The following is a 57,671-nucleotide window of genomic DNA, read 5'->3' on the forward strand; positions in this document are numbered from 1 at the left end:
GCTCCGCCCGGAGCAGGCCGCGTACATCGGTGTCGAGGTCGAGGGCCCGTACAAGCCCGACCACTACCGCTACTGACCCCACCCACCGACGACCACCGGACACGGCCACGACCACGGCCACGACCACGGCCACCGCTCCACGGAGCGGTGGCCGTGATCGTCGGTGCAGGGCACCACGAACGGGGTGGAGGACGGATCAGAACACGTGCCTGAACGTTCCCCAACCCGGCCCGATCTTCACGGGGCTGCTCAGGCCGGTGCCGTTGTGCGGGTAGTACAGCAGGTTCCCCGACGCGTCGACACCGAGTACGTCGGCCCTGCCGTCACCACTGAAGTCGGAGGTGAACACGTGCTTGAACGTGCCCCAGCCGTGTCCGATCTTCACGGGGCTGCTCAGCCCGGTGCCGTTGTGCGCGTAGTACAGCAGGTTCCCCGAGCCGTCGACACCCAGTACGTCGGCCCTGCCGTCGCCGCTCCAGTCGGCGGCCATGACGTGCTTGAACGTGCCCCAACCCGGCCCGATCTTCACGGGATTGCTCAGCCCGGTGCCGTTGTGCGCGTAGTACAGCAGGTTGCCCGAGCCGTCGACACCCAGTACGTCGGCCCTGCCGTCGCCGCTCCAGTCGGCGGCCATGACCTGCTTGAACGTGCCCCAGCCCTGCCCGATCTGTGTGGGGGCGGTGAGCTTGTAGCTGTTGTTGGGGTAGTACAGGAGTCTCCCCGACCCGTCGACGCCGAGCACGTCCGCGGCACCGTCGCCGCTCCAGTCGGCGGCCATGACGTGCTTGAACGTGCCCCAGCCCTGCCCGATCTGCCTGGGACTGCTGAGGCCGGTGCCGTTGTGCGGGTAGTACAGCAGGTTCCCCGAGGAATTGACGCCCAGTACGTCGGACTTGCCGTCGCCGCTGAAGTCGGACACCCGCTCACCGTCGGGCCACAGCGTCTGCAGGCCGTTCCGGCTCACCGGTGCGTAGCCGGTGGGGTAATTGGTGCCGGTCTCCACCGAGTCGGGTATCTCGCGGCTGAGCTGGCTGTTGCAGTGGACGATGTTCCAGTGCAGGTGCGGACCGGTCGCGTTTCCGGTGGCCCCGGACGTGCCGATCCGCTGGCCCTGTGCCACCCTCTGCCCGGCGTCGACGATCGTGGAACTGAGGTGGGCGTACTGGCTGCACCGATTGTTGCCGTGGTCGATCAGCGCCATGATTCCCCCGCCGGTCGACCATCCCTCGAAGTAGACGGTGCCGGCGGCGGAAGCGACGATCGGAGTCCCGGTGGGCATGGCGAAGTCGACGGCATGGCGGTTGTAGTCGTCATTGTGCGAATAACCGCTGCCGGGCGTCTGCGTGATCGTGTACGCCGATCCGGCGGGATAGGGGAGTTTGAACGGGGCGCCGGGGGCCGCGTGCGCGGACCCGAGCGGAACCGTGGTCCCCAGGCAGGCGAGAAGCATGGTCAGAGCGACGGCGATGCCGCGGCGCATGGGCGCCTCCTTTGCGGAATTACGGGCATGAGGGGCTTCCGGTATAACCCGGGCCGCACCGCGAGGAATTGGAGTGGCCGCCCGATTGGCGAGCGACCGTAGCAGCGGGAATTGTGCTTGTCGAGTGGGCCGTCGAAACGGTGCCGTCGGTATTGATCTGTGCCGGATTGTTATTCCGGACCGCTAATGCGTAAGGCGTAATTGTCAAGTTCCGCGGTTGGCATGTAGAGGACATCGGGCCTCGCGGTCACCGGAACTCATGACGCGACCCCGTGGAGCACCGAGCCGCTCCGGGCGTCACCCGGAGCGGTGGTCGGCCCCGGCGGGCCGGATCGGACGCCGGGACCGGATCCGTCAGCGGCTCAGGTCCCGGAACCGCTTCACGGCCAGCGGGAAGAACACCGCGATCAGGGCCACCGGCCAGGCCACCGCGAGGAGTTCCGCGTGGGTCGCGGCCCAGGAGTCGCCGCCCGCGCCCGGATTGCCGAACAGGTCGCGTACCGCGCCGGCCGTCGCCGACATCGGGTTCCACTCCACGACCGCGCCCAGCCACGACGGCATCGACCCGGGCGAGGCGATGGCGTTGGAGAGGAAGCCGACCGGCCAGACCAGGATCTGCACCGCCTGCACCAGTTCCGGTTTGCCCGCGACCATCGCCAGATGGATGCCGATCCACAGCATCGCGAACCGCAGCAGCAACAGCAGTCCCGCCGCGCCCAGGAAGGCGCCGATTCCCCCGTGCCAACGCCAGCCGATCGCGTATCCGACCGCGATCATCACGGCCAGGCCGACGACCGACTGCAGCATGTCGGCGACGCTCCGTCCGACCAGGACCGCGCCGGAGTTCATGGGCATCGAGCGGAACCGGTCGATGACCCCCTTGCCGAGGTCCTGGGTGACGGAGAGCATCGTCGACTCCAGGCCGAAGGCCATGGTCATCGTGAGCATGCCCGGCACCAGGTAGTCCTTGAAGTCCCCCGTGATGCCCTGCCCGCCGCCGATCAGGTAGCCGAACATCAGCAGCATCATCACCGGGAAGAACAGGCCGACGACCACCTGTACGGGGCGGCGCGCCCAGTGCGCCAGCTCGCGCCTGGTCATCGTCCAGGAGTCGGCGGCCGCCCAGCCCGGTTTCGAACCCGTGCCGTGCGCCGTGCCCGCGCCGTGGACCGCACTCATGCGGCGTCCTCCTTCGTCAGATGGATGAAGGCTTCGTCGAGCGTCGGCCGGCGCACCATGATGTCCTGCGCCTCGATGCCGGCCGCCTCCAGTGCCCGCACGGTCCCGGTCAGCGCGGCCATCCGGTCGGTGACCGGGGCGCTGAGCATCCGCCGGTCCTCGTCCACCACCACGTCACCGGGCAGGAGGGAGGCCGCGTGCGCCAGCCGGGCGGTGTCGTGCAGGACCACGTCGATGCGGTCGCCGCCGGTCCTGGACTTCAGCTCGTCCGCCGTGCCCTCCGCGACGGCCTTCCCGCGGTCGACCACCGCGATCCGGTCGGCCAGTTGGTCGGCCTCCTCCAGGTACTGCGTGGTCAGCAGGACGGTCGTGCCGCCGTCCACCAGTGAGCGCACCGCGTTCCACACCTCCGTGCGGCCGCGGGGGTCGAGCCCGGTCGTGGGCTCGTCCAGGAAGAGCACCTGCGGCCGGGAGATGAGCGACACCGCGAGGTCGAGCCGCCGCCGCATGCCGCCGCTGTACTGCTCGACCGCCTTGTTGCCGGTGTCCTCGAGCCCGAACCGGGCCAGGAGCTCATCGGCCCGGGCACCGGCCCGACGCGCGCCGAGGTGATGGAGACGGCCGAACATCTCCAGGTTCTGACGGCCGCTCAGCTCCTCGTCGACGGCGGCGTTCTGGCCGAGCAGCCCGATCCGTGAACGCACCTCGTCGGCCCGGGTCCGCACGTCGATCCCCGCCACCTCGACGCGCCCCTCGTCGGGGCGCAGCAGCGTGGACATGATGCGCACGGCCGTGGTCTTGCCGGCGCCGTTCGGGCCGAGCACCCCCTGGACGGTCCCGGCTCCGACCGTGAGGTCGAGGCCGTCGAGGGCCTGCTCGTCCCCGTACCTCTTCCGCAGTCCCTCGACGACGATCGCCGGATCGTGGACAGGCAAAGTGCCCTCCCTCAGTCAGTAATCAAATTTGACTAGTTGTGCAGGGTACGGTCCTCGGGACGACTGGTCAAACTTGTTCAGTGGTGTCGGGGAAGACACCTGGAACAGAGGCGCGCACGGAAACCGACGTCAACCGCCGACGCCGACGCCGGCGCCGCGCCCGGCGACGGGCACGGACGCCGGTGTCGATGCCCGTCCCCGATGCCCCGTCACGCGGCCAGCGCCGCCCGGTCCAGCTTGCCGTTGTGCGTCACCGGCAGCCGGTCCAGATGGCACACCCGCTGGGGCACCATGTGCGCGGGCAGGCGCTCGGCCAGCACGGACCGCACCGCGCTCGCCGGGACGTCCGCCCGCTCCGCCACGATGTACGCGGTGAGCGACTGGTCCCCGTGCCGGGTCTCCGTCACCAGACAGGCCGCGCCCGACACACCCGGCACCGCGCGCAGCACCGACTCGATCTCGCCCAGCTCGATGCGGAAACCGCGCAGCTTCACCTGGCCGTCCTGCCGGCCCGCGTAGTACAGCAGCCCGTCCTCGTCGGCCACGGCCCAGTCCCCGCTGCGGTAGTGGCGGCCGGAGCCGTCGCCCGTGTCGACGAAGCGCTGCCCCGTCAGCTCCGGCCGTCCCAGGTACCCGTGGGCGACCCCGCTGCCGGCGACCCACATCTCGCCGCGCTCGCCCGGCGGCACGGGCCGGCCCTCGGCGTCGCGCAACGAGACCGACAGATGCGGCAGCGGACGCCCGATCGGGGTGCGGCCGGGGACCGCGCCCGCCAGGACGGCCGGGGTGATCGGGCAGTACGTGACGTGGACCGTGGTCTCGGTGATCCCGTACATGTTGACCAGCTCGGCGTCCGGGGCGATCCCGGAGTCCCACCAGCGCCTCGCGTCGGCGGGCACCAGCGCCTCCCCGCCGAAGACGACCCGGCGCAGCGCGGGCAGCCGGATCTTCTCGGCGGCGGCCTCGACGACCAGGTTGCCGAAGGCGGAGGGCACCTGGTTGAGGACGGTGACGCCCCGGTCCGCGAGCAGCCGGGCGAACTCGGCGGGCTCCGTGGCGGTCTCGCGGTCGACGACGACGGCGTGCCCGCCGTACAGCAGCGGCCCCCACAGCTCCCAGACGCTGAAGTCGAAACTCAGCGAGTGGAACAGCGTCCACACGTCGTCCGGGCCCGTGCCCAGCAGCGGCACGGCCGCGTCCAGCAGGGCCAGCACCTGATCGTGCCCGACCACACAGCCCTTGGGGGCGCCGGTGGAGCCGGAGGTGTGGATGACGTAGGCGGTGTCCTCGGGCACCCTCGGCCCGGCCGGGGCGGTGCCCGCACCGGACACGGCACGGGTCGCCAGGACGAACGGGCCCGCCTTGGCGATCGGCGTCTCGTCCGCCAGCAGACCACTGTCGGACAGGACGATCTCGACCGCGCCGTCCTCCAGCAGGTACTCCTGCCGGGCCACCGGATAACCGGGGTCGACGGGCAGGTACGCGGCACCGGAACGCAGGATGCCGAGGACCGCCCCGGGGGCGTACCGGGTGCGGGCGGCGCGCAGCGCGACCAGCCGGCCGGGCCCGGTGCGTCCCTCCAGGCGCTGCGCGACGGCGTCGGCGAGCCACTCCAGTTCGAGGTAGCTCAGCTCGCCCTCGGCGTCGGACACGGCGGTGCGGGCGGCGTTGCGGGCGGCCACCGCGGCGAACCGGGTGTCGAGGCGGTCGGCGGACTCCGCCGGGCGGGCCGGTTCCCGGCCGATGGCGTCCAGCAGGGTGCCGACGTCATCGGCGAGCCGGTCCAGTCCGGGCAGCCCGCCCGGACCGTCCTCGGGACGGGTGTTCATGGGACCTCCCAGGTGAGCATGGGACACGGGTGGTGGGGCGCCGGTCATCCGACGTCCTCCAGGACGGCTGCGGGTACGACGGGGGCGGCGGCGGGCACCAGGGCGTGCACCAGATAGCTGGCGACGTCGCCCGGCGTGGTGCCGCGGCCGAAGATCCGGTCCGCGCCCAGCGCCGCCGCGGCGGCCGGGTCGAAGCGGGGGCCGCCCACCACGAGCAGGGGACGCTCGTGCTCGGCGAACGTGGCCCGCAGTTCGGCGCTCAGCTCCCGGACGTTGGTGAGATGGGCGTCCCGCTGGGTGACGGCCTGCGAGACCAGGACGGCGTCGGCGCGCTCGGCCCCGGCCCGGCGCACCAGCTCCCCGACCGGGACCTGGGCGCCCAGGTTCAGGACCCGCATCTGCTTGTAGTACTCCAGGCCCTTCTCGCCGGCGAAGCCCTTGATGTTGAGGATCGCGTCGATCCCCACGGTGTGCGCGTCCGTGCCGATGCAGGCGCCCAGCACCACGAGCCTGCGGCCGAGCCGGTCCCGTACCGCCGCGTCGGCCTCCTTGGCGGACAGCAGCGGGTAGTCCCGCTCGGCCACCACGACCCGGTCGAGGTCCACGGTGTGGGCGACGGCCCCGTACACCACGAAGAAGCTGAAGTCGGTGCCGCCGACCGCCTTGCTGTGCACGACCAGGGGGCGCTCCATGCCCATGCGGCGGGCCAGTTGGAGCGCGGCGCCCTCGGCGCGCGGGCCGTGCGGCAGGGGCAGGGTGAAGGACAGCTGCACCATGCCGTCGTCGGTGGTGTCGCCGTAGGGGCGGATGACGCGGTCGCCCTCCGGCCCGTCCTGCGGGCCGTTCGACGGGCCGTTCGCGGGGCCGTCGTACGGGCTCCCGTACGGGGCCTCGGGCAGGTCCTCGTGCGGGCCGGTCCGGTTCTCGGGGCGGGGCCCGGTGGTCCACGGGTCGGTGTTCATCGGGCCTCGGTTCCTTCCAGGAGGTCGGTGGCCGGATTGCGGTAGCCGGGTGCGCGGCGCACGACGCCGTCCGCGCCCCGTCCGCCGTCCGCGGGGCGCCGCATCCCGCCGAACGTGCCGCGCCCGATGGCGTCCAGCAGGCCCCGGTCGCAGATCTGCTCCAGCAGACCGACCGCCTCGTCGAGCACGTGGTGGGCGCGCCGGGCGATGAAACCGTCGGGGGCGGGGCGGAAGTCCTCGGCCAGCGAACCCGCCGAGCCCAGGACGTAACGGACGTTCTGCAGCGCCAGGTCGCGGTCGGACAGGAACGGGGTGACGACGGCCTCGGTCATCATTCCGACCAGCAGGATGCTCTGCCCGGTCAGCGCCCCCGCCAGGTTGAAGAAGCCGTTGAGGAGGTAGCCGCGGAAGACGTCACCGGTCATGTGCCGGGTCGGCGGCATCCACTTCAGCGGCGCCTCGGGGAACAGCTCACGGGCCAGCATCGCGTGTGCCAGCTCCAGCCGGAACGAGTCCGGCCGGTCCGGGTCGATCTCGAAGGCGTGCCCGAGGCCGAGCTGCCCGTCCGGCAGGCCCGCCTCCTTCGCGAAGTACTCGTTCAGCAGCTGACTTGCCGTCACCGTGTGGGCGGCGTCCACCGCGTCGGCGGTCGTCAGGTAGTTGTCCTCGCCGGTGTTGATGAGGATGCCCGCGCGGGCGTGCAACTGCCGGGAGAAACGCTGGTCGACGAAGGTGCGCACCGGGTTGATGTCGCGGAAGAGGATGCCGTACATCGAGTCGTTGAGCATCATGTCGAGGCGTTCGAGACCGGCCAGCGCCGCGATCTCCGGCATGCACAGCCCGGACGCGTAGTTGGTGAGCCGTACGTAGCGGCCGAGTTCGGCGGACACCTCGTCGAGCGCGGCCCGCATCAGCCGGAAGTTCTCCCGGGTGGCGTAGGTGCCGGCGTAGCCCTCCCGGGTCGCGCCCTGCGGCACGTAGTCCAGCAGCGACTGGCCCGTGGAGCGGATCACCGCGATCACGTCCGCGCCGCCGCGCGCCGCCGCGCGGGCCTGCCGGATGTCCTCGTAGATGTCGCCGGTCGCCACGATCAGATAGATCCAGGGCGCGGGCGGATCGCCCAACTCGCCTACCATGCGGTCCCGTTCGGCGCGCCGGGCGTCGATGGCGGCCAGGCCGCGGGCGACCGCGCGGTGCGCCCCGGCAGCCGCCGCCCCGGCGTCCGCGCCCCCGGGGACGCGGAACGGCACGGTGCGGGCGGCGGCGTGCGCCGCCAGGTCGGTGAGGTCGCGGTACGGTCCGGTGCGCAGCGCGTGCCAGACCGGCAGGCAGACGCCGTGCTCCAGGCCGACGGAATCGGCCACGGCGTCGACGAGGCGGTTCACCCAGGGGATGCCCTCGGGGTCGGCGCCGTCGAGCCCGGCCAGCCGCAGCGTGGCCCGTTCGACGGAGACGGTGGTGTGGGAGCGGGCGAGGTCGACGACGGGGCGTCCGGCGCGGACGGCCAGGGCGCGGGCCCGTGCGACGACGTCCGGGTCGAGGTGGAGCTTGCCGTGGACGGGCGGTGCGGGGGCGGTCACCGGGCCGCCCCGTTCCCGACGGCTGCGAGGGCTTCGACGGCCCCGGCGCCCGCGGGGGCGCGGTCCGCAGCCGTACGGTCCGCAGCCGTACGGTCCGCAGTGGTACGGGCCCCGGTCGTACGGGCCGTTGTTCCCGGTACCCGGTCGAACAGGGCGCGCACCCCCGGCTCCTCGCGCACCAGGCCGAGGGCCAGGTCGCTGTGGCCGGGCTGGTACCCGTTGCCGATCAGCATCGTGACGTCGCGGCCCAGTCCCTCGGCACCGAGCGCGGCCGTGCTGAACGACGTCGCCATCGAGAAGAACGCCACCGTGCCGCCGTCGCGGGTGGCCAGGATCGCCGCGTGCTCGCACCCCGCCACGTCCGTGCACACCACCGTCACGTCGGCCGGGCCGCCCCGTCCTTCGAGCAGTGCGTGCAGGGCGACGGCGTCCCTCGCGTCCGCCCGCACCACCTCGTCCGCGAGACCGGAAGCGGTCAGGGCCGCATCCTCGGCGGCGTCCGGCACCACTCCGACGATCCGGCCGGCCCCGGCGCGGCGGGCGGCGGCGAGCGACAGGGAACCCGACTTGCCGCTGGCCCCCAGCACCAGCACCGAGGGCGCGGCGCCGCCGCCCCGCGCGTACGAGGCGACCAGCCGCCCCGTCAGCGCCGGGGCACCGCACACGTCCAGGACGGACAGGGACAGTTCGTCCGGCAGGTCGTCCGGCAGGACCGCGGCGACGGAGCGGCCGAACAGGATGGCGTGGCCGCGCGCCGGGACCCGCTCGCTGCGGCCGTCCCAGTCGCGCAGGCCGTCCGTGATCTCCAGCGGGGTCAGGGTCAGCGACACCAGGGTCGCCACCCGGTCGCCGGGCCGCAGCCCCAGCGGGGATTCGGGCCCCACCTCGGCGACGGTGCCGATCAGCATGCCGCCCGAACCGGTCACCGGGTTGTGCATCTTGCCCCGGTCGCGCATCAGCGCGCACACCGCCGCCCGCACCGCGTCGCCGTCCCCGCCGTGCGCCTCGCGCAACTGCCGGAAGGACGCCGCGTCCAGGTTCAGACAGGTGACGTCGACACGCACCTCGTCGGGGGCCAAAAACGGATCGGTGTCGAGCCGGAGGGCGGCCTGCGGCAGCACCCCCCGCGGCTCGCGCACCCGGTGCAGTCCCAGCGCGGTGCTCACGACGCCCCGCCGATCAGTGCCTGCGCGCTCGTCCACCACGCCCGCCCCTGCTGGGGCAGGGTGTGCACCGGGTCGTAGTAGTGGTGCACCCGGTCGAGCGCCGCCGGGTCGTCGTGGTCGACGGTCGTGCGGTAGTTCTTCGTCCAGGACGATATGCCGCGCTCCCGGTCGTAGCCGTCCACCTGGTCCACCCAGCGCTTGCCGACGTACGGCACGTCGCAGACCAGTCGCGGGGTCGCGAACCCGGGCAGGTACCCCATGAGCGAACGCTGGAGCTCCTGGGCGCGGGCGAGCGGCAGCCGCCAGTGCTCGGCACCGGGGATCATGTCGCAGAGGTAGAAGTAGTAGGGCATGACACCGGCGGTGTCCAGCAGGGCGAAGCACAGATCTAGCAGCGACTCGGTCGTGCCGTTGACCCCGTCGAGCAGCACCCCCTGGTTGCGGATGTCGCGCAGGCCCGCGTCGAGCAGGGCCCGGGACGCGCGGGCGACCAGCGGGGTGACCTGCTGGGCGGCGTTGGCGTGGGTGTGCAGTGCCAGTGACACCCCACGGGCACGGGCGGTCGCGGACAGGTCCGCCACCCCGTCGAGGACCTGCGGGGCGAGCCAGTGCTGCGGCAGGCCGACCAGGCCCTTGCTGGCGAGCCGGATGTCCCGCACCGAGTCGATCTCCAGGAGCCGGCCGACGAACGAGGCGAGCCGCGGCCAGGGCACATTGGCCACGTCGCCGCCCGAGACGACGACGTCGCGCACCGTCGGGGTGGCCCGCAGGTACTCGATCATGCGGTCCAGCCGGTCGGCGGGGCGCAGCACGAAACGGTACTTGGTGACCTGCGGCGTGGACGTCCCGACGAGGTCCATCCGGGTGCAGTGCCCGCAGTACTGCGGGCAGGTGCTCACCAGCTCGGCGAGCACCTTGGTCGGATACCGGTGGGTCAGCCCCTCCACCGCCCACATCTCCGCCTCGTGCAGCGAGTCGCGGGAGGCGAGCGGGTGGCTCGGCCACAACGGGTGCCGGTCGGAGGCGACCGGCAGCATGTAGCGGCGCACCGGGTCCTCGTACCAGGCGGCCGTCTCCACCCCGGTGTGCGGGGCGATCGTGTTCAGGACGTGGGGCGGCAGCAGGACCGGCATCGTCGCGTGGACGCGCTGGTCGGCCTCGACGTCGTCGTAGAACGCGTCGTCGAGGCCGGGGCCCGCCACCGCGCGCAGCTCCCCGACCCCCTTGACGCAGTGCGCGCGCTGCCACTGGGGGTCGCACCACTCCCGCTCGGTGACGTCGCGCCACCCGGGGAAGCGGCGCCAGTCCGGTTCCACCGCCTCGTGACGGCGGTACGTGTAGGGCTGGGGGAGGGGCTCGGCGGCAATGTCCGCGGGGGCCGCCTCGGCACGGAGTGAACGGGACACCTTGTTCCTCGGAATTCCTCTGGCGGACCGGCGGACAGCCGGTCAGCGGGTGAGCCGGTAGACGAACAGACCTTCCGGATCGCGCTCGGGCAGCAGCTCGAAGCCCGCGCGTTCCATGACGCGCTGCGACGCGACGTTGTCCTCGGTGGTCGTGGCGACGACCGTGTCGACCTTGTCCTGGCGCAGCGACCAGGCGGCGAGTTCGCCCAGTGCCTCGGTGGCGTAACCCTGGCCCCTGGCCTCGCCGTTGAGGTCGAAGCCGATCTCCGCGGAGCCGTCGGACGGCGGGCCGTGGAAGCCCATCGCGCCGACCACCCGGGCGTCCTGCGTGCGCAGCAGCAGGTACATGCCCCAGCCGGGCACGTGCACCCCGGCACCGGCGGCCCGCGTCAGCATCTTCGCCGCGATCCGGGTCTCCGCGCTGGGCGTGCCGCCCAGCCATTCGAGCCCGGCGGTGCCGCCCTCGGTGATCTGCCCGGCCTCCTCGGGCAGCACCTCGCGCATCCACAGCCGCGGGGTGGCCAGCAGCTGCACGGCGGGCCGGTCGGCGTCCTCGGCGACGGCCCGGCGCACCGGGGCGGGCCGGCCGTCCTTCCACAGCTCGGCGATCCGGTCCAGACAGGCCTGCTCGCCGCCGGTCCAGCCGGTGGCCTGCCAGCCTTCGGGCAGACCGGTGCCGTTCGGCCACAGGGCGTACTGCTGCCGGTCGTTGACGATGACTGCGTGGGTCACAGAGTTCTCCTGAGGGGGGTTGCGTCCCGTCAGTGGACGGGGTCGATCAGATCGAGGGCGTCCATCAACCGCACCAGGTCCCTGGCGGGGCCGAGGGACACCCGTAGATGTCCGGCGAAACCGAAACGTCCGGCATCGCGGACGAGGATGTCATGATCCTGCGCCAACAACCGCTCGGCGGCGGCCGGGTCGGAGACGGCGACGGCCACGAAGTTCGTCGCCGAGGGCAGCGACCGCCGCCCCCTGCGTTCCAACTCGCTGCGGAACCAGGCGCGTTGCAGCGCGTTCTGGCGGCGCACCTCGTCCAGGTGGTCGCGGTCCGCGAGCGCGGCCACGGCGGCGGCCTGGGCCACGGCGTTGGCGCTGAACGGCATGGTGCCCTGCACCTCGTGGAGTCGGGCGACGAGTTCCGCGCTGCCCACCGCGTAGCCGAGCCGCAGCGCGGCCAGCCCGTACGCCTTGGAGAACGTCCGCAGCGACAGCAACGGGGCACCGCTGCCCAGGTAGTCGCGCAGCTGCGGGGTGCCGGCCGGGGCGAACTCCAGGTACGCCTCGTCGACCACCAGGGGAGTGCCGGTGACGGCCGCCCGCTCGACCAGCAGGTCCATGCGGCCGCGGTCCAGGACTGCCCCGGACGGGTTGTGCGGGTGACAGATGTAGACGATGCCCGCGCGCTCCATCGCGGCGGCGACGGCGTCCGCGTCCACGTGGCCGTCGTCCAGCGGGATCTCCTCGCAGCCGCGCCCCACGGCGGTCAGGCAGACGCGGTAGCCGGGGAAGGTGCCGGCGGTGGTGACACCGGGGCGGTCGCGGTCGCCGAGCGCGAGCGCGGACAGCAGCACCAGCTCGTCGCTGCCGTTGGCGACGGCGACCTGGTGCTCCCCGACACCGAGCCGCGCGGCGACGGCCTTCGCGGGCGCGGAGCGGGCCGGGTCGGGGTAGACGGCCGACGGGTCGAGGGCCTCCCGCGCGGCCAGCAGCGCCAGCGGGCTGGCGCCGTGGGCGTTCTCGCTCAGGTGCAGCCGGGCCGGGCCCGTACGCGGAGCGGCGATCGTCATGCGGAGTCCCCCAGCAGGATGCCGAAGCAGTAACTGCCGGGCTCCGCCTCCAGGGTGAGGAAGCGGTGCTCCGCCCCGGCCGGGACGTGCAGCAGCGCCGGGGACGACAGCTGCTGGGTCTCGCCGTCGACGGTCACCTCGATGCGGGCGCCGCCGGGGTTGGGCGAGACGAGGAAGTAGATCTCGGCGACCTCGTGCCGGTGCGGGTCGGCGACGGGGCGGCCCACCAGGTGGTCGATCGGTCCGCCCGCGAGCTGGACCGGCACCCCGCCGAACATGTCCGCGGTGAGATAGAAGGGGGCGGGGTCGTGGTGGCCGGCCACCGGCAGGAACTGCGGTACGTCGGTACGGATCTCAGCGGTTGCCACGGAGGGCACTCCCCTTCCGGCTGCTACGGTCCTTTGGAAGGGGACCAGCGTCGCCGACCCGACTAGAGCGCCGGTGGAGCCCCCGACCGGCCGACGGGGACGCCCCGCACCACGGGGGCACGGGGCGGGGAGTTCATCCCGGGGACACGTAGGGTCCGGGGCCGCTCACCACACGGGCACGGGCCGGGCCGTCGCCCCGGTCCGCCGCCCGGCCGGGACCACGGCGGCCACGGGGGCGGCGGCCGTACCGGCGGACCCGGTCACGACGCGGTGGGTCCCGTCCGGGGCCGCCACCGTGAACGACAGCACCGACATCACCCGCTCGATCACCTGGAGCATGGTCGCGTGGTCCGCCACCGAGCCCTCCACCCAGGCGAGTTCCTCGGTCTGCACACCGGCGGTCAGCCGGGCGCCGGGCGAGTGCGGGATGACGACGTTCTCCACACCCTCCACGGCGAGCGCCTCGCGCAGCCCGCGCACACCGACGTAGGTGCCGCCGCCGGGCGGCGCGGGCACCGCCCGGGCGAACACCACCCGCCGGTCACCGGCCCGCACGTCCGACACGTTCTCGCCGAGCGCCACCCGGCCGGCCAGTGTGATCGCGTCGAACTCACCGGACAGGCGGGCGAGCTGGGGCTGGAAGCCGCCGAGCCGCCCGTTCACCTCGATGATCCGCGGGCCGTCGGCGGTCAGCTTCAGCTCGGTGTGGGTGATGCCGGTGGTGATGTCCAGTGCGTGCAGGGCGGCGGTCACCACCTCCAGGGCCGCCGCGCGCTCCGCCTCCGCCAGCGGTGCCGGACGCAGATGACCGACCTCCCGGAACGGTGGCTCCAGCGGGAACTTCCCGGTCACCGCCCAGTGCGAGACCCGGCCGCCGGTCACCGCCGACTCCACGGAGATGTGATCGCCGTACGGTCCGCAGTCCCGTCCGCGCAGATACTCCTCCAGCACCAGGGAGTTCTCCCTGCCCGGACCCGACAGGAGCTGTTCCACCAGGGCCGCGCCCCGCTCCGCGTCCTCGATCAGATGGGTGCTGCGGCTGCCCTCCCCGCACATCGGCTTGAGCACGGCCGGCAGCCCGACGGCCGCGAGCGCCCCGGACCAGTCCTCCGGCCGGTGCATCGCGAACGAGCGCACCGAGTCGGCGCCCCGCTCCCGCAGCCGGCGGCGCTGCGCGTACTTGTCCCGCAGCAGCTCCACCGTGGCCGGCGAGTGGTAGGGCAGGCCGAGCCGTTCGGCGATCTCGGCGGTGACCGACAGCCGGGACTCGCTGAAGGTCACGATGGCGTCGGGGGAGTACGCGGCGAGCCGCCGCGCCGATTCGTCGTGGTCCGTGGCGTCCAGCCGTACGACGGTGGTCAGTTCCTCGGCCAGCGGGGCCAGTTCGTCGGTGTGGTCGCCGGGCCACAGGGCCAGCAACGGCTCGCCCAGCGGGGACAGGCCGTCGACGATGTCGAGGAGGGAGGCGGACCCCCGGTCCAGGACGACGGCTATGACGGGACGCTCAGACATGGATCAGTCCTTCGGGCAGGGCAGGGCAGGTCACGGATCGGGCAGGGCACGGGTCGGGCAGGGCTTTCAGGCGGCGGACTGGTCGGACTCCTCGGCGTAACGCACTCCGGAGAGCACGCTCGCCACCGGGACTCCGGGAACGGCGGTCACGTTCCGGGCGGCGGCCGGGGCCGTCGCGCCGAACAGGGGCAGTGCGGCGGCGGTACCGGTCACCTCGGCCCCGATGGAGCGGTGGGCCTCCCAGCGCTCCCGGGAGAGCCGGAACCGGTCGCTGACCACCTGCTCGCCGCGGACCGCGTTGATCTGGCTGCCGTCGCGCTCGAAGCCGAACTTGGCGCACACGCCCTGCGAGGCGTCGTTGCCGCGACGGACGACGGAGAACGCCTGCTCGGCGCCCAGCCCGGTGAAGGCCAGCTCCAGGGCGGCCGCACGGGCGTGCCCGCCGAGCCCCTCGCCCTGCCGGCCCAGCGCCAGCCACGAGGTCAGCAGCACCTCCCGGGTGACGCCGAAGTCCCGGGCGCCCAGGCTCTGCGAACCGATCACCTCGCCGTCGGCCACGACGACCAGGTACAGCGTCCAGTCCTCGGGGGTCCAGGTGGCCATGGCGTGCCAGTGGCGCTGGAGGACGCGGCGGGCGACCTCCTCGGGGGTGCCGTCCGTCCACTGGGAGAAGAACGGCATGAAGCCGGGGGCGTGGACGCCCTCGACGGCCCGGGTCGCGAGCGCGTCGAGATCCTCGGGCGTGGGCCAGCGCAGCTCGATGCGCGACGTGCGCACGCCGATGCGGGCGAGCGGCCAGTTGTCCATGGTGTACAGCACCTCGGTACGTCGTAGTAGGGGAGGAGGAGGCGGAGGAGGGGCGGGGGCGACGCGCGCTACACGGCGGCCGTGACGGGTTCGGCGGCGGCCTTCTCCGAGGACTTCGCGGCCCCGGTGTCCTCCGGCGCCGGGTTCTCTTCCTGCGCCGCGCTTTCCTCCGGCGCCGTGTCGTCCTCCGGCTTCGGCAGGTCCGCACCGAGCCCCAGCGAGGTGCGCAGCCGCACCGCAACGGCGACGACCGCCAGGCAGCCGACGAGCAGCGTCACCATCAGACCCAGTCCGTCGGCCCACGGCAGCAGGGCCCCGGCGAGCGCCGGCCCGGCCACCGAACCGGTCGAGACGGCCACCGAGAGCAGGGCGTTGACCCGGCCCCGTACGCGCTCGGTCGCCAGGTCGTTCAGCAGCGACGTCACCACCGGGAAGACCAGCGCCTCGCCCACCGAGAGCAGCACCACCCCGGCCAGGGCCAGCCCCAGCGCGCTGCCGCCCCGTTGCAGCCCCGCGGCGAGCACCAGCGCCCAGGCCACGGTCCACACCGCGCCCGAGACGGCCAGCACCGTGCTGCGGCGGACGCGCTGGATACGGTCGGCCAACAGCACCTGCGCGCCCACCGCGACCAGGATGTTGACCGCGAAGGCACCGGAGATGCCCTCGGGCCCGAGCGCCCCGCCCTGCGTCAGATAACCCGGCAGACCCGAGCGGAACTGACCGTACGAGACGAGCGAACAGACCGTCAGAGCTGCCAGCAGTACACCGATGTGACGTTGCGTCAGTACGTCCCGGTAGCCGACCCGGCGCTTCTCGTCGGAGTCGTCCCCGGCCCCGTCACCCGCCTGGACCACCTTGGGCAGCAGCCAGAACAGTACCGCGCCGGCCAGCAGGAACGTCGCCCCGTCCGCCAGGTACAGCAGGGCGAACCGGACCGCGCGCGACCCCGCGTCCAGGGACGCCACCAGCCCGCCGGCCAGCACGCCGAGCCCGGTCATCGCGTTGAACACCGCGTAGTCGGCGGAGTAGGCGAGCCCCCGCTCCCGGGCGGAGGGGGCCCCCGCGTACAGGAAGCGGAGCACCGTGCCCACACCGCTGATCCCGAAGCCGTACACCAGCGCCGCGGCCAGCGCGGTGTACACACCGGTCGCCTGCGCGTACAGGGCCGTGCCGACACCGGCCACCGCCATCACCACGGGCACCGTGGTGCGCGGCGGGAACCGGTCGAGCAGCGAGCCCCACAGCAGCCCGCCGACCACGGCCGTGGCCGCCTGCACGGCCAGCGTCACGGCGGGCACCCAGGAGGGCAGCCCGCGCACGTCGCTGAGGTAGATCCACAGGAACGGCAGCACCAGGCCGCCACCGAAGGAGTTGAGCGCGTTGACACAGAGCACGACACGGGTGCGCGGGGAGAACTCCCGCAGCACCGCCAGGGGGTTGGCCATCACCGGGCCTCCAGCACGTACAGCCAGGAGTGCGGGGTGCCGAAGGGCACGACACGGCGCGGGACCAGGCCGGCGCCGGCGAACAGCTCCTCGTACGTCTCCTTGGTGTGCAGCGGGACACCCATGAGCGCGTGGGCCAGTTCGTAGCCGAGCGAGAAGACGGGCAGCGTCCGCGAGTTCTCCGAGTCGGGGCGCAGCATCGTGTCCGCGAGGACGAACGTGCGGGCCGCCGGGAACGCCTCGCGCAGCCGGGTGAAGGTGTGCGGGCGGGTCTCGGGGTCCGCCAGCAGGTCGTGCAGCAGGAAGAAGCTCATCACCGTGTCGACCTCGGCGAGGGTGTCGCGGTGCGCGGCCCGGTGGCACACGTCCAGCACGTCCGTGCGGATCGCCCGGACCCGGTCGGCCAGGCCCGCCTCGGCGATCGTGCGGTGGCCGAGCTCGGTGGCCGGGCCGCTGATGTCCAGGCCGAGGCCCCGGGTGCCGGGACGCTCGCCGACCACCCGGGAGACCCGGGCGGAGATGCCGCTGCCCAGGTCGGCGAGGACGGAGAAGTCCACGTCGGCCAGGACGGAGTCGAGCGTCCCGGCCATGAAGGAGCGGTCGTTCTGGCCGGAGCCGAGCGCCACCATGGCCTCGTCGCGCAGCACGTCCGTGCCGAACGCGGCCTCGCCGGAGACGATGCGGTGGGCCTGCGCGAACACCTCGTCGTAACCGCCGACGCCCCAGGTGAAGTACCCGCGCATGCGGATGATCTCCTGGCCCGCGGTGGTCAGCAGTGCGGTGTCGCCGTCGTCCTGGAGCCGGACCCAGCCGCAGGTGGCGGCGGCCCGGACGACCTCGCGCAGGACCCGCTCGCGGACGGCGGGGCCGATCTCGGAGGCGAGGACGCGCAGGTCGAGCAGGGGGTCGGCGGCCAGCCGGTCCCACACGCCGAGCCGGTCGAGCGCGTTGATGACGGTACCGGCCACATAGCCGTTGAACGCCTGGTCCACGCCCATCGGGGCGGGGGCGGCGCCGGCCCAGTCGGCTGGGGTGGGCACCGCGGCGGTGAGGTCCTGGACGACGGTCATGGCGGGGTCCTTTCGGGTGTGCTGACGAGGGTGCGTGGGTGGGGATGCGTGGGTGGGGACGGGCGGATCGGGGTGCGTGCGGTGGGGGCACGCGGATCGGGGCGGGCGGACGGAGGTCGGGGATGGGGGCGCTGCGGACGAGTGTCGGGGACGGGGGTCGAGGATGGAGGGAGCCGGGGGTCAGGCCGTTTTGGCACCGGCCCCGGCGGCCGGGCGGAGCGGTGTTCCGGCGAACTCGGCCCATTCGGCGAGCAGCTCGTCCGCGGACGAGCCGCCCGCGACCGGGGCGTACACGGCGAGCGCCACCGCCCGGCCTTCGTCCGCCGGGGCGAGGACGCAGCGGATCAGCGGGACGTCCGCCGCGGCGAACGTCTCGTCCACGGCGGCGGCCCGCACCAGTGCCTCCGGTTCGGCGCCCGGGGCCGGGGCGAGGACGTGGGCCGTGACCGGCCGGCGGGACTCGCGGGCGAACCACCGGCCGCCGTCCCGGGTGAAGACGGTGCGCAGGTTCGGGTGGCGGTCCAGGAGCGCGGTCAGCGCGGCGTCGGCGGCCGGGGCCCCGGGCGCGGCACCGGGCAGGACGGCCGAGGCGCACAGCGCGTGCTCGGCCGCGCTCCCCGAACGCACCAGGTCGTGGAAGAGCCAGCGCTGCTCGTGCGGGGTGAGCGGGCGCAGTCCGGGCGCGGGCGCCGCGGCGGTGACGGAACCCGAGCGCCGGAAGGGGTACCCGGGCAGCCGCACCCGGCTCCCGCCCCGGCCCAGCGTGCAGTCCACGTCGAAGCCGTGCTCCCACAGCGCGGCGAAGAGCCGGGCGTACGAGGCGGGGTCGAGCGGGTCGAGCCCCAGCACACCGGGGCCGTCGGCACCGTCGCCCACCCGGACCACCAGCACCGCCGTCTCCGTCTCCGGGTCCTGCGAGTTCTCCGGGGCCGCCGGCTGCGGGACGTCCGCACCCGTCGCCGCCGCCCGCAGGGCGTCCGGCAGGGACAGATCGCCGCGCACGGCGGCAGCGGCGGCGTCGCCCGGGCCCCGGCCGACGACCGTGTCCGGGCGCACCCCGTGGGCGGCCAGCCAGGACGCCGTGCCGTACAGCTCCGCCGCCGCGCGCACGGCGAGCGGCCGCGCACCGGCCGACGGGATCGTGGCCCCGACCGCCGACGCCTCGGCCACCTGTGGCAGCGCGGGGGTGCCGGGCAGCGCCGAACCGTCACCGAGGTCGAGCACCAGGGCGGGCACCGGGGCCTCCCGGCGCGGGCGCGCCGCGGACTCCCGCAGGGCGTCCGCCAGTTCGGCACCGGTCGTGCCGGTCACCGCGTGCCGGACGGCGAACCGCTCCCGTCCGCGCACGAGGGTGAGCGCCACATCGTCCGGGTCCAGGGAGGGGTCCCCCGCCAGCCGGTCCGCCAGCCGCCCGGCCGCGTCCGCCGCGGCCCGCCCGTCCCGGGCGGACACGGCCAGGACACGCGGTGCGCCGGGCCCTGCCAGAAACGTCGTCTCCATCGCGGAGCTCACACCCTCTCCCGTACGTGTTCCTGCACGACCACATGGGCGTTCGTGCCGCCCACGCCGAACGAGCTCACGCCCGCCGTGCGCGGCCGGCCCGCGGGGGCGTCCCACGCCCGGCCCTCCGTCAGCAGGTCGAACCGCCCGCCCTGCGCGGTGAGTTCGTCGATCGGATCGCTCACGTTCGGCGTCGCGGGCAGCACCCCGTGCCGCACCGCGAGCACCGTCTTGATGAGCCCGGCGATTCCCGCGGCCGTGTTGCAGTGCCCGATGGACGCCTTCACGGAGCCGACGGCCACCCGCGGCCCCGTCGTGCCCAGCGCCGCGCCGAGCGCGGTCGCCTCGATCGCGTCGCCGAGCCGGGTGCCGGTCCCGTGCGCCTCCACGTAGCCGATGTCGGCCCCGGTGACCCCGGCGGCGGCGACGGCCCGGCGGATCACCCGGGCCTGGCCCTCGATCCCGGGCGCCGAGTAACCGACGCGCTCCCGGCCGTCGTTGTTGACGGCGCTGCCCCGGATCACGGCGTGCACCGGGTCGCCGTCCCGCTCGGCGTCACAGAGGCGGCGCAGCAGCAGCGCCCCCGCGCCGAACCCGCCGACGGTGCCCGAGGCCCGCCGGTCGAAGGGGCGGCACATCCCGTCGTCGGCGTACAGCAGACCGGGCCGGTGGACGTACGAGCCGTCGGACCCGCCGTCCAGCGAGACCGCGCCGGCCAGCGCGTAGTCGCTCTCGTGGCGCAGCAGCGCCCGGCAGGCCAGGTGCACGGCGTACAGGCCGGTGGAGCAGGCGGTGTCGAGCAGCAGCGCCTCGCCCCACAGGTCGTGCAGGTACGCGAAGCGCGACGCCACGAACGTCGGGTCGACGCTGACCACGTCGTCCACGCGGGCCTCGCCGTCGGTGTGCACCAGCCGGGGGCAGCCCGCGTACAGGCTGGTGCGGTGCGCGATGTCGGACAGCCGCAGCGACGCGTCCTCGACGGCCGCCCACAGCACCTCGTGCAGCACACCGTGCTGGGGGTCGCCCGACTCGACGTCGTCGGCGGTGAGGCCGAGCAGACCGGCGTCGTACCCCGTGCCGTCGGCGAGCATCCCCCAGCGGGCCACCCGGCGGGTGCCGTCGCCCCGTTCGGTGATCAGCGGTCCCGGGCCCTCGGTGAAGCAGTCGCGGCCCGCGACCAGGTTGTCCCAGAAGGCGTTCAGGTCGGGGGCGCCGGCGAACCGCGCGCCCATTCCGACCACGGCGATTGCGTCGTCGTCCTCGCGGACCGTCGCGCGGGGCGCCCGCACCGGCTCCGCCGGCTCCTCGTCGGCGGCCGAACCGCCGATCAGCCGGGCCTGGGAGCGCACGGTCGTGTACCGCATCAGATCGGCGACGGCCGGACCGGTGCCGGTGGTCTCGCGCAACGCGTCCTGGAGCTTGACCAGCAGCAGCGAATGGCCGCCCGCGTCGAAGAAGTTGGTTTCCCGGCCGAAGACCCGGCCCGGCACCACCTTGCGCCAGGCCCGCAGGACCGCGGCGGTCACCCCCTCGGCCGACTCCTCCCGCGGGGCGGCGGTGCCCGGCGCGGCGGCCTGCGGCACCGGCACGTCCGCCACCGGCTCCGCCACCGCGTCCGGCGGGGCGGGCAGCCGCTTGCGGTCGATCTTGCCGTTCGCGGTCAGCGGCAGCTCGTCGAGGGCCAGCAGGTGCGAGGGCACGGCGAACTGCGGCAGCACGGAACGCAGATGGGCCCGCACCGCCTCCGGGTCCGCCGGACGCTCCAGGACCGCGTAGCCGACGATCTCCTTCTCACAGGCCCCGTTGATCCGGGTGGTGACGAACGCGCCCCGCACCGACGGGTGCGCGCGCAGCGCCGCCTCGACCTCGCCCAGCTCGACCCGCTGACTGCGGATCTTGACCTGGTTGTCGGCGCGGCCGATGAACTCCAGCTGCCCGTCGGCGGCCCACCGCACCCGGTCCCCGGTGCGGTACAGCCGCGCCCCCGGCTCGTCGCCGAACGGGTCGGGCACGAACCGCTCGGCGGTGCGGCGCGGGTCGCCCAGGTATCCGCGGGCCACGCCCGAACCGCCCAGGACCAGCTCGCCGGGCACGTACAGGGGTGCCGGATCGAGGGTGCCCTCCAGGACCACGTGGAGCCGGGTGCCCGGCACCGCCCGGCCGATCGGCACGCTGCGCGCCTCCCGCGGCACGTCCTCGATGGGGTACCAGGAGGAGGTGAAGGAGTTCTCCGTCGGCCCGTAGCTGTGCAGCAGGGTGCCGGGGCGCGCCCAGCGCAGCGCCTTGCGGACGTGCGGCACCGAGATGATCTCGCCGCCGAAGTAGACGCGGCGCAGCGACTGGAGCAGATCGGGGGTGTCCTCGATCAGCCGGTTCAGCAGCGGCGTGGTGACCAGCAGCGTCGTCACCTCGTGCGCCCGGAGCGCGGTGCGCAGCTCACGGGGGCTGAGGACGAGCTCCTTGTCGAGCACGACCAGCTTCGCGCCGTGGGTCAGCGCGCCCCAGATCTCGTACGTGGCCCCGTCGAAGTTGAGGGGCGACAGGTGCGAGACCGCGTCGTCGGGGCCCAGCGGCACGAAATCGGGGCGGTGCATCATCCGCAGCACCCCGCCGTGCGGCAGCACGACCCCCTTGGGCCGGCCCGTGGAGCCGGAGGTGTAGAGCACGTTGAAGGCCGTGTCCGGTCCGGCCGACGTGGTCGGCGCCGACACCGGCATCGGCGCGGCGGCCTCCCGGACCGCCTGCGGGGTGTGCACGGGCGGCCCGGAGATCCGGTGCTCCTCGCCCGGCTCGGCGATCAGCAGCCGGGGCCGGGCGTCGCGGACCACCAGCTCCAGCTGGGCGTCGGGGTAGGCGGGGTCGAGCGGCAGGTACGCGGCTCCGGCCAGCCCCACCGCCAGCATGGTGGTGACGGTGTCCGGGCCGGGGCGCAGCAGCAGCGCGACGACATCGTCCGTGCGCACCCCCCGCACGCGCAGCCAGTGCGCCATCCGTGCGGCGTCCCGCACCAGTTCGCCGTAGCTCAGCCGGGTCCCGTTGTGCACGACGGCGGGGGCGTCGGGGGTGCGGAGCGCCTGCTCCAGCACGAGCTGCGGCACGGTGGCCGCGGTCACCGGTGCGCCGGGCCGCGCCTGGCCCGTGCCGGGCGGGGGCGCGAGGGAGGTCAGCAGCTCGCGGCAGGTGACACCGGGCCGGGACGCCGCCGCGAGCAGCCGGTCGAACTGCTCCACCATCAGCTCGGCCGTGGCCGGCGCGTACAGGGCCTGGTCGTAGTCGATGCGCAGCACGAGCCGGTCGGGGGCCTCGACGGCCGCGAACGCCAGGTCGTACTTGGCCACCGCGCTCTGCGGGTGCAGCAGCCGCACGTCGGCGCCCGGCACCTGCCAGGCCGACGCGGGCTGCGGCTGGTGCAGGAAGACCGCCCCGTACGAGGGGGCCGTGCCCGGCGGCAGGTCGCCCGACTCCGCGTGCGCCTCCATGGACTCCAGGACCTGCTCGCCGAGCGCCGCCGCGTAGTCGGCGAACGGGCGGGCCGCCTCGTGCACCGTACGGACGGGCAGGACCCGGGTGAACAGGCCGACGGCGTCCTCCGCGTCCGGCTCGTGCCGCCCGGCGAACGGCATGCCGAGCACCCCGTCGTCCTCCCCGGACCAGGCGTGCAGCAGCAGGCTCCACACGGCGAGCAGCACCATCGCGGGGCTGGCGCCCTCGCGGGCGGCGAGCGCGCGGACCTCGGCGAGCCGCCGCCGGTCCAGCTCCCGCTCGGTCCAGCCCGCCCGGCCGCGCAGCCCGTCCTCGGGGCGCAGCCGGTCCGGCAGCGGGGCGAGCCGCGCGGGCTCGCCGTCCAGGAGCGCGGTCCAGTACGGGTCGGGGGCCGCCGCCACGGGCTGCGGGGCGGGCACCGGCACCGGCACGAAACGCGGGTCGCGGCCCGAGCTCCGGGCCCGGTAGGCGGTGACCAGGTCCTCGGCGATCACCTCGACGGAACGGCCGTCCGCCACGATGTGATGCACCGTCAGGGTCACCAGGGCGCCGTCGTCGTACCGCAGCGCCTCGGCCCGCAGCAGCGGCGCGGTGCCCGGGTCGAGCGGGCGCGCCGCGGCCAGGGAGGCGTCGGCGAGCGCCGCGTCGCGGTCGTAGCGGCCGGGGCGCACCGTGATGTGCAGCGGCACCGTCGCGGCGGGCTCGGCGGCGTGCCGGAGCGCGCCGTCCACCGTCTCGAACCGTCCCGCCGGCGCGGGATGGCGGGCCAGCACGTCGGCCAGGGCCGTGCGCAGCGCCCGGTCGTCCAGCTCGCCGCGGAACTCCAGGGAGAGCGGGATGTTGTACCGGCCGGAATCGGGCTCGCAGCGGTCGGCGAGCCAGATCTCCAGCTGGGCGGAGGAGGCCGCGGTCACGCCCCGGCCTCCGCACGCCTCTCGTCGCCGCCGCGGGCCGGGACGATGTCGGTGAGGAAGAGCGCCAGCTCGGCCACGGTCGGATGGGTGAAGAACTGACGGGCCGTCAACGGTATGCCCAGTTCCTGCTTGAGGGCGCGCACGATCCGCAGCGCGCACATCGAGTGGCCGCCGACCAGGAAGAAGTTCTCGTCGTCGTGGAACTCGTCGTGGCCGAGGTTGTCGGCCCAGGCGGTGCGCACCAGCGACGCCAGTTCGCTCGTCACGCCCTCGGGGGGAAGCGCCGATGTCATGGGGGTCTCCTTCGGGATCAGGACGCCGCGCCGGCGGGAACGGCGGGGACGAATCGTCGGTAGGTGGCGTCCACGGCATCCCACAGCTGCGGGAAGAGCGTGCGCTCGGACATCCGGACGAGGCTGACGGTGGACTCCCCGCGCAGGCTCGTGGGCATGGCGGGACAGGTACGGCCGCCCACCGAGTGCGGTTCGGCCTCGGGGTGCCCGCCCAACTGGCCCCACACCATGCGCAGATGGAGCTGCTTCCAGTCCCCGATCGCCCCGTCCAGCCGCATCAGGCCCTGCCGCACCAGCGCGAGGTCGACCGCGGCCCGCTCGTGCCCGGCGGGCGGGACGAGCCGGCCCTGCGCGGTGATCAGCTCCTCGACGGTGAGCCCGGCGCGCTCCAGCGCCCGGGTGAAGGCCCGCCACAGCGGCTGCGCCGCGCGGCGCAGGTTGCGGGCACCGGGGGAGTCCAGGCCCGTGGTGTTCTCGGGGAAGGTGTCACGCATGGTGAGCAGCCCGGTCTGCGGCAGGTACTCCACCAGGGTGTTCAGCGCCTGCACCGGTATCCGGCCCAGCGAGGCGGCGCGCTCCAGCACCTGCGTGGCCAGCAACGGGTCGTCGTCGTCCAGCAGGGCCACCGCACGGCCCATCTCGAAGTGCATCGCGGCCCACGCGTACTCCGTGATCAGATGCACGGACTGGAACAGCCGCTGGTCGGGGTGGACGAGCTGGTCCTCGGGAAGCAGGGCGGACAGCGCGGTGGTGAGCCGGGTGTCCTTCTCGTAGTTGCTGCCCCGGTCGTACTCGTAGACGAGCTGCGGGTCCGCGGCATCCGGGTTCAGGGCGCGGCGCGCGGTGCCCGGTCGTCCGGTGGTGGCTCTCTTGCTCATGGGCTTCGGTGTCCTCCGGTTCGCAGATCGTGGTCAGCCGACGGCCGGCTGCTTCTCCATGGCCGGGAACAGCCGTTGGGAGATCACCGACGCCAGGTAGGGCACGCCCTCCGTGGCACCGGTGCCGGTCCGGGTCCCGATCATCCGCACGGCCAGTCGGTAGTGGGTCTGCTTCCATCGCTGGTGCACCGCCTCCAGTTGCAGGGCCGCGGCCCGCACGGCTGCGGCGTCCGGCTCGGTGAGCCAGCCACTGGAGATCACGTCCTCCCAGGTGCCCTGCACGGTCTCCCGGCCGGCCAGCACCTCGCCGCGTACGTCTGGAACAGAGAGGAACGCGGACGAGTCCAGCCTCGCTCGAGCCGGGGTGGAGCAGTACGACTCGAAGGTCTTGTAACCCTCGGACTGGATGGCGCTCGCACCCTCCGTGAACTGCCGGAACAGCCGGAACGACTCGGGCTGCATGGTGGCGAGCAACGAGAACAGCGGCAGCGACTCGCGCAGTACGTCGGCGACCGCGGCGATCAACGCGGCGGCGTCGCCCGGCTGTTCGGTGCGCAGCGTGCGCACCGCCTCGTCCAGCGTCGCCGACATGAAGGCGAACGTGGCCTCGAACGACTGGAGCACCCGCAGGAAGAGGTACTCGTCGTGCAGCACGTACACCGGCTGGACACTGGTGCGCAGCAGCCGTCGCTCCTCGGCGGTGGTGGTGCGCAGCACGGCGTCCGCGAGCTCACCGGCCGGTGTGCGGCCCGGCGTCTCGGCGACGGTGACGGGGTCGACGGCCCCGTCCAGCGCCCGCAGCGCGGCCGGCTCCATGACCCGGACCGCGAGCCGCAGCCGCTTGTTCAGGAGCAGGGCGTCCGGGAGCATCCCCTGCGGATCGCACGGGGTGCCGTCCAGGGCGAGGCGCTCGAAGGCGATCAGGTCGGCGAGCAGCAGGAGCACCGTGCGGTCGCGGTGCCGGCGCAGCACCTCCCAGCCCGCCCGGTGGCCCGGCGCGCCCCTGCGCAGCAGCGCCAGAGCCGTGTAGCTGGGGTAGTCGTAGCGGTCGTCGAACTTGTCCAGGAGAACGTCGAGGAAGGGCCCGGTGTGGGCGTCCCGGACGCCTCCGGCGCCACCAGTGCCGGCTCGGACGCCTCCGGCGTCGCCCGCGTCCGCTTCGCGGAGCAGGGTGCGGCATTCGGCCAGGAGCGACAGGAGCTCCTCGTCGAGGAAGTGCTTTCCCACGGCACGCAGACGGTCGATGACGCCGTCGTACGGAAATTCCTCCGTCCCTCCGGAACCGCACCAGTCGGAGAGTTCGTGCCGGAGCGCTGTTTCGGTCGCTGTCATCTCGTTTCTCCTTGGGCCCGGCAGTGGGTGGTTCGAGATTCACCGGAGCCCCTGGAAGAACGCTCAAGTCTCGCTCCACAACGGACCCGGACCCGGCGGAGCCCGCCCCGTCCGCCCCCGGTCAAGCGGTCGCGCCCACAACACCGGTAGGGGAACGGTCGAGAACGGGTCCGGCCCGGTGGCCGCCGCGCCCGCCGCCGCCTACGGTGGGGCGCCTCGGACACTCCGTTCCTCCGCAGGGCCGAAGAGCTGGACGCCCGCGTATGGAGTTGAGCGTTGTGGCTATGGCCCGTCTCACCGGACTGGAGTTGACTGATCGGCATGACGAACACGCGGAACGGACAGACGACCGAGACGAAGACGACCCTGGTGATCGGTGGCACCGGGAAGACCGGACGCCGGGTCGCGGAGCGGCTCACCGCACAGGGGCTGCCGGTGCGGGTGGGCTCGCGCAACGGCGAACCGCCCTTCGACTGGGAGAACCCCGGCACCTGGGAGGCGGCACTGGACGGCGTCGGCGCCGTCTACGTCACCTACTACCCCGACCTCGCCTTCCCGGGCGCCGCCGAAGCCGTCGGCGCCTTCTCCGAACTCGCCGTGAAGAAGGGCGCGCGCCGCCTGGTGCTGCTCTCCGGACGCGGCGAGGAGGGCGCGGTCATCAGCGAGGACAAGCTCAAGGCGTCCGGCGCCGACTGGACCGTCGTACGGGCCAACTGGTTCAACCAGAACTTCAACGAGAGCTTCTTCCTGGAGCCCGTCCTCTCCGGCGAGCTCGCGCTGCCGACCGCCGACGCCGTGGAGCCGTTCGTCGACGCCGACGACATCGCCGACGTCGTCACCGCGGCCCTCACCGACGACAAGCACATCGGCCGGACCTACGAACTGTCCGGCCCCCGGCTGCTCAGCTTCCACGACGTGGCCGCCGAACTGTCGAAGGCCACCGGCCGGGAGATCACCTACATCCCGGTCGAGCTCGACGACTACCGGGCGGTCCTGCGGGAGAACGGGCTGCCGGTCGAGTTCGCCGACCTGTTCGGCCTGATCCTCGACGGACGCAACGCCAGCCTCGTCCACGGCGTGGAGGAGGCCCTCGGCCGCAAGCCGCGGGACTTCTCCGACTTCGCGAAGGACGCCGCCGCGACCGGCGTCTGGAACGTCTGAGAACGGTCCGGGAACCCGGCGCCACGGCCCCGGAGCCCGTCGGACACCACCCGGCGGACTCCCGGCCGCGGCACCGGACCCCGTACCGCGCACCACGTACGAGGTCCGCACCACGCGCACGGCACGATCCGAACGAGAGGCCCCAGGAGGCGACCATGAGCAGCACCATGTCCAGCGAGCGCCTGGACGCCCTGCCCGGGCACTTCCACGGCTTCGCGCTCATGCACGTGGCGATGCGCCGCGACGCGCGACGGCTGACGGCCGCCGCGCCCCGGCTCGCCGCCACCGGACCGGACCCGGCCGTCGCCGAGTGGTGGCAACGGCTGCGCGACGTCATCGACTGGCACCACCGCAGCGAGGACGAACTGCTCTGGCCCGAACTGCTGCGCCGGCTGCCCGGCGCCGAGGACGTGGCACGGGCACTGGACGGGGACCACGCCGAGCTGGACGCGGCGATGGACGGGGTGGGCGCGGCCCTGCGGCCGGGCGCCGACCCGGCGGCGGTGGCACCGGCGGCCGCCCGGTTCGACGAGGTCCTGCACGAACACCTCGCGGCCGAGGAGAAGGTGGTCTTCCCGCTCTTCGCCCGTCTCGACGCCCGGGACTACCTGGCACTGGAGCAGCGCCTGGTGCGCACCGCGCCGCGGGGCGTCCTCACGTACCTCCCGCCGTGGATGTTCGATGGCGCGGAACCGCGGTCCGTGTCCCTGGTCGCGGCGACGATGCCGCCACCGGTACGCCTCCTGGGCCGTACGGTGCTCAGGCGCCGCTACGAGCGCGGACTCGCCGCGATCACCACCCCCGGCCGACGGAACTGATCGCCCCGACCGACGGAACCGACGGAAGGAACCCCGCAATGTCCACGGCAGCCCAGCCCGCGCTCACCGCCGCCACCATCGCCATGGGGCTCAGCGCGGGTCTGTACTTCGCCTTCGACGTCTCCGTGATGCCGGGACTGGACCGGGGCGACGACCGGACGTACCTCACCGCGATGAACCACATCAACGAGGCCATCGAGAACGGCCTGTTCGGCCTCGTCTTCATCGGCGCCTTCCTCGCCACGGCCGTCGCGGGCGGACAGCTCCGGCGCATCGGGCGGCGCACCGCGGCCCGGTGGACCTGGGCGGCGCTCGGGTTCTACACCGCCGCGCTCGCGCTGACGGCCACGGTCAACATCCCCCTCAACCGGCGCCTCGCCGCATCGGGCCGCACCGCCGGTGAACTCGCCGAACTGCGAAGGGCGTTCGCCTCGACCTGGGTGCGGTCCAACGCGGCCCGTACACTCGTCTGCACGGCGGCCCTGGCCTGTCTGGGCCGCGCCCTGGCCTCGTCCCGGCACTGATCCCGGCCCCGACAGGCCCCCCGAGCCGCGCCCGCCCTCCGGCCATCCCCCGTCCGGAGGGCGGGCGCCATCCTCCCGGAACGGACGGATCACCCATGGACGTGCTCACCGGCCTCCTGGAGGGGCCCAAGGCGCGCGGCGCCTTCCTGCTCAAGTCCGTCTTCAACCCGCCCTGGTCGCTGCGCGTCGAGGACCGTGCCCCGATCTCCCTGGTCACCATGGTCCACGGCGACGCCTGGGTGATCCCCGACCGAGGCGCCCCGGCCCGCATCGGCCCCGGCGACGTCGCGGTGCTTCGCGGCCCCGACCCGTACACCATCGCCGACACCCCGGACACCCCCGTCCAGGTCACCGTCGGACCCGAACAGCGCTGCAGCACCACCGAGGGCGAGGACGTCACCGACACCATGGCCCTGGGGGTGCGCACCTGGGGCGACCCGATCGGCCAGGGCTCGGCGGTCATGCTCAGCGGCACGTACCAGGCGCCCAGCGAGATCGGCCGCCGTCTGCTCAACGCCCTGCCCGCCCTCCTGGTCCGCCCCGCCGCCCTCGACGACACCCCGCTCGTGCCCCTGCTGGCCGAGGAGATCGGCCGCGACGCGCCGGGCCAGGAACTGGTCCTGGACCGCCTGCTCGACCTGCTCTTCGTCAACGTGCTGCGCACCTGGCTCGCCGAACCGGACGCCGGGGCGCCCGCCTGGTACCGCGCCCAGTCCGACCCGGTCGTGGGCCCCGCCCTGCGGCTCCTGCACGAGAACCCGGCCAGCGCCTGGACGGTGGAGTCGCTGGCCCGCAAGGTCGGCGTCTCCCGGGCGGGTCTCGCCCGCCGCTTCTCCGAGGTCGTGGGGGAGCCGCCGATGACGTACCTGGCCGGCTGGCGGCTCGCCCTGGCCGCCGACCTGCTGCGCGAACCCGACGCCACCGTGGCCACGGTGGCCCGTCAGGTCGGCTACAGCAGCGCGTTCGCGCTGAGCTCGGCCTTCAAACGGGTCCGGGGGATGAGCCCGCAGGAGTACCGCACGAACGGCGCCGCACGGGACGTGCAGCCCTCGGCGGCCCCGTCGCAGACGGTCGTACTGGGCGACTGACGTCCTGCGGACGGCCCGTACCGGGCGACCGGCGTCACGCGGGTGACACCGTCCGCCGCTGGGCCCGGAAGCGGCGGACGGCCAGCACGACGCCCAGTACGGCGCTCGTCCAGACGACGGCCTCGGCCAGCACGATCGACGGGGTCAGGGTGAGGTGCGGCCGGGGCGGCATCACGATCATCTGCGCGGCGGCGCCCAGCGGAACCGTCAGCGCCGCGAACAGGCCGACCGGTCCGGGGCGCCGGACGGCCGCTCCCACCGCGCCGAGGGCTGGTCCGAACAGCAGCGCCGCCACCGCCCAATAGGCCATGGCGGACTCGGCGTCCGCGACGTAGGCGTCCGTCAGGTAGTACGCCGCCGTGGCGGCGATCAGCGACAGCGTCCCGGCCAGCGCGCCCCGTACCAGGGTTCCGGCCAGCAGGCCCGCCGCCACCGCCAGCGCGGCCCAGGCCCAGCCCGCGTCCAGCAGCAGACTGAGCACCTTGGCGGTCTTGCCCCCGGGTGTGCCCTTGAGCGGTGCCCCGATCTCCGTGTACGGCGACGAGAGCGCGTTGACGAGTGAGGTGACGGCCCCGAAACCCGCCCCGGCGGCGAGACTCCCCAGAGTGATCTTCATACCGGGAGGGTAATCGGTGCGCCGCGACGGTCCTCGGGGCGTGCGCGGCGGGGCCGACGACCTCCGGACGGGGCACGGACACGCGTGCGGGCGCCGGGTCGTGAGATGTCGTCACGACCCGGCGCCCGTGGTGCGGGGTCCGTTCACACCAGCTCCCGCACCGCCCGCACGACCGCGCCCGGAGCCTCCAGGGGCAGCATGTGCCCCACGGAACCCAGCTCCTCGAACCGGGCCTCCGGCAGGGCGTCCGCCACCGCGCGGCCCAGCGCCGGGGCGATCACCCGGTCGCCCTCGCCCGCCAGTACGACCGCCGGGACCCGGACGTTCCCGAGCGCCTCGCGCAGATCCATGCCGCGCGAGGAGCGGAACGCGTCCGCCCGCACCCGGGGCGAAACGGCCGCGAACATCTGCCGGTTGACCTCCATGGCCCGCGGGTCCGCCCGCTTGCCCATGGTCTGCCCCAGCAGCCTGCGGCCCAGCGCCGGCCGGGACAGCGCCCTGGAGAACAGCGCGCTGCCCATCATCCGCACCTCGCCGTCCGGGGTGTCCTGGCCGTGCGCCGCCGTGCCCAGCAGCACCAGGCCCTTCAGCGCGCGCGCCCCAGAGGAGACGTACGACAGGGCCGCGAAGCCGCCGCCGGAGTGGCCCACGACCACCGCGTCGGGGGCGTCCACCCGGTCGATGACGGTGCCCAGGTCCTCGCCGAGGCGGGCGATGCCGAACGGCTCGCGTCCCGGCACCGAGGCACCGTGCCCGCGCTGGTCGTACAGCACGACCCGGTGGCCCTCCCGGATCAGCCGGTCCGCCACCGTGCCCCACACCCGCCGGGACGCCGCCCAGCCGTGGGACAGGACCACGGTGGTGCCCGACGGGGTGCCGAGGGGGGCCAGGACGGTGAGCGCGAGCAGGCCCCCGTCACTCGTGTACGCCGCCGTCTCCGCGACCGCCGTCTCCGCGACCGGTGCGGTCGCGACCGCGGTCATGCCCGCTCCTTCGCCAGGACCCGGTTCAGCGACACGAACGCGGCGCTCGTCGCCCGTGAGTGCTCCGCGCCGATGTCGGCGACCCTGGCGAGCACTCGCAGCCAGCCGTGCGGGCGGCCCCGGAAGTGCATCCCGATCCGGGTCCGGGCACCGTCGTCCACCGGGTCGAGCACGAAGTCGCTCACGCCCCGGAAGGCCCCGTCGACGTACTCGACCGACAGCCGCCGCCCCGGCTCCACCGCGGTCGTGCGCGCGGTGAACCGCAGCTTGGGACCGCCCTTGTCGACGCCCTTGGTGTGCACCGTGACCGCGACCTCGCCGCCCACCACGTCCGGCGCGCCGGACGAGACCGCGAAGGTGTTGGCCGGCACCCACCAGCTTTCCCCGCCGCGGAACTCGGCGAGCAGCGCGTCCCAGACGGCCTCCCGGGGCGCGTCGACGACCGCCTCGTCGATCAGGTCGTAACTTGTCATCAGCCCGTCCCTCCGCCGAAGAATCCCTGACCCGGGGTGAGGACGCCCGACGGGTCGTAGCGCCGCTTCGCCCGGCAGAAACCGTCCCAGCGGGCCCCGAAGTGCGCCTTCCAGTCGGCCGTCGTCATCCCCGGCACCGCACCGACCAGGTACCGCTTGCCGCCCATCGCCACGGCCCTGTCGTACAGCCGGCGGTTCTGGTCCAGCATCGCCCGGATGCCGGTCTCGCCCGGGTCGGGGAACCGCAGCAGGTCGAAGAGGTAGCCGACCGGCTCGCCCGGCTGCACCGCGAGCGGCCGGGTCACCTTGCGCGTGTAGTACGGGTAGAAGAGCAGGAACCCGCCGCCGAGGTCGGCCGCGGTCAGCTCCTTCTCGACGAGCTCCATGAACGCCCTGGTTTTCGAGGCCGGCAGGAACAGGCTCAGCCAGGGCTTGGGCTGGTACCAGTGGCCGCTCTCCTTGAGGTACGCCTCGTAGCCGTCTAGCCGGAACATGTAGTCCCGGTAGCCGACGTCCTCGATCACCGCCTCGGCGCGGCTGTCGCGCAGCCCCGACAGCAGCTTCGCCCGGTCGGGGACGGCGGTGCCCGAGTAGTTGGCGGCGACCTCCATCTTGTAGCGCCAGCCCGAGTCGTCGGGCCTGCGCAGCGTCTCGCCGGCCTGGATGTGGAAGCGGTTCTCCGCCATCACCTTCTCGCTGTCCGCGAGATAGGCCGCCAGGTCGTCGTAGAAGAGGCTGAAGACCACCGACCGTTCGGGGGCCGGCACCAGCCGCACCCTGGCGCGCAGGATGATCGCGGTCTGGCCGCCGCCCGACAGCACCGAGTCGAACAGGTCGGCGCAGGACGACGGGGACACGGTGAGCAGGTCGCCGTTGCCGGTCACGACATCCAGCGACTGGACCGTGTCGCACAGCAGGCCGTACTTCTGCACGGTGCCGCCGATGCCGCCGATGGACAGCGTCCCGCCGATCGACAGGTGCATGTAGTCGGGCAGCGCGGGCGGGGTCAGGCCCGACTTCAGCGCGGCGTCCGTCAGCTGGCCCCAGGTGACGCCCGCCTCCACCACCGCGCCGGTCGAGTCGATGCTGATGATTTTCGACCTGGAGCGGGCGTCTATGGAGATGCCGCCGGCGGGCACGGACGCCTGGCCGTAGACCGAGTGCGACTCCTGGTCGGTACCGGTGCCGCCCTGCCCGTTCACGGCGATCTTCAGGCCGTTCGTCCGGGCGTAGCAGACCATTCTGGCGATGTCCCGGTCGGAGCCGGGGCGCAGCACCGCCCAGGGCGCCGAGCCCTTCAGCCGGCCGAAGTCCTGTCGGAAGCGTTCCAGGTCCGCCGCCGAGGTGGTCAGCGTGCCGTCGAGGGTGGGGACCGGCGCCACGGACGCGCCACCGGACACCTCGGCCGCGGTGGCCCACGACTGGCTCGCGGCGCTCCATCCGACGACCGCGGCCGTGATGCCGCCCAGCACCTTGCGCCGCGAGAGCGTGGTGTTCATCTGCGTTCCTCTCCTTCGGCTATGCGTGGTCAAGGGTGGGTCTGCCGGCCCCGACGGAGGTGGCGAGCCGGTACTCGGCCAGGTCGAAGCGGCGGGTGCGGCGGCGGAACCGCCAGGTGTACGTGGGCCAGATCGACGGGTTGCGGCCGTGCTCGTCGAGGTACCAGCTCCGGCAGTTCCCGGCGTTCCACACGGTCCCGTCGAGGCGCCCCTGCACCTCGTCGTTCCAGGCCCGCTGGGCCTTCTCGCGGACCTCGACACTGGCCAGGCCGCGCCGCTCCATGTGCTTCAGGGCGTCCAGCACGTAACCGATCTGCGCCTCGATCATCACGACCTGGGACGAGTGCCCGAGGGTGGTGTTGGGGCCGAGGAGCAGGAACAGGTTGGGGAAGCCGGCGACCGTCGTGCCGCGGTGCGCCGCCATGCCGTGCTCGCGCCACACGTCGCGCAGCAGCCGGCCGTCGCGGCCCGTGATGCGCCCGGCGACCGGGCGGTCGGTGGCCTTGAACCCGGTGCCGAGGATGATCGTGTCGACGACGCGTTCGGTGCCGTCGGCCGTGACGACCGACTTGGCGCGCACCTCGGCGATGGCGTCGGTGACCAGGTCGACGTTGGGCTGCTGGATCGCCGGGTACCAGGTGTTGGAGAACAGCAGCCGCTTGCACGCCATGACGTAGTCGGGCGTGAGCCGGGCGCGCAGCGCCTCGTCCGGGACGGACTTGGCCAGGTGGTCGCTGGCCATCTTCTGCATCTTCCCGGCGACCTCGGGCCGCTTCATGACGAAGGCCAGGATCTCGCGGCCCCACATGTTGAAGTTGCGCCGGAAGTTCTGGTAGCCGGGAACCTTGTGCAGCAGCTTCGACTGCAGCGCACTGGTCGGCTTGTCGTTCTTCGGGCCGATCCACGCCGGGGTGCGCTGGTACAGGTCGAGCCGCCCCACCTCGGGCTGGATCTTCGGCACGAACTGGATGGCGGAGGCGCCCGTGCCGATGACGGCGACGTCGCGGCCCTTCAGGTCGTGGCCGTGGTCCCAGCGCGAGGAGTGGAACACCGTGCCCTCGAAGTCGTCGAGCCCGGGGATGTCCGGGTACGCGGCCTCGGAGAGGTAGCCGGTGCCCGAGACCAGCACCTGGGCGGTGTAGTCGCCCTGCGAGGTCTCGATGTACCAGCGCCGCGTCGGTTCGTCCCAGCGGGCGGAGAGCAGCTCGTGGCCGAACCGGATGTGGGGGCGGACCCCGAACCGGTCGGCCACGTCCCGCAGGTAGGCGAGCAGTTCGTCCTGCTTGCCGAAGGTGGACTTCCAGCCCGGGTTCTGCGCGAACGAGAAAGAGTACAGGTGGGACATCACGTCGCAGGCGGCGCCCGGGTAGGTGTTGTCCCGCCAGGTCCCGCCCACCTCGTCGGCCCGCTCGAAGACCAGGAAGTCGTCGGTCCCCCCGCGCAGCAGGCGGATCGCCATGCCCAGTCCGGAGAAACCGCTGCCGATCACGGCGACCCGCAGGTGCCGGGTGGGTCCGCCGCCGCCCGGTCGGGGCGCGGCGGGTGCGGCGACGCCGTCGTCGCGCGCGGGTTCCAGAATGCTCGTCACGTCGGCCTCCTCAGCGTCGCGCGATGGTGACGCGGAAGTTGTTGAAGAACTTGTCTTCCAGCGTGTAGGCGAAGATGTCCAGGTAGCGCTCGAAGCGGGCCACGACCTCCTCGCCCTCCAGGGCGACGGCCTCGTCCCGGCGGGCGGCCAGCAGTTCCAGCCAGGCGCGGCAGGCGACGGCGAACGACTCGCGCTCGTTGACGATCTCGACGATGTCGAAGAGCCCCTCGGCGGCCTGCGTCAGCTCGTGCAGATGCGGGATGTGGCAGTTCTCGAACTCGGAGCGCTGGAGGAACTTCAGGTCGTCGAGCAGCTGCCGGTTCATCGGCAGGGCCTCGGCGGTCATGGTGTGCAGCACGAACCGGCCCCCCGGCTTCAGCGCCGCGCCCACCTTGTTGAAGAACACCCGGTACTTCCTGGTGCGTTCGCGCGGCGGCAGCGTGGAGGAGACGAAGTGCTCCAGCGCGTTGATGCAGAACGCCGCGTCGTACGGGTCGTCGGTGACGTGGTCCTCCCACGACTCGACCCGGGTGGTGATCCTGGGGTTGTCCAGGCCGGCGATGAACTGTTCCTGGGTGCGGCTGAGGGTGAGGCCGACGGCCTGCTCCACGCCGTGCACGGTGGTCAGCCGGTTGAGCATGGTGCCCCAGCCGCAGCCCACGTCCAGCACCCGGCGGGCGCCGCCGGCCCCCGCGAGTTCGACGAACGTGTCGAGCTTGCGCTCCTGGGCCTCGTCGAGGGCCTCGGTCAGGCCCTCGCCCTCCTCCCAGTACCCACCGGAATACATCATGGTCGGGCCCAGCAGGAGGCGGTAGAAGTCGTTGCTCACCTCGTAGTGGTGCCTGATCGCGTCGACCTCGGGGACCGACCTGTCTGCGACCGTCGTCATTCTTCGTCAACTCCTGTCCGGCGTACGGGTGTTGCAGACGAGAAAACCGGGTCGCTCGCAACAGATGTGCAAGACGGCGCCCGGAGCCCCGTGTTGCGCACGCGTTGCGTGGGCCGGGATTCGATTCCTTCCGAACGACCGAGCCCCGTGAGAGAGGACCGCACATCATGTCCATGCCCACCATTGAAGAACTGGCGAGCCAGCTCGAAGCCGTCTCGGGCGCCGAGAAGGTCGACCCGGACCACCCGCTCCAGCACATCGCGGACGTGGACTCGCTGGACCTGATGGAGTGGCTGTACGGGTTCCAGAACAGGTACCCGGACATCCCCGCCGACGAGTCGCTGTTCGCCGACATCGACGACACGACCACCCTGCGCGTCGTCCACGAGCGCATCCTCGCGCTCGTGCCGGCGCGGGCCTGAGCGGGGCCGCCCGTGAACGGCTTCGACATCACCGGGTGGGGCATGTCCGTACCCGAACGCGTCGTCTCCAGCGCGGAGCTGGCGCAGCGCTTCGGCGTCGACGAGCACTGGATCGTCAGCCGGTGCGGAATCCGTGAGCGCCGGGCCGTCGGACCGGGCCAGACGACCGCCTCCCTGGCTGTCGAGGCCGGCCGGCGGGCCCTGGAGAAGGCCGGGCTGAGCGGCGGCGACATCGCGCATCTGATCGTCGCCACCGCCACGCCCGAGCAGCCCTCCCCGGCCACGTCCGCGTTCGTCCACCACGAACTCGGCATCGCCGGCAGCGCGCACGACGTCAACTCCGAGTGCGCGGGGTTCGTGTACGGACTGGTCCAGGCCATGGCGCTGATCAAGATCGACCCCCGGCCCATCCTGCTGATCGGTTCCGACACGCACACCCTGACCGCCAACCCGGCCGACCGGGACCTGTCGATCCTCGTCGGCGACGGCGCGGGCGCCGTGGTGCTCCAGCCGGCGGACCGGGACCGGGTCCTGGCCTGGAACCTGGGCGCGGACGGCAGTTGCACCGGCAGCCTCAAGGTACTGGCGGGCGGCAGCCGGATGCCCACCACGGAGGAGACCGTCCGCCAGGGTCTGCACTACGCGCAGATCAACGGCAACGAGATCTACCTCAACGCCGTGCGCTACACGGTGCGCACGGTGCGGGAGACCCTGAAGGAGGCGAAGGTCGAGGCGGCCGACGTGAACCACGTCATCCCGCACCAGGCCAACATCAGGATCATCAACTCCATCCTCGGCCACACCGGTCTGCGGACGGAGGCTCTGGTCACCAATCTGCACAAGTACGGGAACACGGCGTCCGCGTCGATTCCCATCGCACTGACCGAAGCCCTGGACGAGGGCCGGATCGAGGACGGCGACCTGGTGCTGCTGGCCGGCTTCGGCGCGGGCATGACCTGGGGATCGGTCCTCCTGGAATGGGGTGGAGGAGACAGTTGAGCGCAAAACCGGTGGGAACCCGGCCGGAGCGGCCGGTCGCCCTGGTCACGGGCGCGTCCGGCGGGCTCGGCCAGGCCCTGGCGATCGAGCTGGACGCCCTCGGCTGCCGGGTCGCGGTCCACTACAACAGCTCCGAGGAGCGGGCCCGGGCCGTACAGGACAAGCTGACGAACGACTCGGTCGTGGTCACCGGGGACGTCGGCTCGTACGAGGCGGTCACCGCGATGTACCGGGAGATCGGGGAGCGGCTCGGCCCCGTGGACGTGCTCGTCAACAACGGCGCGATCCGCAAGGACGCGCTGATGGCGATGCAGTCGCCGGCGGACTGGGCCCAGGTGATCCGGACGAACCTGATCGGTTCGTTCCACACCGCGCGGGTGGCCGTCCCGTACATGCTGCGGCAGCGGTGGGGGAGGGTCGTCAACGTGGTCTCTCCGTCCGGTCTGATCGCGACCGCGGGCCAGACGGCGTACTCCGCGTCGAAGGCGGGCCTGATCGGCTTCACCCGCACCCTGGCCGCCGAGTGCGGCCGACGCGGGGTCACCGTCAACGCACTGTCCCCGGGATTCATGATCACGGGCATGACGGAGAGCCTGCCCGACCGGGTGAAGGAGAGCATGGAGGAGAAGGCCCCCGTACCGCGTTTCGTGACGGTGGAGGAGGTGGCCCGCAGCGCGGGTCTGTTCCTCGACCAGGACTGCATGACGGGGCAGGTCATCAGCATCGACAGCGGGGTCTCCATCACCTGACCCCGCGTGCGGGGCAGGACCCCGGGCCCCGGTGACGTCCGGGGACCGTCGCGGCACACGGCCGGGTCCACCGGCCCCGAGCGGTTCACGCAGGCGCCCGGCCGGGCTCTCCCGGCCGGGCGCCTGCGCGTGGGCGGGCGCGGTCAGTTCTCCCGGATGAAGCAGTCCGAGACGTAGCCCTCCACGCCCGTCCTGTTGTTGTGGATGTACGTCCAGTGGTCCTTGACCTGGCCGTCGGGGCACCGCACCTCGTCGGCGCCCGTGCTCTGGCCGCCCATCCAGGTGTACCCGTCGCCCGGATTGCCGTGCCCCCGGACCGGTGAGTCGAGCTTGTAACCGCTGTGGATGCGGACCCCGGTGGCGGTGAAGTCGCCCTGCGGGGGATCCGCGGCGATCGCCGGTACCGAGGCGGACAGAGCGCCCAGCAGGGTCAGTGCCGCCGCGATGGTCCGGACGGCGGTGGAACGCGTGATGCTCATGGTGCTGTCTCCTTCTCGGGTGGGGGTTTCACTGCCGCCGCAGCGAGGAGTAACTGTCTTCCCAGGTCATGTGGCTGAGCTGGATCGGTGCGGTCTCGTCCCCCCACAGCGTGTAGATGCGCTCCTGGTAGTTCGGCAGGTCGAAGACGTCCCAGTTGGCCCCGGTCCGGTTCCAGTAGGCCGAGGTGTCGTTGTCGATGGCCTGCTGGGCGAGATCGGGCGAACCCGAGGCGAAATAGGCCATCGTCCCCGTGCCGTCGGCATTGGCGAACAGGCACAGGCGCGCCGCTGGGCAACGCTCGAAGCCGCCGGCCCGGGTGGGCGGGGCAGCCGCGCCGAGCGTGCCGATCAGGGCGCAGACGGCAAGAAGGACAGCGCATTTGCGCATGGTGGAACCCCTGGGTGTCGGTTGCGCGGCCGACCGGAATCCGGATGGCCGTCACTGTCACTCAAAGGTATGTCTCGAACACTGTCCGTAACAGGCGCATCGGATGGATCAGGAAGTGCGTCCTCTGCCGGGAGTGCGCCCCACGCCCCCTGCGCGACTCGCGCGCACATGCCCTTCGGGGTCCGGGGATTCGGGGGTTCGGGGCGCTCGGGGGGAACCGGCGGCCGGCGCCCCTCGGTGGACGTCATCGGCCCCGTGCCCCGGCCGCGCGTTCCTCGGCCCGTGCCCGTACGCCGGCGTCGGAACAGAAGCCGAGCCCCGACCTCTTCAGACAGAGCAGGCCGACCAGCCGGCCGCCCTCGGCGGTGACGGCGACCCGGCGGCGTCCCGCGGCGACCATCGCGTCCCAGGTCTCGCGCAGTCCGGCGGACGGCGCGACCACCCGGTCGCCGAGCCGTCCCGCCGGCGCGACCGGCTCGTGGTCGTCCCGCCCCGTCAGGTCGGCCCGCTCGACGACCGCGATCAGCACGCCGTCGTCGACCACCAGCAGTGCGTGCACCTTGTCGTTCCCGAAGAGCTCCCGCGCCTGCCCGACCGTCGTCGACGGAGGGGAGGTCTTGGGGAAGGTGTGCATCGAGCCTGCGACGGCGGTGCCCGTCCCGGTGCTCATCGGGGCGGTCCCCCTCGCCCGGACCGGCGTGCGTCGCGTGCGGTGGGGTTCATCGGGGCGCCCTCCGTCGCTCTACTTCGGCCGGGTGCAGCCGCACGCCGTCCCCCGGTTCTGGAGCGCCTGCAGCGTACAGGCGGCAAGGCATTGGAGAACGGCCCGCCCGGTCTGGGACGTGACTGCGGCGGCAATGGCCGAGCGGAGTTTCGGTGCCTGCGTTCGTTCCGTGACGTCGGACATGCGGCGAGCTCCCTGTGTATACGGACGGGGGGTATGTTCCCCGATTCAGTCTACATACCCCTGGGTGGTATCACGGCTGGCTGAAACATTCTCCTTCATCCGTTCCTTGCCGGTCGAGTTGTGATCAAAAGCTTGCAGCATTACCCCCAGGGGGTGTACTTCTGAATACCCCATCAGGGTATCTGGAGTGTGGGGAGACCGGCCGGGCCGTTCCCGGACCGAACCCTCCGTACCGTTCCGGCGCACCGGATCCCGATGCCCGACCACTACCAAGGGGAGACAGCGGACGATGACCGAGGCACGTGGCTACTGCACCCTCTGCAAGTCACGCTGCGGCGCGATCTACACCATCGAATCGGGAGCCATGGTCGGCGTGCGCCCGGACCCCGACCACCCCACGGGCGCGGCGCTGTGCCCCAAGGGCCGGGCGGCACCCGAACTGGTGCACAGCCCGGCCCGTCTCACCCGCCCGCTGCGCCGCACCACACCGCGGACCGACCCCGATCCCAAGTGGCGGGAGATCGGCTGGGAGGAGGCGATGACGGAGATCAGCAGCCGACTCGCGGAGTTCCGCGACACCACGGGGCCGGAGTCCGTCGCCTTCTCGGTGACCTCGGCCAGTGGCACGCCGATGAGTGACGCCCTCGAATGGGTGGAGCGGTTCGTCCACCTCTACGGCAGCCCGAACATCTCCTACTCGACCGAGATCTGCAACTGGCACAAGGACTTCGCCCACGCCTTCACCTTCGGCAGCGCCCAGCCCCCACCCGACTTCCCGCACACCGACCTGACCGTGATGTGGGGGCACAATCCCGCCAAGACCTGGCTGTCCCGGTCGGTGGCCCTGGCCGAGGCACGCGCGCGGGGAGCCCGCTTCGCCGTCGTCGACCCGCGCCGGACGCCCGCCGCGATGCAGGCCGACCACTGGCTGCGGGTGCGGCCGGGCACCGACGGCGCCCTCGCCCTCGGACTGGCCGACCTCGTGCTGCGCCGCCACGGCGGCGACCAGGAGTTCCTGAGGGCCTGGACCAACGGGCCGCTGCTGGTGCGCGAGGACGACGGCCGCTTCCTGAGGGCCGACGAACTGACCCCCGACGGCGTCGGCCACGTGGTGTGGGACGAGCACGCCGGCCGGCCCGAGCCCTACGACACCACCCGGGCCGCCCCCGCCCCGCAGCGGTTCGCCCTGCGCGGCACCCACCGGGTCCGCACCCGCTCCGGAACGGTCACCTGCCGGCCGGCGTTCCAGCACTACCTCGACGCCGCGGCGGCCTGGCCGCTGGAACGCACGTCCTCGGTGACCGGGGTGGACACCGACACGCTCATCGCGTTCGCCGACGACCTGGCCACCTCGCGCGCGGTCAGCTACGGCACATGGACCGGGGTCGGCCAGCACGTCGACGCGACGCAGACCGAACGCGCCATCGCCACCCTGTACGCACTCACCGGCTGCTACGACGCACCCGGCGGGAACGTGGTCCTGCCACAGCAACCGACCACCAAGGTGTCCCTGCCGCCCGTGCCCGAACAGGCGGCGAAGACACTGGGGCTCGCCGAACACCCCCTCGGCCCCCCGGCATCCGGCTGGATCTCCGCGCGGGCCCTGAGCAGGGCGATCACGGAAGGGGAGCCGTACCGCGTACGGGCCCTGGTCTCCTTCGGCGGCAACCTGCTGCTGTCGCAGCCCGACCCGGTACGCACCGCCGAGGCCCTGCGACAGCTCGAATTCGGCGTGCACATCGACCTGTTCGAGAACCCCACCGCCCGGTTCGCCGACATCCTCCTGCCCGCCAACACTCCCTGGGAGCGGGAAGGGCTGCGCGCGGGCTTCGAGATCTCGCAGCAGGCCCAGCAGCGCGTGCAACTGCGCCCCCGCATGCTCGACCCGCTCGGCGAATCCCGCTCCGACCTGGAGATCGCCTTCGACCTCGCCTGCCGCCTCGGCCTCGGGGACGAGTTCTTCGACGGAGACATCCAGGCGGCCTGGAACCACCAGCTCGAACCCCTCGGCCTCACCGTGGACGACCTGCGCGCGGTCCCCGGCGGCGTGGACGTGCCGCTGCCGATGCGGTACCGGAAGTACGCCGAGACCACGCCCGACGGGCAGGTCACCGGATTCGCCACCCCGACCGGGCGGGTGGAGCTGTACTCACAACGGCTGCTCGACCACGGCTACTCCCCGGTGCCCGAAGCCGGCGAACCGCCCACCGACCCCGACTTCCCACTGACACTGAGCTGCGCCAAGAACGGGTACTTCTGCCACAGTCAGCAACGCGGACTGGCGTCACTGCGCAAACGCTCACCCGAACCCCTCGTCGAGATCGGCGAGCGGGTCGCCGCGGACCGGGGCATCACCGACGGCGACATGGTGGAGATTGCGACACGCAACGCCACCGTGCGGATGCGCGCCCGGGTGGACCCCGGCCTGCACCCCGACACCGTGGTTGCCGAGTACGGGTGGTGGCAGAGCACTCCCGACCTGGCACTGCCCGGATCGGACCCGCTGGCCGACGGCGGACAGAACTACAACCTGCTCGTCGGCGACGCCGCACACGACCCGATCAGCGGCTCGGCACCGCTGCGTTCGACGGCCTGCGACGTCCGCCGGAAACCGACCGGAACATGGTCCGGCCCGCGCGATTTCGTCGTCGAGGCGTCCGAGGAAGTGACCGAGGACGTACGGGAGTTGCTGCTCCGCCCGGCCGACGGCGGCCCGCTTCCGGAGTTCCGCCCCGGCCAGCACATCACCGTCGCCGACGCAGGTTCCCCGGACGTCACCCGGGCGTACTCGCTGACTGGTGCGGCCCGGGGCGACGACCTCGCGACGTACCGGCTGGCCGTCCGGCGGATCGAGGGCGGCGCGTTCTCCCCGCTCGTGCACCGCAGCTTCACCGCCGGGGCCCGCGTACGGGTGACCGCTCCTTCGGGCCTGTTCGCCATCCCGGTCGACCACAGCCAACCGGTGGTGCTGATCGCGGCCGGCGTCGGCATCACCCCCTTCCTCGGCCACCTCGAAACGCTCGGGTCCACCGGGGGTTCGGTCCCCGAGGTGGTCCTGCACTACGGCAACCGCAACAACAGGACCCATGCGTTCGCGGACCGGCTTCGGGAACTGGCCGAAGCGATACCGCAGTTGACGGTGATCGACCACTACAGTCGCCCGACGGCCGAGGACGTGGAGGGGGTGCACTACTCGGTCCGCGGCCGGATCACCGCCGACGCGGTCGACGAGGAACTGATCCGCCGCCGCGCCCGCTTCTACCTGTGCGGACCCCAGGAGATGATCGATGACGTCACCACCGGACTGAAGGCGCGCGGAGTGCCGGGCTTCGACATCTTCGCCGAGAGGTTCCAGGTCACCACCCGGAATGTCGAGGTCCCGGCGGATGCCACCGCGACCGTGCGCTTTGCGCGCTCGGAACGCGAACTGACCTGGACCCGGGCGGACGGCACCCTGCTCGAACTCGGTGAGAAGGCAGGGCTGAAGCTGCCGAACGGCTGCCGCCTGGGGCAGTGCGAGAGCTGCGCCGTCACCGTCCTGGGCGGACGGGTCGCCCACCTGGTGGCCCCGGCCGAGGACCTGCCCGACGACCAGGTGCTGACCTGCCAGGCGGTGCCGGTCACGGACGTCGTGCTCGACGTCTGAGGCCGGCCCCGTTCCGGGTGGTGCGACCGGGCGCCCCTTCCGGCGCCCGGTCACGCCGGACGGGCCGCGCCGGCTCGTCGATCACGGCCGGGACACCAGCAGGTGGACGGCGAGCCCGACGATCACGGCACTGGACACCAGGGCGGTGGACAACCGGCCATGAGGACCCGTCAGCACTCGGCCGAGCAGGGCCCCGCCACCGGCGAGCAGCAGTTGCCAACTGGCGGAGGCCGCGAAGGCCGCCAGGACGAACACCGCCTCGCTCCAGCGGTCCGGTGCGGTGGCGCCCTGACCGGCGAGCACCAGGGCCGCGAAATAGATCACGGTGATCGGGTTCATCAGCGTGATGCCCAGGAACCCGAGATACGCCCGCACCGGACTCGTCGGTTCGCGGTTCGCCCCATCAGCGTCCCGCCGCCCGCGGTACACGGCGACGGCCGTCACCGCGCTCCGGCACGCCAGCGCGAGGAGCACCACGGCCGAGGCCAGACGCAGGGGCGGCGCGATCGGCTCGATGACGGGCGCGAGCGCCGAACCCCCGGCCACCGAGATCAGCGCGTACAGGCCGTCGGCGGTCGCCACGCCCAGCGCGGCACAGGCACCGACCCGCAACGACGTCCGCGCGGTGAGGGCCACGAGATACGTCGCGACCGCTCCCACCGGCATGGCGATGCCATAACCGGCCAGGAGCCCGGCGACCAGGGCCGCGCTCATGTGCGGTGCGGAGCCGGCCCTCCCGGACAGCCGGACTGCTGTCGGCCCGGTCCCGCGACGGCGGCGGAGGGCATCGGCAGCAGGGAAGCAGTCGTCGTGGTCATGGGCAGATTCTTGAGGTCGTCAGGTCGGCAGGGCAACCCGATAAACGGACGTCCCGGCCCGGACGGAGGCTCTCGCGCCGCTCACCGCCCACTACCCTCGACCGAGGGAAGTCACAACAGGGGCGGGCGATGGACAACAGGATTCGGCTGATCAGCGACGGCGACGGACTCGCGGTCATCGGGAGCCCGGCGGACGTCGAGCACTTCCTCGCCTCGGAGCGGCTGTTGTCACTGTCGAGGGACCTCGGACTGCGCCGCTTCGGATCTCTCCTCCGCGCCGGGGCCGGAGCGGCGCGGGCCGCCTCCGAGATCGCCGCCCATTCGGGGCGCTGGGTGAAACTGACCGAGGAGTCCGCCCAACTCGTCAAGAAGTTCGGGCTGATGGAGAGCAGGACGCCGGGCATCAGCCACGCGATGGTGGGAAAACCGGGGGCGATCGGCTCATGGCTCCAGATCGTGCAGGGGCCCGGTTCGTTCCTGACCGGTCCGGCGGTTCTCACCGGTGCCGCGGGGATCATGGCGCAGCTCGCGCGGCAGCACGAGATGGGCGAGATCAGGGACTGTCTCGCGGCGATCGACCGGAAGATCGACGACGTGATCCGCGCCCAGAAGGACGCCGAGCTGGGGAAGATGTCCGGAGCGGGCCTCGACATCGAGTCCGCCATGACGGTCCTGGAGATGGAGGGCCGGGTCGACGACGACACCTGGTCGACCGTCCAGGCCAGGACCCACACGATCACGGACGCCCTGGGGTGGGCGCTGCGCCGGTTCGACGCACTCGCGGAGAGGGCGGAGGGCACGACCGGGAGCGGTGATCTCGTCCGGACGGTCAGGAAGGCGGAGTCCGAGGTCCAGGAACTGCTCGTCGTCGTGGCCCGCTGCTTCGAACTGCAGGCCGCGCTCGACGCGTTGCGACTGGCGAGGGCGCTGGCAGAGTCCCCGGACGTGCTGGAGGGGCGTCGGCGCGCGCTGGCCGTCGACCGGCGCAGGCGGCGGGAACTCGTCTCGGAGAGGATCGAACACCTGATGGCACGCATGGACACGGCCGCCGGCAGGGCCAACTCCAATGTGCTGCTGCACCTGCCCGCGCACCGGGCGGTGGTGGGCTCGGTCAACCGCATCGGCGTCACCGTCGACGGATTCCACCGACCGCTCGGGATCGAGTCCGCCCGGCCCGCGCTGGAGACGACACGCTGGTGGGACGCGGCCCGGGACCCGGCGCAATTGAGGAACGCGGCCGCGGAGGCGGGACGCAAAGCGGTCGTGGGAGCGGTGGGCGTGGCGATCGTGGGAGCCACGGGGGCCCTGGCGAAGGGGGCATACGGCGGCCGGGACCTGACCGGAAACGGGACGCCGGGGTGACCGACGTCAGGGTTCCAACCGTTGCTACGGTGGGTGGATGCCGATACGAGGACATGAGGACGAAGCCCTTGTCGAGGCGTGGGAGGCACTCACCCGGTGGCTGGCGGAACACGCCCCCACCTCGTACGCCTCCCTGCTGCCGCCGGTGCCGGAGGAGGACCTCGCCGCGGCGGACGACTGGCTGGGGCGACACCTCGGTCACGGGCTGCCCGCCGAACTGAAGGCGTTGTGGCGGCTCTGCGGCGGGGTGGAGCACCAGGAGATCGAGGGCGACGAGGAGGGAGAGGTCGGCTCGGGGGCCTTCCTGCCCGGCGGGATCATCCTCACTCCGGAGCAGGCCATGTCCGCGGTGTTCCTCAACGGCAGCAGGGGGTGGGGCGCACCGGTCGTTCCCTGGCTCACACGGGACGAGGCCGGGCCTGAGAGCGGCCACTACGCAGGCCCTGAAGGTGTCGGCTCCTGGGCGCTCCCCGAGGGGATCGAAGCTCCGAAGTACCCGTCGATCGCCGCTTATCTGGAGGAAGTTCACCACACCCTGACGGCGGGACCCGCGGATCCGGCGGACCGGTCCGACGTGCCGGGCATCGTCCATCACTGCCTGATCTGGGACGACCCGCGGAACTCGTGGCTGATGGAGGCCGCCGAGCACTGGGTGCCGGTTCACTGAACGCGGCCGGCCGGCCGAGTGGAGGCGCGGCCGGCGGTGCGAACGATGAAGTCGATCTGCGGAGCCGCAGCGGGCCGTGCGGCGACGCCGCGGTCCGTTGGCGGTCAGGCGGAGAGCCGTGCCAGGATGCGTGGATGGACGACCTCGTACGCAATTGGACGCGCGTCGAGAACTGGCATCGGCAACACCGATGTGCCGGCACGCTCCTCGAACTGCATCCGCCCGCTTCGGAGGAGGCCGTCCAGTCCCTCCGCCGGGTCATCCCCCATCTGCTCCATCCGCATCTCGTGCAGTGGCTCGGCATCCACGCGGGCGCGCCCCTGTACGACGCTCCCGTCTGGCCGGGGGGCCACGTTCCGTACGACCTCGAAACGCTCATGGCCGGACCGGCGTACATGGCGGAGATGCTCGCGGAGTGGGAGGAGCAGCGCGACGAGGATCCCGAGGTCTGGATCCAGGAACCGTGGGCGGACCCCTTGTGGCTGCCCGTCGCCGGTACGCACACCGGGGAGAGCCTCGTCGTGGACCACCGGCCCGGCGACGGCTTCGGCACCGTCATCGAGATCGACTACGAGGGCAACGAGGTCGTCGCGGCCCGCTGGAGGAGCCTGGGGGAGATGATCCGGTTGATGGCCGATTCGCTGGAATCGGGAGAGGCCATGCCGTACGCGCGCGAGTACGTGCGCGTCCCACGCCTGGACGAGGGCCCGCCCCGTCGTCTCACCTGGGCGTTGGAGAAGTCCTGGGGAGAGGGCCGCGGGGGCGGTCGCTGAGGGCTGTCCCGCGATCCCCGGCGGGCGCGCGACTGGTCGGTGTGGGAACCGACTGTCCCGTACGCCGTGAGATGGGTGTCATGCGTGATCCGGCGCCCATCGGGCGCACCCTTCTTGGCGGACGGGCCGGGTGAGCCCTGTAGGTTCACCCCGTACACCCCCCGTCCGGAAGGAACCGCTCGTGCCCAGTCCTACGCGCATGCTCGTGGGCACCGTCCCGGCGGTCGGTGCTGCCGGATGCACCGCCACCGAGTACCGCGACGCCACCACGGCCGGGCCCGCCGGTCCGGCCGCGTCACCGCGCCCCCGCGCGGCTCCGACGGGAGGCGAGTCGGCCGTCCGGCTCGAGCTCCACTCCCGCGCCACCCCCGTCACCACTGCGGAGGTACAGCGGTGAACGAGCAGGACGCGATCGCTGCGGCGTGGGACCGTATCGAGACGTGGCTCCGGGAGCATGCGCCGCGGACACTGGGGACGCTGAACGGCCCGGTCGACGAGCATGAGATCCGTGAGGCGGAGCAGGTGCTCGGGGTGTGCCTCCCGCCCGGTCTGGTGATGTCGTTGCGACGACATGACGGAGCGTGCGGTCAGTCGGCGGACGAGGAAGTGGACCCGGCCGCGTTCTGTCTCCCTTCCGAGCACCGCCTGCTGCCGCTGTCGGAGATCGTGGCCCGGACGCTGCTGCTGCGCTCCGTGGAGGGCGGTGGCGGGGAGTGGTGGCATGCGGGTTACCTCCAGGTCGCCTCGTACGACATCACGACTGACGGCACGGTCCTCGACTGCCGGGAAGGCGAGACGTACGGCCGGGTGGGGGACTTCTCCCGTACGAGCGGCACGTCCTTCGACGGCCCCGCGGATTTCGGCGCTCTCCTGGAGGCCACCGCCATGGCGCTCGAGGAGGGCCGCGGTGTGCTGATCGACCTGGACGAGGAAGAGGTCGACGAGGACGACCCGAATGCCGCGCCGCTCCGGGAGCGGGCGGTGATCTGGGACTGATTCCCCGGGACACGGGCGACGAGGAAGGGGCGGCACGGAGTGATTCCGTGCCGCCCCTTCTCATGTTGTCAGGTCATCAGGGCTTGAGGGTGCACTTGACTGTGGCGCCGGAGGCGTCACAGTCGTCCAGGCCCTTGATGTCGACCCAGTAGTAGTCCTTGTCGAGCATCCGGAATTCCGGCACGAACGTCGAGCCGAACCGGTTCATCGCGCCGGAGTTGACCCAACCGGACATCGAGGACCGGCCGCATACCTCCGACCACGTCGGGTCCGCGTAGCGGAGATCGTTGAGGAGCTGGGTCCTGGTGGCGTAGGTCTGCACGCACTCGGCGCCGCGCAGCTCCCCGACGGGGTTGGTGCCGCCCAGGTTCGCCGGCATGCCTCCGGACTGGTAGGTGGCGTTGAACGCGTACTCGTCGCAGGACTTCGTGTCGTTGCCGCCGGTGCTGATCAGCTCGGGGAACTCCCCGGTCTGCGGGTGCTTGACGAACTTGCCCTTGCCGGTGCGCGGGCAGATCACCTTGCGGTTGGACTTGTCCGGGACGATGTTCGGTGCGTTGCGGGCCTGGTTGGGCAGATAGCGCAGCGGGGAGAGCGGGTCGCGGCCGTAGTGGCCGGGCATCTTCTGCTGCATCAGCCAGGCGTGCGCGGCCGCGGCCGGGGCCTTGGCGCTGTTGATGGCGTACCCGGGGACGTAGTACGGGAACACGCAGCCCGGTGCCTTCGTCGTGGACAGCTTCGCCTTGTCGCAGCGGGCGGTGAACGCCGGAGTCGACAGGTGCGGTTGCGTCGGCACCGAGATGCCGGGCAGTTGCGAGCTGAAGTAGCCGTACACGCTCAGCGGCAGCTCCTTGGACAGGTCGGCGTCCTTGGTGGACGCGGCGTCGGGCACGCTGCCGTTCCACTTCACCGTGGCGTTGCCCTGCGCGAGGTCGCTGTCGAGGGACCCGGCCCATGACGGGTTGCGGCCGGACTCCCAGTCGAAGCCGGTGTCGCCGTCGGCCTCCGTGCACGCGGTGCCGGGGCACTTGGTGCTCATGGCGATGTTGATCGCGCCGGGCTGCGCCGGGAACGGAAGGTAGGGGGCGGACGATCCGAAGACCGGCGTCATCTGCACCCACTGCTTGATCTCGTCGCCCTCACGGTCGAGCTTGATCTGCCACATCAGCTCGTACTCCTGGTGGTAGATCTTCGGAGGGCTGGTCGCGTTGTCGAGGACCTCGACCTCCCACTTGTACAGCAGGCACGCCTCGTCGCGGGTGACGAACGACTTCTGTGCCGTCAGGGTCGGGTCGCACCACGAGCCGGTGATGACGGGCCCGGTGTAGCCCGCCGCGGCGGACGCGGCAAGGCCGCTCCTGCTCTTGCGCAGAACGCCGTCCTCGGCGTCGATCCTCTTCAGCGAATCGGCTGCGGCCTTCGTGCGCTGCCTCAGCGGCGTCACCTTCAGCGTGGTGCCGTTCTCGGAATACGTCCGCGGCTCGGTGAGCCCGGCGTCGCGGGCCGCGGCGGCGAGGGGCGAGTTCTCCCAGCCACCCCACCCGAACGCGGGCATGGGGTCGTTGCTGTACGTCGGCTCGGGGGCGTTCGCGACCGGGGTCGGGAGGTTGATCTCGACCTTGTGCGGGCGGGTCACATCCGCACCACCGGCGATGAACCCGTACGGCAGGACCGGCCCGACGTTGGCCGCGCGGTCGACCGCCTGCACCTCCAGCTCGTGGGCGCCGTCCTCTGCGGGCGTCACGGCCACGGCCGCGGTCGTTCCCGTCCCGGCCGGGGTCGTGCTGACCGTGGTGAACGTGCCGGAGTCCGGTACGTCGTCGTCATCGGTGTCGGTCCCGTCGAGACGGACCCGGACGGTGTTCGCGTCATTGGAGGCCGTCACGTCGAACGTACCGGTGATTCCCGCGCCGCCGCCGACCCAGTCCTCCGTGTAGGTCGACGACGTCACCGACGACGGCACGGCCGGTGCGGTGGTGTCGACGACGAACTGGGTCCAGGGGGACCAGCTGAGGTTGTAGTGGGTTCCGTCGTAGGCGTTCGTACGGAACTTGTACGTCCTGCCGTCCTTCAACTGTCCGGCCGGGACGGTGACGGAGGCCGGCTTGCCCGAGTCGACGAAGTCGGACACGATCAGGCCCTCGCCCGAGGGCGTGGTGATCGGGGTGTCGGTGGCGGCGTCGTAGACCTGGAAGGTGCCGTTGACCTTGTCCCCGTCGGGGTCGGTGAACGTGTCCCGCAGGGTCGGGGTGGTGGTGTTGACCGCCCATACGCCCGCGTACGACTTGAACGGCGCGCCGGCCTGCCGGTTCGTGCCGTCCGAGGGGCGGTAGTTGTAGGTGACCGACAGCTTGGGCTGGTTGGCCGTGTTGTTCGCGGAGTTGACCCGCTTCCAGGCCTTGATGTCGTCGGTCGCCGCGCGCAGGCCCATGTGGCCGCGGGTGGCCTTGGCCGAGGCCCAGGACTGGACGAGGGTGTCGACGTCGGCGTTGATCCACCCGTCGGGCTGGGTGGCGGCGCAGTCCGGGTTGCCCTTGGTCTGGGTGGAGGAGTGGTACTCCTGCTTCCAGTCGGGCTGCGAGGCCCAGCGCGAGGACGTGGAGGGGGCGCCGGTGTCCCAGACGGTCCACTTCTGCGCGACGCAGTCGGTGTTGCCGGAGTGGAAGTTCCACAGCGCCAGGTTGGTGTCGACGATCAGCGCGTCCTGGATCGGCGTGGTGTTCCAGGTGATGAACGAGCGTGCGGTGCGCGGGGTGCCGTCGGAGTTCTTCGTTCCCGGGTTGCCGAAGTCGAGTTCGGTGTCGTTGGACCAGTCGACGGTCTCGCCCTGCTGCACGTACGTGTCGAAGGTGTTCGACAGCGCGGAGGTCGACGGGTCGACGGTGACCGGATACTTCGTCTTCGGGTCGGCGAGGAACTCCGCCGAGGGGGTGACGACCAGGTCGACCTCGCCGGTGCCCCTGGGGACCACCTTCATGTCGACGCGCGCCCGGTTGGTGTGTTCGCCGGAGCGCTTGTCGACGGCCGAGTCCCACATGACCGGGGCGGGCATGGTGGCGCGCCGGGCACCGGTTTCGGCGTCGGTGAAGGTGACCGAACCGTCCTTGTTCGCCTTCGCCTCCAGGCCCTTCGCCCTGACCGGCAGGGTGTAGGAGTAGGCGCCGGTGGGCCGTTCGCCGATCTCGACGAACTGCTCGAAGCCGGTGCGGGTGGCCTCGACGACGACGTCGGCGCCGGGCACGGCGTTCCTGTACCGGGCGCGGGTGCCGTCCAGTTCGGGCTTCGGCAGACCGCCCTTCCACCGGAGGGCCACCTCGTCGTCGCCGCTGCCCAGGGTTACCAGGTCCCGGGCGGGGGCGTCCTGCGCGGCGCGCAGCGACTTCGGAGGAGTGCCGCTCCCGCCGCCCAGTCGCAGACCGCCCGGGTGGGCCTTGGGCACGACACTGCCGTCGGCGGCCTCGGTGAGGGTGGCGTCGGCCTTTTGCCACGCGCCGTTCTTCCAGACCCGCTCGGGACCGGCGGTCAGTTCGGTGGTGAGGGTGCCGTCCGGATTGGCGACGGTGTAGGTGGTGGGGGTCGTCTCGTCGGTGGCGACGACCTTCTTCCCGGTCTTCTTCGCCCGGGCGATCGCCCAGGCCGTCGAGCCCTTCGCGTGCTCGGCCGCCCAGGCCAGGTCCGACTCCCATATCTCCTGCCGGGAGGGGGACTTGGCGGATGCGGTGGCGGTCGGTGCGCTCGGTTCGTCCGGCGCGGCCACGGCCGTCTGGCCGGATATGAAGGCGGCCTCGGCCGCGAGCACCAGGGCGGATGCCAGGGCGATGCGCGCTCTTCGGCGCCGTGGGCCGGGACGTCCGGCCGTATGTCTGGACATGGGTGAGTCGTCCTTTCCGGACCCTGCCGTTCGGCGGGATCACAGGGGGACGCTAACGGTGGTCCAGACAAATCCTGTGGGCGGAATGCAACATTCCGCGTGACCGTCGACATGGTTGCCCGGCGGAAGTGCGCGTTCCGTGGAGGTTTTCCGACGGTCGTGCAGGTTCCGTGGCAACCGGCGGACGGTGGGTTTGGCCGTCGGGGAACGGGAGTTGGGGATCGATGAGGGTCCGTCACGCACTTCCCGGCGGGGCCTGTCGCGCCCTGGCCGGCAGGGTTCGCCGTTGTGTCCCGGGCGGGGTCCGCCGTGTGCCCCCGGCGGGCCCGTTCCCGCCGGGGACACACGCGTCTACCTCGGCGGGGGCAGGGCCTCGAAGGCGCCCATCAGGAGCGGGTCCACGGTGCCGGAACGGCGGATCGCGCGGGGCGGGCGGGCCTGGAGGGTGGGGCCGACGGCCCGCAGCAGGTTCAGGTACGCCGCCTGGGTCTCGGCCGCCGGGTCGATGCCGAGCTCCTCGGCGAGCACCTCGCGCAACTGCTGGTACGCGCGCAGGGCGTCCGCCCGGTTGCCGGCCGACGCGTACGCCGCCATCCGGCAGCGGTAGGCGCTCTCCCGGAACGGCGCGCGGCGCACCGCCTCGTCCGCGTACCGCACCCCGTGGTGCTCATCGCCCAGGGCCGAGGCGGAGAGGCTCGCCAACTCCAGTGCGTTCAGGCGCAGTTCCTCCACCCGTTCCCGGACGCTGCTGACCCACTCGCCGTCGTGCGCCGGCAGGAACGAGCCGCGCAGATTGGACACCGCCCCGGCGGCGAGCTGTTGTGCCACGGGGTAGGCGTGCTCGGCGAACGCCTCCTGCGCCTCGGTGACCGCCGCGTCGGCCGCCTCCAGGTCGACCGCCGCGTCGTCGGGCAGTCGCAGCAGATAACGCCCGCTGTGGGCGACCAGCGGTGTCCCGCCCGGCTTCTGGTGCGGATCGCTGACGTAGCCGCGCACCCGGCTGACGACGCTGCGCAGGGCCGATGCCCAGGTCTCGGGCAGTCCGTCCGGCCACACGGTGTCGGCGAGCTGGTCGCGGCCGGTCCCCGAGAAGCGTTCCAGTACCAGCCGGGCGAAGGCCACCTGGGCCTGGGCGCTCGACAGGTGCTGGGGCGGGGCTCCGTCGTGCTCGATGGTGACGAGTCCTACGAGTCTGATCAGCAAATCTGGCTCCCCAAGACATCGGCGGCTCCCCTTGGCCGAAAGCGCGTGGGTGCGGCACGGAATGGATCGTGGACCATTTCGGGGACGATCGCAGGATCGCCACTCCTTTTACATTCTCTTTCCCGTGCATTCGACCGTACCGGCGGTCGGTCGGCCTGTTCAACCATGGCCGTAAACATACCGGGGCGAATAGTCGGAACCGTTCCTTCCGGTATTTGGCGACTCGTCGTTCGACCTTTTCACGAATGAAATTCGAGCCACCCGTGCCCGTATTGCGCGCGTCTTGCGGCCGCCCTCTAGAAATGACGTCGCGTTGGGACAAGGGAAAGAAGCCGAACGAAGTCGTGGAAGAGGAGACGCACGTGAACGCACCCGGAGCATGGGAACGCCTCGAACCGAAACTGGCGGCCACCCGGCGGCGGGTGCAGGCGCTCGAATCGGAGCCCGAACGCCGCAACAGTTTCGTCGCCTACACCGTAGAACGCGACAGCGCCCACGCCGATCTCGACGGACGCCGGCTGCTGATGATGTCCGGATACAGCTATCTCGGACTCGCCGGTGACGAACGCGTCGTCGCCGCCGCCAAGGCCGCCGTCGACCTCTACGGGACCGGCAACCACGGGGTGCGCGCGCTGGCCGGATCCATTCCGCTGCACGAGGAGCTGGAGGCCGAGGTCGCCCGGTTCGCCGAGCGCGAGACGGCCATGGTCTTCGGTTCCGGCTACGCGGCCAACGTCGGCACCGTGGGCGGCCTCGTCGGCGCGGGCGACACCGTCTTCATCGACAAGTACGACCACGCCTCGATCGTCGACGGCTGCCGCCTCTCCGGTGCCACCGTCACCCGCTTCCGCCACAACGACGTCGACCACCTCGACCGCAGGCTGCGGGCCGCCGGACCCGACGGCGTACGCCTCGTCGTCGTCGACAGCGTCTACTCCATGGACGGCGACATCGCCCCGCTGCCCGAACTGCGCAAGGTGTGCGACGAACACAACGCCCTCCTGATGGTCGACGAGGCACACGCGCTCGGCGTCATCGGCGCCACCGGACGCGGCATCGAGGAGCACTTCGACCGGAGCGTCGAGGTCGACATCAAACTCGGCACGCTCTCCAAGGCCATCCCCTCCATGGGCGGCTGGGTCGCGGGACCCGAGCGGCTGATCGGCCATCTGCGGTACGCGGCAAGGCCGTTCCTGTTCTCCGCCGCCCTCGGCCCCGCCCAGGCCGCCGCCGCCCTGGAATCGCTGCGCATCCTGCAACGCGAACCGGAACGGGTCGCGCACATCCAGCACCAGTCCGAACGGCTGCGCGCCCTCATCAACGCCGGGGGACTGCGCACCCAGGACAGCGAGACCGCGGTCCTGCCGCTGATCGCCGGCTCGGACGAGGCGGCGTACGACCTCGCCACCGCCTGCCGCCGCAACGGCGTCATCGGACTGCCCGTGGTCACCCCGGCCGTCCCCAACGACCTCGCCCGGCTCCGGATCGCCGTCACGGCCCGCCACACGGAGGCCGACATCGACTTCGCCGCCGAGGTCTTCCTCAAGTCCGCCCGAGAGTGCGGCATCCTCCCCGCCCGATAGGACGTACCCCCATGGCGACCTCCACCGGACCAGCGGTCGTGATCACCGGCATCGGCGTGGTCACCCCCGCGGGCTGCACCCCCGACGAGCTGTGGGCCGGACTGCGCGCCGGCCGGTCCACCGCGGCCGGGCTCACCCACCTCGACCTGACCCGCCACCGGGTGCGCATCGGCTGCCGGGTCCGCGGCCTCGACACCATGGACCTGGTGCCCGCGAAGGACGCCCGCCGGATGGACCCGTTCGCGCTGTACGGGACGACCGCCGCACTGGCGGCCCACCGGGACGCCGGCTCCCCGGCCCCTGACCCGGGCCGCACCGCGGTCGTCGTCGGCAACGCGGTCGGCGGACGGGCCACCAGCGACCGGGAGTCCGCGCTGTTCACCGCGGACGGCCCGCACCGGGTCAACCCGCTGATGCCGCTGATGACCATGCCCAACGCGGCCGCCGCGCAGATCGCCATGCGACTGGGCTGGACGGGCCCCGCCACCACCATCGCCACCACCTGCGCCAGCGGCGCCGACGCCATCGGCCAGGCGGCGCTGCTGCTGCGGACCCACCGGGCCGACGTGGTCGTCGCGGGCGGCTGCGAGTCCACCCTGACCCCGGTCACCCTGGCGGGCTTCGGCAACCTGAACGCCGTCTCGCTGCGCAACGACGAGCCGGACCGGGCCTCGCGGCCGTTCGACGCCGACCGCGACGGGTTCGTCATGGGGGAGGGGGCCGGCTTCGTCGTCCTGGAACGGGCCGACGACGCCCGGGCGCGCGGCGCACGCGCCTACGCCGAGGTCGCCGGGTACGGCGCCACCTCCGACGCCCACCACCTGTCGATGCCGCTGCCGGACGGCGCGGGCGCGGCCGGTGCGATGACCGCCGCCCTCGCCGAAGCGGGCCTCGCCCCGTCCGACATCGCCCATGTCAACGCCCACGGCACGTCGACCCCGCACAACGACCGGGCCGAGGCCGCCGCCCTGACGAAGGTGTTCGGCACCACCGGCCCACCGGTCACCGCCCCCAAGGGCGTCATCGGCCATCTGATCGGCGCCGCGGGCGCCGTCGAAACGATCGCGGCCGTGCTGGCGATGCGGGCCCGCGAGGTACCGCCCACCGCCAACCACGAACGCCTCGAACCAGGAATGGACATCGACGTGGTCCACGGAGAACCCCGCCCCATCGCCTCGGGCCCCGCCCTGTCGAACTCCTTCGGCTTCGGCGGACACAACGCCTCGCTGGTGGTGGTGCCGGCATGACGACGACGGCCGGGACACCGCGCACCGCCGGACGCACCGCCACCGCCGAGGAGATCGCCGCCTACCGGGCCGCAGCCCGCGCGGGACTGCCCCCGGCCGCGAACGACCAGGCGTCACCCGTGCACGCCTTCGTGCTCGCCCACGCGGAGGCCGACCGCACCGTGCGGTCACTGATCGCGGGCCAGGAGGCATCGGTCGTCCACCTCGGACAGGACATCCGGCTGCGGCGGCCGGTACGGCCCGGCGAGAGCGTCGGCATCACGCTCGACGTGCTCGGCGCCCGGCGCGAACCGCGCGGTACCCGGGTCGCCGTACGCACCCGGCTCACCGGCCACGACGGCACCGAATTCGCCGAACTGGTCACCGGGGCCCTCCTCGTGGGCGCGAACGGCATCGAACCGTTCGGCGAGATCCCCCAGGGCAGTGCCCCGCCCCCCTCCGGACCACCCGGCGAACCGGCCACCACCACCCACGAGTTGACCCCGGACGGCATCCGCGCCTACGCCCACGCCTCCGGCGACCTCAACCCCATCCACCTCGACACCGCCGCCGCCCGCGCCGCCGGCTTCGAGAACGTCATCGCCCACGGCATGAGCGTCGTCGCCCTGGTCTGCGAGGAGATCGCCGACCGGTACGCGCACGGCGACATCGCCCGCATCCGCGTCGTCAGCGGCCGGTTCTCCGCCCCCGTCCCCCCGGGCGAACCGCTCGACATCACCCTCCGGCCCGACGCCGACCGCACCGTCGTGCGGTTCACCTGCCGCACCGCCGGAGGAATCGCGGTCAAGGCCGGCCGGGCCGAGATCGCCCCCGCACCGGAAGGAGACGGCCCCCATGGCTGACACGCCCCCGAGGCCCCCGGCCGGCGGGCTCCTCACCGGCTTCCTCACCCACGTCCGCGAGCGCCCCGACGCACCCGCACTCCTCCAACACGGCGAGGAGACGACGTACCGCACGCTGTACGAGACGGCCGGCCGCGAACGCGAACGCCTCGCCCACCTCTCCCTCGCCCCCGGCGAACCCGTCGGCGTCCTCGCCCCCAAGTCCCCCGGCACCATCGCCCTCGTACTGGCCTGCCTGCTCACCGGACGGCCCTTCCTGCTGCCGTCCCCGGCGCTCGCCGACACCCAGCTCGCCGAACTGTTCGCCCAGGCCGGCTGCCGGCACGTCCTCGCCCCCCGCGGCGAACCGGAACGCGCCCTGCCGCCGGGTACCGCCGAACCGATCCCGCTGCCCGCCGGCACCACCTTCATGCTCACCACCTCCGGCTCCACCGGACTGCCCAAGATCGTCCCGCTGGGCCGCGACGCCGTGGACCGGTTCACCGCCTGGGCCGGCCCGGCCTTCGGCATCGGCCCCGGCACCACCGTCCTCAACCACGCACCGCTCAACTTCGACCTGTGCCTGTTCGACGTCTGGACGACACTCGCGCACGGCGGCCGGGTCGTCCTCGTCGACCCGTCGGTCGCCGCCGACGGCCGACGCGTCCTGGACCTGGTGGCACGGCACGAGGCGGACATCGTCCAGGCCGTGCCGATGCTGTACGGCCTGCTCGCCGACGCCGCCCGCAAGGCCGGGACCGCCCTGCCCTCCGTACGGCACGTCCTGTTCACCGGCGACGCCGTGCCCGACCGCACCTTCGCCGAGCTGCCCCGGCTCTTCCCGAACGCGCGGCTGTACAACGTCTACGGCTGCACCGAGACCAACGACAGCTTCATCCACGAGGTCGACACCGGCACCACCGCGTTCCCGCCCGTCCCCGTCGGCCTCCCGCTGCCCGGCGTCCGGGCCCTCGTCCTCGACGACCGCGGCGCCCCCGTCGAGGGCCCCGGCTCCGGCGAACTGTACGTCTCCACCCCCTTCCAGGCACCCGGATACCTCGACCCCACCCGCCACCGCGGCAAGTTCACCGGCCACCCGCTCGGCCTCGACGACCGCCCCTGGTTCCGCACCGGCGACCTGGTGCGCCGCGACGCCGACGGCCGGCTCCACC

The 57,671-nt window shown here is 72.6% G+C and carries 50 protein-coding genes (1 of these 50 running past the window's edge); 18 read left to right on the forward strand and 32 right to left on the reverse strand.

Annotated elements, in window-relative coordinates; translation table 11 throughout:
- Positions 1–76 (forward strand): adenosylhomocysteinase (locus tag ABZZ04_RS18860; RefSeq protein WP_351584125.1); only part of this gene is annotated, 76 nt, incomplete at its 5' end.
- Positions 77–196: 120 nt separating this feature from the next.
- Here ABZZ04_RS18860 and ABZZ04_RS18865 read toward each other — a convergent pair.
- The 20 genes from ABZZ04_RS18865 to ABZZ04_RS18960 all read right to left on the reverse strand — a co-directional run bounded on the left by ABZZ04_RS18865 (position 197) and on the right by ABZZ04_RS18960 (position 25,929).
- Positions 197–1,480: a VCBS repeat domain-containing M23 family metallopeptidase gene (locus ABZZ04_RS18865; RefSeq protein ID WP_356933321.1), complete on the reverse strand. Its 1,284-nt coding sequence runs from the start codon at positions 1,478–1,480 to the stop codon at positions 197–199.
- Positions 1,481–1,834: 354 nt separating this feature from the next.
- A complete protein-coding gene (locus ABZZ04_RS18870; RefSeq protein ID WP_356933322.1) occupies positions 1,835–2,659 on the reverse strand; it encodes an ABC transporter permease in 825 nt (274 codons plus the stop codon).
- Positions 2,656–3,594, reverse strand: a complete 939-nt coding sequence (locus ABZZ04_RS18875) for an ATP-binding cassette domain-containing protein (protein ID WP_356933323.1) — start codon at positions 3,592–3,594, stop codon at positions 2,656–2,658. The genes ABZZ04_RS18870 and ABZZ04_RS18875 overlap by 4 nt, the downstream gene beginning before the upstream one ends.
- A gap of 209 nt (positions 3,595–3,803) precedes the next feature.
- Positions 3,804–5,423: an amino acid adenylation domain-containing protein gene (locus ABZZ04_RS18880; protein ID WP_356933324.1), complete on the reverse strand. Its 1,620-nt coding sequence runs from the start codon at positions 5,421–5,423 to the stop codon at positions 3,804–3,806.
- A 44-nt stretch (positions 5,424–5,467) separates the two neighbouring features.
- Positions 5,468–6,385 carry an OAM dimerization domain-containing protein gene (locus ABZZ04_RS18885; RefSeq protein WP_356933325.1) on the reverse strand — a complete coding sequence of 306 codons (918 nt, stop codon included), beginning with the start codon at positions 6,383–6,385 and terminating at the stop codon, positions 5,468–5,470.
- A complete protein-coding gene (locus tag ABZZ04_RS18890) occupies positions 6,382–7,965 on the reverse strand; it encodes a lysine 5,6-aminomutase subunit alpha (RefSeq protein ID WP_356933326.1) in 1,584 nt (527 codons plus the stop codon). The genes ABZZ04_RS18885 and ABZZ04_RS18890 overlap by 4 nt, the downstream gene beginning before the upstream one ends.
- On the reverse strand, positions 7,962–9,131 hold the full coding sequence (locus ABZZ04_RS18895) for an L-erythro-3,5-diaminohexanoate dehydrogenase (RefSeq protein ID WP_356933327.1): 1,170 nt from the start codon (positions 9,129–9,131) through the stop codon (positions 7,962–7,964). Before ABZZ04_RS18895 ends, ABZZ04_RS18890 begins: the two co-directional genes overlap by 4 nt.
- Entirely contained in the window at positions 9,128–10,447 is a 1,320-nt protein-coding gene (locus ABZZ04_RS18900; RefSeq protein WP_356933453.1) for a lysine 2,3-aminomutase, read from the reverse strand. Before ABZZ04_RS18900 ends, ABZZ04_RS18895 begins: the two co-directional genes overlap by 4 nt.
- Before the next feature lie 132 nt (positions 10,448–10,579).
- Positions 10,580–11,302 (reverse strand): GNAT family N-acetyltransferase, encoded by a 723-nt coding sequence (locus ABZZ04_RS18905; protein WP_356933454.1) that lies wholly within the window; start codon positions 11,300–11,302, stop codon positions 10,580–10,582.
- Entirely contained in the window at positions 11,299–12,327 is a 1,029-nt protein-coding gene (locus ABZZ04_RS18910; RefSeq protein ID WP_356933328.1) for a histidinol-phosphate transaminase, read from the reverse strand. Before ABZZ04_RS18910 ends, ABZZ04_RS18905 begins: the two co-directional genes overlap by 4 nt.
- A complete protein-coding gene (locus ABZZ04_RS18915) occupies positions 12,324–12,695 on the reverse strand; it encodes a cupin domain-containing protein (RefSeq protein ID WP_148838570.1) in 372 nt (123 codons plus the stop codon). Before ABZZ04_RS18915 ends, ABZZ04_RS18910 begins: the two co-directional genes overlap by 4 nt.
- Positions 12,696–12,860: 165 nt before the next feature.
- Complete coding sequence (locus ABZZ04_RS18920; RefSeq protein ID WP_356933329.1) at positions 12,861–14,207, reverse strand: ATP-grasp domain-containing protein; 1,347 nt, start codon at positions 14,205–14,207, stop codon at positions 12,861–12,863.
- 66 nt (positions 14,208–14,273) lie between these two features.
- Entirely contained in the window at positions 14,274–15,014 is a 741-nt protein-coding gene (locus ABZZ04_RS18925; protein WP_356933330.1) for a GNAT family N-acetyltransferase, read from the reverse strand.
- A gap of 68 nt (positions 15,015–15,082) precedes the next feature.
- Complete coding sequence (locus tag ABZZ04_RS18930) at positions 15,083–16,459, reverse strand: MFS transporter (RefSeq protein ID WP_356933331.1); 1,377 nt, start codon at positions 16,457–16,459, stop codon at positions 15,083–15,085.
- Positions 16,459–17,529, reverse strand: coding sequence for an SAM-dependent methyltransferase (locus tag ABZZ04_RS18935; RefSeq protein ID WP_356933332.1), 1,071 nt, complete (start codon positions 17,527–17,529; stop codon positions 16,459–16,461). Before ABZZ04_RS18935 ends, ABZZ04_RS18930 begins: the two co-directional genes overlap by 1 nt.
- A gap of 180 nt (positions 17,530–17,709) precedes the next feature.
- A complete protein-coding gene (locus ABZZ04_RS18940; RefSeq protein ID WP_356933333.1) occupies positions 17,710–19,029 on the reverse strand; it encodes a hypothetical protein in 1,320 nt (439 codons plus the stop codon).
- Positions 19,030–19,037: 8 nt separating this feature from the next.
- The gene (locus tag ABZZ04_RS18945; protein ID WP_356933334.1) at positions 19,038–23,426 is read right to left on the reverse strand and encodes an amino acid adenylation domain-containing protein; all 4,389 of its coding nucleotides are present in this window, start codon (positions 23,424–23,426) and stop codon (positions 19,038–19,040) included.
- Entirely contained in the window at positions 23,423–23,719 is a 297-nt protein-coding gene (locus ABZZ04_RS18950) for an acyl carrier protein (protein ID WP_356933335.1), read from the reverse strand. The genes ABZZ04_RS18945 and ABZZ04_RS18950 overlap by 4 nt, the downstream gene beginning before the upstream one ends.
- A gap of 17 nt (positions 23,720–23,736) precedes the next feature.
- A complete protein-coding gene (locus ABZZ04_RS18955; protein WP_356933336.1) occupies positions 23,737–24,597 on the reverse strand; it encodes a hypothetical protein in 861 nt (286 codons plus the stop codon).
- 33 nt (positions 24,598–24,630) lie between these two features.
- Positions 24,631–25,929, reverse strand: a complete 1,299-nt coding sequence (locus ABZZ04_RS18960) for a tryptophan 2,3-dioxygenase (protein WP_356933337.1) — start codon at positions 25,927–25,929, stop codon at positions 24,631–24,633.
- Positions 25,930–26,250: 321 nt separating this feature from the next.
- On the opposite strand from ABZZ04_RS18960, the gene ABZZ04_RS18965 reads away from it, so the two are divergent.
- The 4 genes from ABZZ04_RS18965 to ABZZ04_RS18980 all read left to right on the forward strand — a co-directional run bounded on the left by ABZZ04_RS18965 (position 26,251) and on the right by ABZZ04_RS18980 (position 29,520).
- Positions 26,251–27,090 carry an NAD(P)H-binding protein gene (locus ABZZ04_RS18965; RefSeq protein ID WP_356933338.1) on the forward strand — a complete coding sequence of 280 codons (840 nt, stop codon included), beginning with the start codon at positions 26,251–26,253 and terminating at the stop codon, positions 27,088–27,090.
- A 155-nt stretch (positions 27,091–27,245) separates the two neighbouring features.
- A complete protein-coding gene (locus ABZZ04_RS18970; protein WP_356933339.1) occupies positions 27,246–27,908 on the forward strand; it encodes a hemerythrin domain-containing protein in 663 nt (220 codons plus the stop codon).
- Between the two features lie 38 nt (positions 27,909–27,946).
- Entirely contained in the window at positions 27,947–28,432 is a 486-nt protein-coding gene (locus ABZZ04_RS18975) for an anthrone oxygenase family protein (RefSeq protein ID WP_356933340.1), read from the forward strand.
- A 95-nt stretch (positions 28,433–28,527) separates the two neighbouring features.
- On the forward strand, positions 28,528–29,520 hold the full coding sequence (locus ABZZ04_RS18980) for an AraC family transcriptional regulator (protein WP_356933341.1): 993 nt from the start codon (positions 28,528–28,530) through the stop codon (positions 29,518–29,520).
- A 34-nt stretch (positions 29,521–29,554) separates the two neighbouring features.
- Here ABZZ04_RS18980 and ABZZ04_RS18985 read toward each other — a convergent pair whose 3' ends face one another.
- The 6 genes from ABZZ04_RS18985 to ABZZ04_RS19010 all read right to left on the reverse strand — a co-directional run bounded on the left by ABZZ04_RS18985 (position 29,555) and on the right by ABZZ04_RS19010 (position 35,568).
- Entirely contained in the window at positions 29,555–30,136 is a 582-nt protein-coding gene (locus ABZZ04_RS18985; RefSeq protein WP_356933342.1) for a hypothetical protein, read from the reverse strand.
- Between the two features lie 143 nt (positions 30,137–30,279).
- Positions 30,280–31,119, reverse strand: coding sequence for an alpha/beta hydrolase (locus ABZZ04_RS18990; protein WP_356933343.1), 840 nt, complete (start codon positions 31,117–31,119; stop codon positions 30,280–30,282).
- Positions 31,116–31,592, reverse strand: coding sequence for an SRPBCC family protein (locus ABZZ04_RS18995; protein ID WP_356933344.1), 477 nt, complete (start codon positions 31,590–31,592; stop codon positions 31,116–31,118). The genes ABZZ04_RS18990 and ABZZ04_RS18995 overlap by 4 nt, the downstream gene beginning before the upstream one ends.
- Positions 31,592–33,091, reverse strand: a complete 1,500-nt coding sequence (locus ABZZ04_RS19000) for an FAD-binding protein (protein WP_356933345.1) — start codon at positions 33,089–33,091, stop codon at positions 31,592–31,594. Before ABZZ04_RS19000 ends, ABZZ04_RS18995 begins: the two co-directional genes overlap by 1 nt.
- A 19-nt stretch (positions 33,092–33,110) precedes the next feature.
- On the reverse strand, positions 33,111–34,679 hold the full coding sequence (locus ABZZ04_RS19005; protein WP_356933346.1) for an NAD(P)/FAD-dependent oxidoreductase: 1,569 nt from the start codon (positions 34,677–34,679) through the stop codon (positions 33,111–33,113).
- Between the two features lie 10 nt (positions 34,680–34,689).
- Positions 34,690–35,568: a class I SAM-dependent methyltransferase gene (locus ABZZ04_RS19010; RefSeq protein WP_356933347.1), complete on the reverse strand. Its 879-nt coding sequence runs from the start codon at positions 35,566–35,568 to the stop codon at positions 34,690–34,692.
- A 167-nt stretch (positions 35,569–35,735) separates the two neighbouring features.
- Between ABZZ04_RS19010 and ABZZ04_RS19015 the strand changes: the two genes are divergently transcribed.
- Genes ABZZ04_RS19015 through ABZZ04_RS19025 form a run of 3 tightly spaced genes read left to right on the forward strand, consistent with a single transcriptional unit; the run spans position 35,736 to position 37,738 of the window.
- Complete coding sequence (locus ABZZ04_RS19015; protein ID WP_356933348.1) at positions 35,736–35,990, forward strand: hypothetical protein; 255 nt, start codon at positions 35,736–35,738, stop codon at positions 35,988–35,990.
- Positions 35,991–36,002: 12 nt separating this feature from the next.
- Complete coding sequence (locus tag ABZZ04_RS19020) at positions 36,003–36,989, forward strand: ketoacyl-ACP synthase III (protein ID WP_356933349.1); 987 nt, start codon at positions 36,003–36,005, stop codon at positions 36,987–36,989.
- The gene (locus ABZZ04_RS19025) at positions 36,986–37,738 is read left to right on the forward strand and encodes an SDR family NAD(P)-dependent oxidoreductase (protein WP_356933350.1); all 753 of its coding nucleotides are present in this window, start codon (positions 36,986–36,988) and stop codon (positions 37,736–37,738) included. Before ABZZ04_RS19020 ends, ABZZ04_RS19025 begins: the two co-directional genes overlap by 4 nt.
- Positions 37,739–37,881: 143 nt before the next feature.
- On the opposite strand, the gene ABZZ04_RS19030 is transcribed toward ABZZ04_RS19025, so the two are convergent.
- From ABZZ04_RS19030 to ABZZ04_RS19040, 3 genes are all read right to left on the reverse strand, one after another.
- Positions 37,882–38,217, reverse strand: a complete 336-nt coding sequence (locus ABZZ04_RS19030) for a hypothetical protein (protein WP_356933351.1) — start codon at positions 38,215–38,217, stop codon at positions 37,882–37,884.
- Positions 38,218–38,245: 28 nt separating this feature from the next.
- Positions 38,246–38,605: a peptidase inhibitor family I36 protein gene (locus ABZZ04_RS19035; protein WP_356933352.1), complete on the reverse strand. Its 360-nt coding sequence runs from the start codon at positions 38,603–38,605 to the stop codon at positions 38,246–38,248.
- Positions 38,606–38,849: 244 nt separating this feature from the next.
- Positions 38,850–39,275: a CBS domain-containing protein gene (locus tag ABZZ04_RS19040; RefSeq protein WP_356933353.1), complete on the reverse strand. Its 426-nt coding sequence runs from the start codon at positions 39,273–39,275 to the stop codon at positions 38,850–38,852.
- 526 nt (positions 39,276–39,801) lie between these two features.
- Between ABZZ04_RS19040 and ABZZ04_RS19045 the strand changes: the two genes are divergently transcribed.
- Positions 39,802–43,158, forward strand: a complete 3,357-nt coding sequence (locus ABZZ04_RS19045) for a molybdopterin-dependent oxidoreductase (protein WP_356933354.1) — start codon at positions 39,802–39,804, stop codon at positions 43,156–43,158.
- An 81-nt stretch (positions 43,159–43,239) separates the two neighbouring features.
- Here the strand turns inward: ABZZ04_RS19045 and ABZZ04_RS19050 are convergent, their stop codons facing one another.
- Positions 43,240–43,872, reverse strand: coding sequence for a LysE family transporter (locus tag ABZZ04_RS19050; protein WP_356933355.1), 633 nt, complete (start codon positions 43,870–43,872; stop codon positions 43,240–43,242).
- 233 nt (positions 43,873–44,105) lie between these two features.
- Between ABZZ04_RS19050 and ABZZ04_RS19055 the strand changes: the two genes are divergently transcribed.
- From ABZZ04_RS19055 to ABZZ04_RS19075, 5 genes are all read left to right on the forward strand, one after another.
- Complete coding sequence (locus ABZZ04_RS19055; RefSeq protein WP_356933356.1) at positions 44,106–45,338, forward strand: hypothetical protein; 1,233 nt, start codon at positions 44,106–44,108, stop codon at positions 45,336–45,338.
- A 37-nt stretch (positions 45,339–45,375) separates the two neighbouring features.
- On the forward strand, positions 45,376–46,005 hold the full coding sequence (locus tag ABZZ04_RS19060; RefSeq protein WP_356933357.1) for a hypothetical protein: 630 nt from the start codon (positions 45,376–45,378) through the stop codon (positions 46,003–46,005).
- A gap of 134 nt (positions 46,006–46,139) precedes the next feature.
- Positions 46,140–46,778, forward strand: a complete 639-nt coding sequence (locus ABZZ04_RS19065; protein WP_356933358.1) for an SMI1/KNR4 family protein — start codon at positions 46,140–46,142, stop codon at positions 46,776–46,778.
- 181 nt (positions 46,779–46,959) lie between these two features.
- Positions 46,960–47,175 (forward strand): hypothetical protein, encoded by a 216-nt coding sequence (locus ABZZ04_RS19070; protein WP_356933359.1) that lies wholly within the window; start codon positions 46,960–46,962, stop codon positions 47,173–47,175.
- The gene (locus tag ABZZ04_RS19075) at positions 47,172–47,774 is read left to right on the forward strand and encodes a hypothetical protein (RefSeq protein WP_356933360.1); all 603 of its coding nucleotides are present in this window, start codon (positions 47,172–47,174) and stop codon (positions 47,772–47,774) included. The genes ABZZ04_RS19070 and ABZZ04_RS19075 overlap by 4 nt, the downstream gene beginning before the upstream one ends.
- 76 nt (positions 47,775–47,850) lie before the next feature.
- Here the strand turns inward: ABZZ04_RS19075 and ABZZ04_RS19080 are convergent, their stop codons facing one another.
- Both ABZZ04_RS19080 and ABZZ04_RS19085 read right to left on the reverse strand, forming a co-directional pair.
- Positions 47,851–51,645 carry a DNRLRE domain-containing protein gene (locus ABZZ04_RS19080; RefSeq protein WP_356933361.1) on the reverse strand — a complete coding sequence of 1,265 codons (3,795 nt, stop codon included), beginning with the start codon at positions 51,643–51,645 and terminating at the stop codon, positions 47,851–47,853.
- 351 nt (positions 51,646–51,996) lie between these two features.
- Positions 51,997–52,848 carry a bacterial transcriptional activator domain-containing protein gene (locus tag ABZZ04_RS19085; protein ID WP_356933362.1) on the reverse strand — a complete coding sequence of 284 codons (852 nt, stop codon included), beginning with the start codon at positions 52,846–52,848 and terminating at the stop codon, positions 51,997–51,999.
- 362 nt (positions 52,849–53,210) lie between these two features.
- Between ABZZ04_RS19085 and ABZZ04_RS19090 the strand changes: the two genes are divergently transcribed.
- The 4 genes in view from ABZZ04_RS19090 to ABZZ04_RS19105 are tightly spaced (at most 11 nt apart) and all read left to right on the forward strand, a layout consistent with a single transcriptional unit that may run on beyond the window.
- On the forward strand, positions 53,211–54,431 hold the full coding sequence (locus ABZZ04_RS19090; RefSeq protein WP_356933363.1) for an aminotransferase class I/II-fold pyridoxal phosphate-dependent enzyme: 1,221 nt from the start codon (positions 53,211–53,213) through the stop codon (positions 54,429–54,431).
- A gap of 11 nt (positions 54,432–54,442) precedes the next feature.
- A complete protein-coding gene (locus ABZZ04_RS19095) occupies positions 54,443–55,678 on the forward strand; it encodes a beta-ketoacyl-[acyl-carrier-protein] synthase family protein (RefSeq protein WP_356933364.1) in 1,236 nt (411 codons plus the stop codon).
- Entirely contained in the window at positions 55,675–56,520 is an 846-nt protein-coding gene (locus tag ABZZ04_RS19100; protein WP_356933365.1) for a MaoC/PaaZ C-terminal domain-containing protein, read from the forward strand. The genes ABZZ04_RS19095 and ABZZ04_RS19100 overlap by 4 nt, the downstream gene beginning before the upstream one ends.
- A protein-coding gene (locus tag ABZZ04_RS19105; RefSeq protein WP_356933366.1) for an AMP-binding protein crosses the window boundary here: on the forward strand, positions 56,513–57,671 show its 5' portion. It continues 359 nt past the right edge of the window; the window shows 1,159 of its 1,518 coding nt (coding positions 1–1,159); it begins with the start codon at positions 56,513–56,515; the stop codon falls past the right edge of the window. The genes ABZZ04_RS19100 and ABZZ04_RS19105 overlap by 8 nt, the downstream gene beginning before the upstream one ends.

It is taken from the genome of Streptomyces sp. NPDC006435 (genome assembly GCF_040612315.1).
Lineage (GTDB): Bacteria > Actinomycetota > Actinomycetes > Streptomycetales > Streptomycetaceae > Streptomyces.

Coding starts and splice junctions, on each gene's coding strand:
- ABZZ04_RS18865 (WP_356933321.1), bottom strand. CDS start 1,480: ATGCGCCGCGGCATCGCCGTCGCTCTGACCATGCTTCTCGCCTGCCTG.
- ABZZ04_RS18870 (WP_356933322.1), bottom strand. CDS start 2,659: ATGAGTGCGGTCCACGGCGCGGGCACGGCGCACGGCACGGGTTCGAAA.
- ABZZ04_RS18880 (WP_356933324.1), bottom strand. CDS start 5,423: ATGAACACCCGTCCCGAGGACGGTCCGGGCGGGCTGCCCGGACTGGAC.
- ABZZ04_RS18885 (WP_356933325.1), bottom strand. CDS start 6,385: ATGAACACCGACCCGTGGACCACCGGGCCCCGCCCCGAGAACCGGACC.
- ABZZ04_RS18910 (WP_356933328.1), bottom strand. CDS start 12,327: ATGACGATCGCCGCTCCGCGTACGGGCCCGGCCCGGCTGCACCTGAGC.
- ABZZ04_RS18920 (WP_356933329.1), bottom strand. CDS start 14,207: ATGTCTGAGCGTCCCGTCATAGCCGTCGTCCTGGACCGGGGGTCCGCC.
- ABZZ04_RS18925 (WP_356933330.1), bottom strand. CDS start 15,014: ATGGACAACTGGCCGCTCGCCCGCATCGGCGTGCGCACGTCGCGCATC.
- ABZZ04_RS18930 (WP_356933331.1), bottom strand. CDS start 16,459: ATGGCCAACCCCCTGGCGGTGCTGCGGGAGTTCTCCCCGCGCACCCGT.
- ABZZ04_RS18935 (WP_356933332.1), bottom strand. CDS start 17,529: ATGACCGTCGTCCAGGACCTCACCGCCGCGGTGCCCACCCCAGCCGAC.
- ABZZ04_RS18940 (WP_356933333.1), bottom strand. CDS start 19,029: ATGGAGACGACGTTTCTGGCAGGGCCCGGCGCACCGCGTGTCCTGGCC.
- ABZZ04_RS18950 (WP_356933335.1), bottom strand. CDS start 23,719: ATGACATCGGCGCTTCCCCCCGAGGGCGTGACGAGCGAACTGGCGTCG.
- ABZZ04_RS18955 (WP_356933336.1), bottom strand. CDS start 24,597: ATGAGCAAGAGAGCCACCACCGGACGACCGGGCACCGCGCGCCGCGCC.
- ABZZ04_RS18960 (WP_356933337.1), bottom strand. CDS start 25,929: ATGACAGCGACCGAAACAGCGCTCCGGCACGAACTCTCCGACTGGTGC.
- ABZZ04_RS18965 (WP_356933338.1), top strand. CDS start 26,251: ATGACGAACACGCGGAACGGACAGACGACCGAGACGAAGACGACCCTG.
- ABZZ04_RS18970 (WP_356933339.1), top strand. CDS start 27,246: ATGAGCAGCACCATGTCCAGCGAGCGCCTGGACGCCCTGCCCGGGCAC.
- ABZZ04_RS18975 (WP_356933340.1), top strand. CDS start 27,947: ATGTCCACGGCAGCCCAGCCCGCGCTCACCGCCGCCACCATCGCCATG.
- ABZZ04_RS18980 (WP_356933341.1), top strand. CDS start 28,528: ATGGACGTGCTCACCGGCCTCCTGGAGGGGCCCAAGGCGCGCGGCGCC.
- ABZZ04_RS18985 (WP_356933342.1), bottom strand. CDS start 30,136: ATGAAGATCACTCTGGGGAGTCTCGCCGCCGGGGCGGGTTTCGGGGCC.
- ABZZ04_RS18990 (WP_356933343.1), bottom strand. CDS start 31,119: ATGACCGCGGTCGCGACCGCACCGGTCGCGGAGACGGCGGTCGCGGAG.
- ABZZ04_RS18995 (WP_356933344.1), bottom strand. CDS start 31,592: ATGACAAGTTACGACCTGATCGACGAGGCGGTCGTCGACGCGCCCCGG.
- ABZZ04_RS19000 (WP_356933345.1), bottom strand. CDS start 33,091: ATGAACACCACGCTCTCGCGGCGCAAGGTGCTGGGCGGCATCACGGCC.
- ABZZ04_RS19010 (WP_356933347.1), bottom strand. CDS start 35,568: ATGACGACGGTCGCAGACAGGTCGGTCCCCGAGGTCGACGCGATCAGG.
- ABZZ04_RS19015 (WP_356933348.1), top strand. CDS start 35,736: ATGTCCATGCCCACCATTGAAGAACTGGCGAGCCAGCTCGAAGCCGTC.
- ABZZ04_RS19030 (WP_356933351.1), bottom strand. CDS start 38,217: ATGAGCATCACGCGTTCCACCGCCGTCCGGACCATCGCGGCGGCACTG.
- ABZZ04_RS19035 (WP_356933352.1), bottom strand. CDS start 38,605: ATGCGCAAATGCGCTGTCCTTCTTGCCGTCTGCGCCCTGATCGGCACG.
- ABZZ04_RS19040 (WP_356933353.1), bottom strand. CDS start 39,275: ATGAGCACCGGGACGGGCACCGCCGTCGCAGGCTCGATGCACACCTTC.
- ABZZ04_RS19045 (WP_356933354.1), top strand. CDS start 39,802: ATGACCGAGGCACGTGGCTACTGCACCCTCTGCAAGTCACGCTGCGGC.
- ABZZ04_RS19050 (WP_356933355.1), bottom strand. CDS start 43,872: ATGAGCGCGGCCCTGGTCGCCGGGCTCCTGGCCGGTTATGGCATCGCC.
- ABZZ04_RS19055 (WP_356933356.1), top strand. CDS start 44,106: ATGGACAACAGGATTCGGCTGATCAGCGACGGCGACGGACTCGCGGTC.
- ABZZ04_RS19060 (WP_356933357.1), top strand. CDS start 45,376: ATGCCGATACGAGGACATGAGGACGAAGCCCTTGTCGAGGCGTGGGAG.
- ABZZ04_RS19065 (WP_356933358.1), top strand. CDS start 46,140: ATGGACGACCTCGTACGCAATTGGACGCGCGTCGAGAACTGGCATCGG.
- ABZZ04_RS19080 (WP_356933361.1), bottom strand. CDS start 51,645: ATGTCCAGACATACGGCCGGACGTCCCGGCCCACGGCGCCGAAGAGCG.
- ABZZ04_RS19095 (WP_356933364.1), top strand. CDS start 54,443: ATGGCGACCTCCACCGGACCAGCGGTCGTGATCACCGGCATCGGCGTG.
- ABZZ04_RS19100 (WP_356933365.1), top strand. CDS start 55,675: ATGACGACGACGGCCGGGACACCGCGCACCGCCGGACGCACCGCCACC.